The following is a 57,671-nucleotide window of genomic DNA, read 5'->3' as shown; positions in this document are numbered from 1 at the left end:
GGTTCGTCGTCCGGAGCATGAGTTGTTTATACACATTTAACGGTTAGCATTCGATGATAAAATTGAAGGGAGGGCTTACGCCTCCCCTTTTTACTTTTTGCAAACCTCTGGTTTAAAAATTCGGCACAGGCTTTGCAATACTCGCTGTAAGAGAGGAAGATACAGCGATGGCAAAAAAAATTTTAATAGTAGATGACAACGAGCTCATTGTTGAAGTGATGAGCTATATATTGATTAATTGCGGATACGATGTTTTTTCACTGTATAACGGCGAACATGTGATAGAGGAAGTGAAACACAACCACCCGGACCTCCTGATAATGGATGCAAAAATGCCCGGTATGGATGGGCGCGATATATGCCAGATCTTGAAAATGGATAAGGCTACTAAGGGAGTGCCGGTGATTATTTGTTCATCGGAAGATAATCTGGCCGACTCTTTAAAGCAGCGCGGGGCTCCGGATGATATTCTGCAAAAGCCCTTTGATATGACAGCATTGATCAATAAAGTAAAAATGCAGCTGGCCGCTTAACCAGCTGCATTTTTTATGGCCTTAAGTCAAAAACGCTTTTAGCTTTTTTGATCGTTTTTTCAAGATCTATTCCTTTATCAAGCACACTTTTAAACAAGTCGCCCTCACTTTTAAGGCGCGCCACAGAATTATTTATTGTAAAATCTTTCATGGTTAGTCCGGGCTTTACCTCGTCCCAATGTAATGGCATAGATACGGTTGCTCCCGGCTTAGGCCGCAGCGAATAAGGACCTGCAATGGTAGCACCCGGGCGATTCTGTAAAAAATCAAGGTACATCTTACCATCTCTTTTTTTGATCATTCGCTCAAGCGAGGTGTATTCGGGTATTTGTTGATGGACTATGCCTACAACCAGTCTGGCAAACATCTGTGATTGGTCATAATCATATTTAGCACCTAAGGGAATGTAAATATGCATACCTGTTGAGCCGGACGTTTTGCAGCAGCAAGGTACGTCGATGTCATCAAGTACTTTTTTTACTTCCTGTGCCGCTTTGATTACCTGATCAAAAGTGTTTTTATCCGGGTCAAGATCTATCACGCAATAATCCGGGTTATCCGGCGATTGGATGCGGCTGAACCAGGGGTTCATTTCAATACAGCCCAATGATGCCATCCAAAGTAATGTGGCTTCGTCATGCCCAACCAAATACTCTTTATGTTCGCCATCGCTGGTGGTATAAGGGAAAGTGCGCACCCAATCCGGCGATTTACCTTTAACATCCTTTTGATAAAAACTTGGGCCGTGAATACCATTTGGGAAACGGTTAAGCGATTGCGGGCGATCTTTCAAATAAGGTAAAATATATTCTGCTACCTGGTAATAATAATTGAACATATCTCGCTTAGTAACACCGTCCTCGGGCCAGTAGACTTTACTGAGATGGGTAAATTTAAGATCGTGCCCGCATATTTTCTTTACCTGTGTTTCTTCATTGGGGTTGAGCAATGACCTTTTAACAGCACCTTTCGGCGCGGTAACCAATTTATGCCCGGTTGATCTTTCTTCTTTTAAATCCTTCTTCTCGGGCGCATCAATAACATCATCAGTTTCCACTTCCGTTTCGCGAATAACGTCCTTTGCTTTTTTATCTGCCCGCATACCCTCAAAAGATGGGTGCCTGAAAACGCCATCGCTGGTTACCTCTGCAAAGCTTACCTCGCAAACAAGCTCAGGTTTTAGCCAGGTTGCTTTAGCCTTGGGAGGATTAGGCCTGAACCTTGATGGTTTATTTACATCAGGCTCAGCGTTAAACGGGGTTTTATCAACAACAAGCGGTTTAAACATCGCCATCATTTCTTTCTGCAGCTTATCAGAAAAGCCGGTGCCTACCTTGCCTACGTACTGGAATTCTCCGCCCTCGTAAACGCCTAACAGCAGCGAGCTGAATTGTTTAGCGGTACCTTCGTTTTTAGTGAAGCCGCCGATAACTACTTCCTGCCGTTTGTTTACCTTTATTTTAAGCCAATCCTTAGAGCGGTTATCTGCAATATAAGTACTGCTCATCCTTTTGGCCATAATCCCTTCGAGGCCTATCTTTTGGGCGGCCTCAAAAAACTCTATACCATTAGCCTTAAAGGTTTGGCTTACTCTTATGCGGTCGTCATCCGTAGGAATAACATCTTTTAATACAGCTTGTCTTTCACTCAGGGGCAGATCCATCAGATTTTTACCGTCGTACCAAAGCAGATCAAAAACGTAATAAACCAGTTCGCCGTCCGCTTCGCTTCGCCAGTTTTGTAAAGCACCAAAGTTTGATACGCCTTTATCATTCAATACGAGTATCTCACCGTCAACAACAGCATTTATTTTCCATTCCTGCAAAAGTTTTGTAAGTGGGTAATATTTATCATTGAAGCTTTTATTATTGCGCGACGATAGTTCCACCTCTCCTTTATTAATAAATGCCAGCGCACGGTAACCATCCCATTTTACTTCGTATTCCCAATCGGGGTCATCAAAAGGTTCGCTTACAAGCGTTGCCAGCATGGGTTTCATACCGATTGGTATTTTAGCCTTTGTCGCTTTTTTTAAAACTGCTTTTACGTCAACACTTTCTTCCGGTTGGTCTTTAGCCAATTCCTCTATGGCATCATCTGCTTTTTCAGTCGTGGCCTTTTTTTTTGAGTGAGATGTTTTGCTTTCTGTTTTCAGGTCGTGCTCTCCGCCATCTGTCCAAACTTTATCTCCGGTCTTTTCCATTTGGGCAATGGTTTTATCTGATAGTACGGACTTATCTTGCTTGGTGATATCTTTCTTTGACGCGAAATCATCTTTATGTTTAATAAGCAACCAGCCATTCTCGCCCATGCCATGGGTTTTCACCAGGGCATACTCGCCCTCAAGCTTTTCGCCATGGAGCTTTATTTTTAATGAACCCTCTTTTAGTTGCTTAAGCAGATGCTTTTCTTGAGCCTTTTTGCCTTTTATCTCTTCAATAGGCTCGTAGGTGCCTTCATCCCATACGATAACGGTACCGCCACCATACTCGCCCTGCGGAATAATACCTTCAAAGTTGCGGTAATCAAAAGGATGGTCTTCAACCATCATGGCCAGGCGCTTATTCTGCGGATCTGTTGATGGGCCTTTTGGCACTGCCCAGCTTTTTAAAACCCCATCCATCTCCAGCCTGAAATCATAATGCAAACGCGAGGCATCGTGCTTTTGCACCACAAACATCAGCTTGTCCTTATCCTTGCTTCGGCCTGCTTTGGGCTCTTTGGTTTTATTGAAATCGCGCTTCTGTTTATACTTTTCCAGGCTCATGATGATGCAGTGTTTACTGTTAGATACAGCAAATAAAAACGGCTCAGGTAATGCCGTTAAATGATATTTGTTGTATATCCGTTTGTAACTTATTCACTAATAACGGCTTCATAGCAACAACACTGCTACACAAGCAATGGTTTTATAAATTAACTAATAGGATAAAAGCGATTTACTGATTCTCAATAACAGAGAGAAAATTGCCGGACGGATCTTTAAACCAGGCTATTAAAGGTCCACCGCTTCTGTTAATGCTGTCAGCATCGGTTTTAAGATACTCGGTATCATAGTTCTCAAATTCAACGCCCCGTTCTTTCAGGCCCCGCACCACCGAAACGATATCCTGCACAGGGAAGTTGAGAATAGTGTAAGTTGCCGGTTCATGATTTGGCTTTGGGTAGATCAATATACCGTTATCATTCCCGTTGATATGGATGGTAAGCATACTTCCCATCTCATTATGCTGCTCTACATCTAAACCTAAGGTTTCTTTATAAAACTTGTGTGCGGCGTCAATGTCTTTTACAGAGAAGCCGCTAAATGCTTTTGAATCTTTTAACATGGCAGTTTATTTGGTTAATAATTGATTTGAGCCCTTAAGAGTCTACAAAATTGCTGCCAGTAAAAGTGGTGTTTCAAGTACAAAAAAGGCGAATTAACATTCGCCCTGAGATTAATACTTAATGTTTTCCAGGTACTTATACCCGCTTCCGGTGTTAACCATTACAACTGTTTCGCCAGGTTTTATCCAGTGAGCCACTTTTAGTTTTTTATACGCCAGCCATAAGGCAGCACCTTCCGGCGCCATCAATATACCTTGTGTTTGAGCAAGCTGTTTAACGCCGGCTTCCATTTCAGCATCGCTTATCGTAAGTGCGGTTCCGCAGCTTTCCTTCAAAGCTTTCAGTATCTCTTTATCTGCGTATGATTTAGGTACACGCAGGCCGTTGGCTATAGTAAAGCCTCCATCTACAAAAGTTGCAGAAGCACTACCTTCGTTAAAAGCATTTACAATGCCGTCGCAGCTTTCGGATTGTACGGCCACCATCCGCGGGCGCTTGTCGCCAATCCAACCTAAGGCAGCCATTTCTTTAAAGGCTTTCCAAATACCTATCAGGCCTGTACCACCACCTGTTGGATAAAATATAACGTCGGGCACTTCCCAATTCAATTGCTCGGCGATCTCGTAACCCATGGTTTTCTTGCCTTCAACACGATATGGCTCGCGCAGGGTTGATATCGGGAACCAACCCTTTTCGGCAGCCTGTTCGTGTATCAATTTTCCGCAGTCGCTAATGTTGCCATCTATTTCTGTAAGATCAGCGCCATATAAGCGGCATTCGTCTTTAAAAAGCTGCGGGGTAAGCTTGGGCATATAAACTACGGCCTTCATCCCGGCGCGTGCTGCATAAGCCGAAAGCGCTCCGCCAGCATTGCCAGCTGTTGGTATGGCAATGGTTTTTACGCCCAATTCCTTTGCTTTGGAAACTGCCATGCTAATGCCCCTGGCCTTGAAAGACCCTGTAGGATTACCCGCTTCATTTTTAAAGAAAACTTGGTTACCTGCGATGTCTTCGTCGAGGTTTATAACGGGTAACAGCGGTGTAAACCCTTCGCCCATTGAAACAATGTGGTTTGCATCCAAAACAGGGAGCATCTCCCAGTAACGCCACATATTGGCCGGGCGGCCTTTAAGCAGCCCTTTATCGAATGTTTTAGCAGTATCGTATCGGGGAAATAAAGTGCTTTGGCACTCGGCCACTTTACATACTGTATTAAGCTCCGTTGCTTCGTATGTTGCCCCGCATGCCGGGCATTCGAGGTTGATCAAAAAAGTATCGTGTTTTAAGCTTTCCATAGTATGTAAACGCGGCCGCAAGGTATTAACAATGCTTTTTAGCCACAAATAAACGTATCATACTTCTTATTAAAAGAAAAAGACCCACTCAACGGTGGGTCTCTTTGTTTTAGTTAGCTTCGTAAACACTTGATTTAAATGTATAGCTATCCGTTTTGGATGCTGATTTTAACGTGATCTCCGGAATATCAACCTTGATCCTTCCGTTACTGGTAAAACTTACTTGCACGGTAGTACCTGCTGCTCCGCTGTAAACAAAGTCGGACCCTAATTTGTCATCGGTTGCAGAAACAGCAATGTTATCGGTTCCTAAACCAACACCTAAGCCCGGCACCAAGGTGTAAACGCCCGCCGTTTTAGGCATAGCTTTAAAATATACCGTCATTGTTGCACCTCTGTCTTTATTGGTATCGGTAAAAACGATTTTTGCAGCAGTGCTGCCAGAGGCCTCTGTACGGGCTGAGCTAACAGCAACATGCGATACCCCATTAAGGAACCAATTACTCTCGTTGATAATAGGCAGATCAGAATCTTTTGAACAAGCCGTAAATAATAATGCAACAGATGCAAAAATTAAGGTTAGTGTTTTTTTCATAGATGTGTGTTTAAATTGGCCGCGGCCATTGTAAACCATTTATAACGGTTTGGAATGTAAATTTGTTGTAACACGGCTTGCGGGCCTTTGTTTTAGGAAAACCTTTTTATACCAAAACGGTTAAGAGTGAGTTATTTATTATTTAACTAATTCTTATATATCATGAAATTAAGAATAATATTTCCTACACTTTTGGTTGCAATAATTGCAGCCTCCGGGTGTGTTAGCACCGGAAAGTATAAAGAGCTACAGGCAAGATACGATAAGTTGGATAGCAATACCCGCGAAGTACGTGGCAGATATTTATTAACGGAGCGCAACCTGGCCGTTGCAAACGACCGAGTAAAAGGTCTTGACAACCAGTTGGCATCTGAAAGAGCGAACAACAAACAACTGCAAAGCGCGCTTGATAAGTGTTTAACATCAAGCGGGCAAGGCAATATCAATATCTCTAAACTTGTTGACGAGATAAACCGGTCTAACCGTTACATACAGGAACTGGTGAATGCCAAAAATAAAAGCGACTCGCTTAATATGGTACTTACCAATAACCTAACGCGTTCGCTAAGCCAGCAAGAGGCGCAGGATGTAGATGTGAAAGTATTAAAAGGCGTAGTATATATTTCTTTGGCTGATAATATGCTTTATAAATCCGGCAGCTATGAAATATCTGATAAGGCCGGCGCTACATTATCTAAAATTGCCAAGATCATTAAAGATTACAACAATTACGATGTGCTGATTGAAGGTAATACCGATAACGTGCCTATTACGCAGAAAAACATCCGTAATAACTGGGACCTGAGTGCTTTAAGGGCATCATCAGTTGTGATGGCTTTGCAGAATAACTACCAGGTTGACCCAAAACGACTAACTGCAGGTGGCCGTGGCGAATACAACCCAATTGCAGACAACAGCACGCCAAGTGGTAAAGCACAAAACAGGCGTACGCAGATCATCATCACCCCTAAACTGGATCAGTTTATGGACCTGATAGGCAAGGCGCCGGAAAACCAACCGGCTAAACAGTAAGCGATTCCTTTAAATTAAAAAGAAGCCTTGAGAAATTTCTCAAGGCTTCTTTTATTTGTCGGGATGGCAGGATTTGAACCTACGACCTCCAGCACCCCATGCTGGCGCGATACCGGGCTACGCTACATCCCGAAAACCGGCAAGGCTGCAAATATAATAAGCTTGTATTATTAGTCAACCCCCGATATTATCAGTGAGAAACAAACTCTACCATATTTACCCCAGGCAGTTTCTGCAATTCCTGCAACACAGCCAGCGATTCCGGGCTTTTTGAGGAAGATTTGCGCACAGCTATCTTAATTTGATCAGTAAGCTCATCGGGCGACGTCAGTCTTACTTCTTTAATACCTATCAGGTGATTTTCTAACACCTGCTGAATGCTGTGAATATCTAACCGGTCTTTGCCAACTTGCACACTAATGGCTGTGTATTTATTTTTATCAAAAAGCCTGCGTTCCACGGGTTTTATAGCAGCCAAAATGATCAATACTATGGCGGTTGTAGCTGCTGCCGGAATGTAAAGCCCGCCACCAACAGCCAGGCCAACAACGGCGACAGTCCACAGCCCGGCTGCAGTAGTTAGCCCTTTTACAATTTCGCTTTTCAGGAAAAATATTGTTCCCGCACCTAAAAAGCCTATCCCGCTTACTACCTGTGCAGCCACGCGCGATGGATCGAGCCCTACACCAGGTTTATTTACCACATCATTAAAGCCATCCATAGAAACGATCATGGCTAAGGCAGCACCCACACAAACCAGCATGTGAGTTCTAAGGCCCGCAACCCAATCATGCCGTTGGCGCTCTAAACCAATTAAACTGCCCAGCACCGCTGCCACAGCCAACCTTATTAAAATGTCAGTTAATGCAATCATTGCAACTAAGTTAATTAACTGTTTGTAAATGACGCTCCTCTACAGCCATCACGTTATTTTTTTGTCTTAGTTTTTCCTTCCGTAAAAAGCTATAGTGTAATAAGCCAATACCTAATGCCGCAATACCTTCAAACAATATGGTATCCGGCGCACCTATCCATTTAGAAACCAAACCTACGAGTAGCCCTCCTACCGGTTGTAAACCGAAATAAGCCATGGCATAAAAGCTGATCACGCGCCCGCGCATACCGGGCTCAACACTGGTTTGTATAAGGGTATTGCTAACGGTTATCTGCGACATCATACCGAAGCCTGCTATAGTTGCAAAAACTAATGCAAGCCAGTAGGTATCTTCATGTGAGAATAATAATAAGCCGATACCAAATACTAAAGTATTAATACTCAATATCTTTTTGAGATTACTGCCCGGCTTTAACGAGGCCAGGAATATGGCGCCGCAAAAAGCACCCAACCCTATCACACTGTCAATTACACCGAAGGTTGTGGCGTTACCCTTGAAAACCTCACGAGCATAATAAGGGATCAGCGTACTGAATGGTAAAACTAACAAGCTTATCAGCCCAAGCATCATGATTACAAATGATATCGAAGGTGTCTTCTTAAGATAAGAGAAACCTTCTTTCAGTTCACCCATTACATTCTTGCTATGTTCCTGTTTTACGTATTTAGGCAAGCGCATTAACAGCAGCGACCCAATTACCGCTATAAAGCTCACCGCATTTAACAGGAAACATATGCCATCGCCCATCGTCTCAAGCACAAAGCCGGCAATGGCTGGGCCAATTAAACGTGACAGGTTAACCATGGATGAATTTAATGCAAGCGCATTGGGCAAGTCGTTCTTGTCCTCTATCATTTCAAACACTAACGACTGCCTTGCCGGTACATCAAATGCATTTATGGCACCAAGGATAACGCTGAGGGTTAATATTTCCCATACGGCATAATGTTTTAACAGGATAATAACTGCCAGTATGGTTGCCTGTATCATAGAAGCAACCTGCGTTGTAAGCAACACCCGGAACCGGTTATAGCGGTCTGATACCACACCACCAAACAGCGAAAGCAAGAATGATGGGAACTGGCTGGCAAACAAAGTAAGCCCCAGCATAAATGTAGAGTGTGTTAAAGTGTAGATCACCCAGCTTACAGCGGTTTTCTGCATCCAGGTACCAATTAATGAAATGGACTGACCGGCAAAATATAAACGGTAATTACGGCTACGAAAGGCTTTAAAAGTACTGATGTTCATTATAATCTGAACGACAAAGCGTTGACGCCAATTGTTTTTAGTACAGTGCGTAATTATTTATTTACAATCAATCAATATTTCTTGCTTATCCGGCATCGCAATATTAATTAATACTTATTTTCGTTTCAGTAACTGTATTATTCATTAACCGGTACATGTCCCAACCTGAAAATTATGATCTGCTCCTGGAGAAGATCAACGTTTTTATACGCAAATATCATTACAACAACCTGCTGCGCGGTTTGCTGTTTCTTGCGTCGGGCTTTTTAATAGGTTATGTCGTCATTACGCTTTCAGAGTATTTTGGCAACTTTAACACCGTTCCGCGTACTATACTTTTTTACTTTTTCATCCTGTTAAACCTTTCGCTCTTTTTCTGGCTGGTTATACCGCCTTTGCTGGCCATGCTTAAATTAGGTAAAACACTTGATCATAACCAGGCCGCGGAGATAATAGGTAAGCATTTTACCAATGTGAATGATAAGTTACTTAACACACTCCAATTAAAGCGCCAGGCACTGGAAAACCCGGAACACCGCGAATTATTGGAGGCCAGTATCAATCAGCGTATTGAAACTTTGCAACCGGTAAGCTTCCCTTCAGCAGTTAACCTGCGAGAAAATAATAAGTACCTTAAGTGGGTAATACCGCCCGCTGCTGTAATCTGCATATTGGCATTTGCTGCACCATCTATACTTACTGATAGCACTAACAGGCTGATCCATCACGATAAGTATTTTGCACCTAAAGCCCCGTTTCAATTCCGGATATTGAATGAAGATCTTTCGGCTGTACAGGGCCAGGATCTTAAGCTCGACATTAAACTATCGGGCGATAAGCTTCCGGCAGATGTATATATTGAGACCGGCAACACCACCTTTAAACTCGACAAGGATAACATCAGCAGGTTTCATTACACGTTTAACAATCTGCAAAAAAGTATCACTTTTAGGCTGTCGGGCAACGGGTTTAGCTCAGCACCATATACTGTAAAGGTGGGTCTTAAACCCGTGTTGCTGCATTTCGATGCCGAGCTTACTTACCCCGCCTACTTGCGCAAGCAAAGGGAAACCATAACAAATGCCGGAGACCTGACTATTCCTGCCGGAACAGTAGTTAGCTGGAAGTTTTCTACCCAAAACGCCTCGGGCTTGGCGTTTGATATTAAAGGCCGAAAATTTGTATTAAACAGGCAATTTGATAACGTCTTCTCGCATGCTGAACGCATTGTTTCAACTGCAAGTTATTCGCTTACGCCGCTTAATAGCGCCATAAACACATCTGATTCTGTTAGTTACAAAATAAATGTTATTGCTGATCAATTACCTTCTATACAGGTCGAAGAGAAGCCCGACTCAGTGAGTATGAATGCCTTTTACTTTAACGGGCAGGTGGCCGACGATCATGGTTTTTCGTCATTGAACTTTTGTTACCGTGTTGGTGATAATAAAAAGGATTTGCGGCGTATCCCTGTTAAAGCAGCGCTGAATGGCTCGGAGGCAGCTTTTTTTTATTTCTGGGATACCAGATCGCTTAAAACACCACCCGGTGAAACCGTCACTTATTTTTTTGAAGTAAGTGATAACGATGGTGTTAATGGTCCTAAAACTACGCGTAGTGTTGAGCGCACACTTAATATGCCTGATGCCGCAGTGTTAGCTCAGCAGCTAAATAATGGCACTCAGGCAGTAAAGCAAAAAATTCAGTCGGCGGTAAAGATGGCTGGGCAGATAGAGAAATCTGCGCAAAAACTTAACGAATCGCTTCTGGAAAAAAACAACTTGTCGTTTGATGAGAAGAAACAGGTTGAAGAACTACTGCAGAAAAAGAATGACCTGGATGCATTGGTAAAAGAAATACAGGCCGAAAATAAAAAGAACCTTTACAATCGTCAGCAAAATCAGCAGCAGACAGATGAACTGATGGAAATGCAAAAGCAGATAGAAAACCTGCTGAATAATGTACTGGATGATAAGACCCGCGAAATGCTGCAAAAACTGCAGCAAATGTTACAAGACAGCCAAAAAGACGGCACCCGTGACGAGCTCTCGAAAATGCAGAATGACAATAAATCCATGAAGAAAGAGTTGGATAGAATACTTGAGCTGTATAAAAAACTTGATTTTGAGCAAAAGGTCAATCAAACCGTAAATCAACTCAATCAACTGGCTGGCGAACAGCAAAAACTTGCAGAGCAAACCAAAAAGGCGGGGAATACGTCGCAAGACTTGCAGCAACAGCAAAAGTTAAATCAGCAATTTGATGAGATAAAAAAACAGTTAAGCGACCTGGAAAAAATGAATCAGCAGAATGGCAATAAGCAGGATTTTAAGAACCCGCAGGCCGAGCAGCAGGAAATTGCTACCAACATGCAGCAAAGTACAGATGCTTTAAAAAATAATGATCGCCAAAAGGCATCTGATGTGCAGCAACAAGCCGCTAACAAAATGCAGCAACTTGCCAAAAAAATGCAGGATGACGATGCAGAAGGCCAGGAAAGCAATAACGCTGTAAATGCCCGTCAGTTACGAGAACTGCTCAAGTCTTTAGTGAACAGTTCCTTTACACAGGAAAAGATCATGCAATCGCTCAAGGGGATAAGTTCTCAAGATCCTAACTATACAACTTTGGCTCAAAAACAAAAAGATGTTAAGGATAACCTAAAAACTGCGGAAGACAGCCTGTATGCACTTAGCCGCAGAATACCTCAAATACAATCAGTAGTCAACAAAGAAATTTCGGCAATAAATGAGCATATTGACCAGGCTTTAGATAACATGGGCGAACGGCAAACGGCAGTAGCTAACCGTAACCAGCAATTCGCGATGACATCTATGAATAACCTTGCTTTAATGCTTACCGAAGCGCTTGACCAGTTGCAAAAACAAAAGAGCAAAAGTGGCAAAGGCAAGGGAAATCAACAGTCGTTATCGCAGTTGAGCAAAATGCAACAACAGCTTAACCAGAACATGCAGCAGGCGCGCGAGCAGATGCAAAAGAAGGGCAATCAGCCACAGGGTAAAAGCGGCCAAAATGGCATGAGTGAGCAGTTTGCGAAGATGGCTCGGCAGCAGCAGCTCATCAGGCAATCGTTACAGCAATACAACCGCGAAAACAACAAAGACGGTAGAAACGGCCTCGGCGACCTGGATAAAATTTCAAAAGAAATGGAACAAACCGAGAACGATCTCGTAAACAAGAGAATAACTGATGATGCCTTAAAACGCCAGCAGCAGATACAAACCCGTTTGCTTGAGGCAGATAAGGCTGAGCAGGAACGAGAGCAAGACCAGAAACGAGAAAGCAAGGCCGGCAAGGAATTGCCGCCGGGTTATATTAAGGCTCTACAGAATTATGAAGCGCTAAAGGCGAAACAAACGGAAAGATTAAGGACCGCCCCTCCGGCTCTTAATTTATATTATAAACAGAAAATAAAACACTACTTTGATCAACTTAATGCAAAATAATATGGAACCGGCAAATGTTCATGCAGCAGGGGAACTTTATACTTTACAGCTGCCATCAAAGGTTGAAAGCATTACACAGCTTGAAGCTTTGATAGAAGAGGTTGCTGATAAATATCAGGTAAGCGAGGATACATTTGCCAATATGATGACCTGCCTTAACGAGGCCGTAATGAATGCCATTTTACATGGCAACAAGCAGGACGAAACGAAAACAGTTTTTATAAACGTAGAGGTTGATGGCCGCCGTATGATTTGGACAATTGCCGATGAGGGCCCTGGTTTCGATTACAATAATTTGCCAGACCCTACCGCTGCAGACAGGCTCGAAGAACTTACCGGCCGTGGCGTGTTTATATTGAAACACCTGGCAGATCAATGTATATTTAACGCTTCAGGTAACGAGGTTGAACTACACTTTAAGATATAATGCCGGCTATCAGTTTTTTTGAAGAAGATATTATCTATAAGCTAAAAAATAAAACTGCCATTCGCAAATGGTTAAAAGATACCATAGAGGCTGAGGGCTATAAATTAAAAGAACTCAATTACATTTTTTGCTCAGATGAGTACCTGCTGCAGATAAACCAGCAATATCTTGATCACGATACCTACACGGATGTTGTAACCTTTGATAATTCGGAGGAAGAAGGCGTTATTGTAAGCGATATTTTTATTTCAATTGACCGTATACGGGAGAATGCCTCGAAATTTAAAGTAACAGAAGAGCATGAGCTTCACCGCGTAATTATACATGGAGCGCTGCATCTGTTAGGTTATAAAGACAAATCTGTAACCGATAAACAAAAAATGACATCCAAAGAAGATTTCTATTTGGATAAAAGAGGTTTTTAATAGCTAAATTTATCCCAACTAAATTATTAATCTTCAATTAGTCACATACTTAACATGAAAGCATTTGCATTAATACTGGCCATGATGTTTGTTACATCGGCACCAAGTTCTGTTTACACCTTTAAACTAAAAAATATTGATGGTAAGGATTTTTCCCTGGCCAAATACAAAGGCAAAAAACTGTTGATCGTTAACACAGCATCCAAATGCGGCTTTACGCCACAGTATGCCGAATTGCAGAAGCTTGCAGATCAATACAAAGACAAAGTAGTAGTTATAGGCTTCCCTGCAAATAACTTTGGCAGCCAGGAACCCGGCAGCAACAGCGATGTGAAAGAGTTTTGCCAAAAAAACTTTGGCGTTACCTTCCCGCTTAGTGAAAAGGTAAGCGTTAAGGGTGACGATATCGCCCCGATCTTCAAATATTTAACATCAGAGCCGAACCCTGATTTTACCGGCGAGATCAAGTGGAACTTTGAGAAGTTCCTGATAGATGAGAATGGCAAACTTACCCATCGCTACCGTTCAGCAGTGAAGCCATTGTCAGAAGAGATAACAAAGAACTTGTAATAGAAAGGGAGCCAAAAGCTCCCTTTTTTAATTGTAATAGATACTTCTTGCTCGAACCTTTTCAAACCTCCACTACCTCAACTTCTGCTACCGGGCTAAAAAGGTAAATGCGGCGTGTGCTTAGCTCAACGCATTTATAACGCTTGCGAAGTTTTTCCTCTTTTCGAAAAACGCGTCCGTCCTTTAGTTTAAATATAGTATGCATGGGCAGCTTTTCCACTGTGTGTACAGCTTCTTTAGGTGCATCATACTGGCGAAGCGAACGGTACAGGTTCAAATCGGAACAGCTTGATGCTGCCGGATTATTCAAATAACTGGTTATAGCGCGTTTTACATCTGCAGGGAAAACATCCTTCTCAAAAAAAGGCTGCATCATCTTTTTAAAATTGCCTTTCCACTCATTGCCGTGCGGCTTAACGCGGTGTTTGTGCTCGTTCCAGGTATGCAGATGCGCAAACTCGTGCACGGTGGTTACCAGGAAGGCGTAAGGGTTAAGATCGTAGTTTACAGAGATACGGTGGCCTTTACCATCAAACGGTGCGCGGTAATCGCCAAATTTACTATTGCGGTTGCGCGAGATCTTAAACTCGCATTTGAAGTAATCTATCCAGCGTGCAACCAGAGGGGCAGCCTCTGCCGGGAGATATTTTTCTAATACTTTTACTTTATCCAACCCCCAAAAATAAAGGTTTATGACGAAGGGTAAAAGGCAAAAGGTAATTAAGAATACTATTTGAGGTTGACGCGTTATATCGTTGATAAACAAATAAACAATACTTGAAACTTTTTACCTCAAACCTTTCTCCTTTTACCTTAAAAGATGGTATACCAAAAATGCCATTCCATACGCAAGTACCGTCATGTAGGCGAACTGGGCTGCCGGCCAGCGCCAGTCTTTCGTTTCGCGATAAACAACCGCTACCGTACTGGCACATTGCATGGCAAATGCATAGAACATCATCAATGAGAATGCTACGGCAAGGGTGAACACCGGTTGTCCTGTCTCCGGGTTTTTGGCCTTTCGCATTTTATCCTGTACGGAGTCGATGCGATCGGCATCGCCTTCCACGCTGTAAATGGTTGCCATAGTACCTACAAACACCTCGCGGGCAGCAAAGGATGTGATGAGCGCAATACCTATCTTCCAGTCGAAGCCTATAGGTTTTATTACAGGCTCAATCACATGGCCTAAAACACCTGCGTAAGAGTTTTCCAACTTTTCTGTTGATATCACCCTCGCCAGGCTATCGGGCGTCATGGTCTTTGTATATTTCGGCTGACTATAGGTCTGTTCTATTTTCTCGAATCGATCACCGGGCCCATAGCTGGATAATACCCAAAGAATAATTGAAACAGCAATGATCACCTTTCCCGCCTGTAGTACGAAAGTCTTGGAACGCTCGTACATCGATAACAAAACGTTCCTCCAGCGCGGCATACGGTACACTGGCAGCTCCATGATGAAATAACCTCGTTCGCGGGCTTTTAAAATAAACTTCATTACAAAGGCAACCAATACGGCCGATACCAGGCTAAGCACATACATGCCTGTAAGTGCAAGGCCCTGCAGGTTAAATATCCACCAAACATTTTTGTTGGGCACAACTAACGCTATCAATAAAGTATATACCGGTAATCGTGCCGAACAAGCCACCAGTGGCGTTACCATAATGGTGATCATGCGGTCTTTCCAGTTCTCAATGGTGCGGGTACTCATGATAGAGGGCACTGCGCAGGCAAAGCCGCCTATTAATGGCACTACTGATTTACCATTTAAACCAACCTTACGCATAATCTTATCCATCATAAACGTAACGCGCGACATGTATCCTGTATCTTCCAGTATCGAGATAAATGCAAAAAGTATAGCAATCTGCGGAATAAACACCAGTACGCCACTTAAGCCGGCAACAACGCCATCTATCAGCAGATCGGCAAGCGGACCGGCGGGTAAAACATTTCGTAGTAGACCTTCGGCCCAAACAAAACTATCCTCTATTAATGACATAGGGTATGCCGACCAGGCAAAGATAGACTGGAATATAAACAGCAGCACCCCCATAAATATGATGAAGCCGAAAACCCTGTGAGTTAATATATGATCTATTTTGTTACTGATGCTTTCTTCATGTGCGGTATCGGGCGTTTGCACTGTATCGTACAATACATCGTTGATATAATTATAGCGCGAAATGGTTTCAGCAGCCTGGGCCTTTTGCGAGTGGAAAGCGTGTTTCTCCTCTAATGCTTCGATCTGATTACTTTGCTCGGTTGTTAAAAACTTAAGATGCTCATGCTGGTGGGCCAGTTGAAGCGCAAAGTATGGGTTATCTGTTTGGGTAGCGCTTTCAATATCTGCAATAAGGGCAGGGGCAATGCTGCGTACATCAATGGTGTCAACCTGTAAGGCAACCTTATTAGCATAAGCAATGGCTTGTTTCAAATCTTCGATACCTTTCTCCTGCCTTGCTGCAATGGGCACAACGGGTACGCCCAAGCGTTTTGAAAGCAGATCGATATCAATAGTAATATTGGCCTTCTTTGCCATATCCATCATATTGAGCGCAATAACTACGGGTATCTTAAGATCTGCAACCTGGGTGTATAAAAGCAGGTTACGCTTAAGATTAGTTGCATCGAGTATAACAACGATCAGATCGGGCGTAAGATCTGATCCTTTCTCTGCCAGAACAGAAAATACAATGGATTCGTCCTTACTTTTAGGATAAAGGCTATAAGTACCCGGAAGGTCTATGATCTCGGCACGGCGGCCATCGGTAAGTTGGCAAATACCTGTTTTTTTATCTACAGTAACACCAGGGAAGTTCCCAATTTTTTGGTTGAGACCGGTAAGTGCATTAAATAGTGTTGATTTACCGGTGTTTGGATTTCCTACAAGTGCTACTCTGATATCAGCTTTCAAGAGAATGTACTATTGCAAAATAATGGTTGATGCTTCAAACCTGCGCAAACTAAGCTGGTAACCCGATACTTGTATGGCAATAGGATCGCCAAGGGGGGCAATGCGGGCAATTTTCACAGTTTCACCGGGAAGGCAACCCATTTCCATGAGTTTTACAGACATTTCAAGATCTGTAAATTCCTTCACTACTCCTGTTTCGCCAACGGCAAGTTCCTCAAGCGTCATCTGCGTAAATTTTATTAGACCACAAATGTACGCTTATTTAAAACAAATCCAAATAAGCAGAAGGTAATGTTAAGGTAAAATCAGGCGTGTTTAATTTGCTCCGCGGCCTTTATAGCGCCGAAATGCGGACAACCGCAATCTTTTTTAAATATTCTGCATGATGACAGGGAGGTCATCATCATTAAAACACAATATATAATCAAGCACTTTTTCATCGCACACTATTTATTGCAGAACCGGTTACCTGTACTGCGAAGATGCCCATACAGGTACCTATCACATCGGCCAGCAGATCATTAAAATCGCCGCTGCGCCAGGTAAAAACCCTGGCTTGCAAAAACTCTATTAAAGCCCCATAACTTAGCAGTACTATGGTATTTTTCATGGCTATTTCTATCCTGATGTTCCGGGTGTTCCATTTTCTGATACTGCCTGCGCAGTATAGTACTGATAGTACAAAGAACAGCCCGCAATGCACCAGTTTATCAAACCCTCTAAAAAATATGCCCTCGCCTTCCTTTACGTGGATAGGCACAGCACAAATAATTAAAACAAAGAGGGCCCACAAAATAGCGGGCCCATAATATTTTAGCGAAAGCTTCATTTAAGTTAGTGACCTATAACACCTTTGTACGCATCTGCATCCAAAAGGGTTTCTGCATCAGCAGCATTTTTAAGGCTTATCTTTACCATCCAGCCTTCTCCATAAGGGTCAGAGTTTACCAGTTCGGGCTGGCTATCCAGCTTGCTGTTAACTTCCAATACAGTACCATCAACTGGCATAAACAGGTCAGATACGGTTTTAACCGCCTCAACAGTACCAAAAACAGATTCTTTGGTAACGTCCTGGCCAACGGTATTGATATCTATATAAACAATGTCGCCCAATTCACCTTGTGCAAATTCGGTTATACCGATGTAGGCCTCATTACCTTCAACTCTTACCCACTCGTGGTCGCTTGTGTATTTTAGTTCTGCCGGAAAATTCATATCATTTTATTTGTGTGCTCAAAAATAACAAAAGTTTAAGCTATATCGCAAGCAAATAAGCATTGCCCTCGTCAAACACTATGGTGCAAAGTTTGTTAAGTATCAATACAAAAACTAAAAAAACACCTATCAAAATGAAAAAGTTAAGTTTAGCTGCAATGATCGCTGTTGCGGCATTATCATTCCAGGCATGTAACAACGCCCCAAAAGACAGCAAAGAAGCTGCAGATAGCGTAAACGCTGTTAAAGACACTACTACAAACGGTTCTACCGGTATTGCTGTAGACGAAAAAGACGCAAAATTTGCTACTGATGCTGCCAACGCAGGTATGACTGAAGTTGCTGCAGGTAAAGTAGCTGCAGAAAAAGCAACTAACGCACAAGTTAAAGAGTTTGCTGCTATGATGGTTACTGACCATACTAAAGTGAACGAAGAACTGATGGAAATTGCTAAAAAGAAAAACATCACTTTACCAACTGCACCTGATGCGGATCATCAAAAAATGTTGACCGACCTTTCAGCTAAAACCGGTAAAGACTTTGATAAAGCTTACGTTGATGCAATGGTTGACGGTCACAAAAAAGTAGAATCTATGTTAGAAGATGCTTCTAAAAACTGTAAAGATGCTGACTTAATGGCTTTTGCTACAAAAACATTGCCTGCTGTTAAAATGCACCTTGCAAAAATTGAAGCTATTCAAAAAAGCATGAAATAAGGATCATTTAATTGATTCTTTAGAAAGGGAAGGGTAATGTTACTCTTCCCTTTTTTGTTTTAAAATCGATTGAAGATCTGACTCACCCCGACATCGCTTTCGCTTGTCGACCCTCTCTTCGCTGCGCGAAAAGAGGGTTTTTCTTATCTGCTTTGCTGCTTGCAGCAGAGAGGGTGGTCAAGTGTAACGAAGACCGGGTGAGTTAATTCTGCAGTTGGCTACCTTTATGTATATCCATTTTATTGCAGATAATTTGGCCAAATGCGGCATTAACTCATAAATTTACCACCATGGCAGCAGCAATAGTAACCGGCCTGATGGCTTACGGTATGTCGGGCAGGATATTTCACGCACCGTTCATCCATACTAATCCCCACTTTACTTTAAAAGGAATTGTAGAAAGGCACGAGAAAAAAGCTTCAAAGCTTTATCCGGGCATCACCGAGTACAATTCGATAGATGAATTGCTGAATGATGATGAAGTGGAGCTGGTGATAGTTAATACGCCAAGCAACCTGCATTTTGAGCACGCTATGATGGCGATGAAAGCAGGCAAGCATGTGCTGTTGGAAAAGCCTGCCGCGGCTACTTCTGAAGAAGTTAAAACCCTTTTTGCTACCGCCCGGGAGCTTGACCGCCACCTGATGGTTTATCAGAACCGCCGGTACGATAGCGGCTTCCTGTCGACCAAAGAGGTTATAGAAAGCGGCCGCTTGGGCCAACTGATAGAAGTAACCTTCCGGATGGACAGGTACAAATCGGCCATTGGCGTTAAAGCCTTTAAAGAAACCAAAGGTGTACCGGCAGGTGGTTTGGTTTATGATCTGGGTGCGCACCTGCTTGATAATACAATTGCATTATTCGGGAAACCACTATCGTTCCATAAAACCACAGGTATTTACCGTGAGGGGTCTGAAGTTCCTGATTATTTCCATTATCACCTCATATATCCCAATCAGCTAAATGTTTACCTTACATCCGGCTTGCAGATAGCCGGCGATACGCCCGGCTTTTGGGTGAATGGTACGCTGGGAAGTTTCATCAAGAACCGCACCGATGTACAGGAAGCACAGTTAGATGGCGGTATGATGCCTGATGATCCCGCTTATGGCATTGAGCCTGAAGGGAATGAGGGTAAGCTCACCATTGTTGAGATAGATAACAAAAAATGCGTTGAGGATGTGCCATCGGTAAAAGGTGATTATAACCAAATATTTGAGGCCGTTTATCATACTGTGCGCGAAAATGCGTTATACCCGGTAACAGAAGAACATATAGCCTGGCAGATAGAGATGCTGGAGGCTTAACTTATACCCCATGACTTTAAATAAAATGAAAAAACTTGTATTTTTAGTATTTGCGATAATTGCGGCTTTAGGATGCAGCCAGGCGCAAACCACCCCTAACACCATTGCGCCATACAAGATCACGACAACAAAGGACCAGGTCACTACCGCTGCCGATCTGCCTAAGAACAAACCGGTGATACTGATCTATTTTTCACCCGATTGCCCGCACTGCCAGAAGTTGATCCGTGACATGAAGCCGGATATGGATAAATTCAAAAAGTTTGAGGTGGTGATGATAACCTTTACGGATATCCGCATGGTTAAAACCTTTGAGAACGATTACGGCCTTAACAAATACCCTAATTTTATATTAGGTACCGAGGGTTATACTTACACCGTACAGCGCTACTACCAGTTAAAGCATACACCTTTCGTTGCTATCTATGGCAAAAATGGCAAACTGCTTAAAGCATTTGAAAATCAGCCCGAGGTAAAAGACATTTTGGAGGTTACCAGCAAGGCTTAGCTGCTTCATGGCCTACGTTAATTTTAATTGATATTAATGTATAATAAAAAAGAGCCTTTTTACTGAAGGCTCTTTTTTAATAAGTATCTTCCCATAAGTATGCTTGCTACCAATCTGAAGTAGCACCGCCACCCGAGAAGCCGCCACTTGACGAAGACGACGATCCGCCTCCTGAAGACGATCCGCCTGAACTGCTTCTTGATGATCCCCAATTGCCATAGGTGTCAGACCTTCGTTCGGTTTCAGCACGCAACCTTCTTTGCTCCTCTGCATAGCGTTCTGCCGCTTCTTGTTCCTGCTGCCTGCGACGGTTCTCCTCTTCCTGCCGTCCGCGGTTTTTGTCCATCATTTCGTTAGCCATGTAACCGGTTGCCGCTCCGGCTACAAACGAGCCAAGGCCAGAACCACCACCGCCGTAACCACCACCGCCGTAGCCGCCACCATAATTACCCAAAGAGCCGCCGGCCCTACGTCGTTTAAAAAATCCGTATAAAATTATTACTACAAGCAACGTTATAACTGCATAAAGGAAACTGTCATCGTCCTTTTTATCTTTAACTGCAGATTCAGCCGCAACCGCTTTTGAGCTGTGTACAGCGCTATCAATCTTGGGCAAACTACTATATTGTGCGGTGCTTAGATCGTCCATAATGGCTTCGGTAAGCTCGCTAACACCCCCGGCGTAATCTTTCGCTTTAAAAAAAGGTTTAACGCGGTTTAAAGCCGCTAAGCTTGTTTCCTCTGTAAATATCGGCTCGAGGTTTCGCGCCACTTCCAGCCGTTGTTTGCGCTGTTTTATGGCTGCAACGTACACCAGCCCATCTTCATGGTTACCAACTTTCCAGCGGCGGGCAATAAGCAAAGCATACTCTTCTATATCGTACTGTTTTGGTATTTTATCTACCAGGACCACAGCAAACTGCACACCGGTGCGCTTTTCAATTTGGTTAATGCTTTTGTTTATTTTCTTAAGATCATCTTTAGATAATACCTTGGCGAAGTCGTTAACGTAAGTGTCTTTCTGAGGTGTTGGGATTTGTGATAATGCCGCCAGTGTACAAAAAGACAATAGCAAGGAAAAAAGATATTTCATTTAGGCTAAATTTATCTTAAAGATAGAAACTTTTGAAAGCATTTATAAGATTTGAATTTTATTACTACTATACAACGTCTTCCGTCCGCAGATGACCTCACCAGCATCGCTGTCGACAATTTTCTCCCTTACTCAAAAAAAGAGCTGTCATTTATCTTAGAAAATTAGCTGTCTGCTGTTTTGATAAAAAAAGCCTCAAAAGTGATACACTTTTGAGGCTATATAAATTTAAAGCTTTTAGAAGCGGTATTTATCCGTTGCCGCTATGATCATGCGTATGCTCTTCGCGGAACAACTTTGCGCTGAAGAAGTCGTTATTCATACGGCTGATGTTCATCAAAGTTATCTCTTTAGGGCATTCTGCTTCACATGCACCGGTGTTGGTACAGTTACCAAAACCCTCTTCATCCATCTGCCTAACCATTGCCTGTACACGGCTCCAACGCTCTGGTTGGCCTTGTGGCAATAATCCTAACTGAGTGATCTTGGCCGATGTGAACAGCATTGCTGAAGCATTTTTACATGCAGCAACGCAGGCACCACAACCAATACAGGTAGCAGAGTTAAACGCCTCATCAGCAACTACTTTTGGGATAGGTGTTGAGTTGGCATCAGGCACACCACCGGTATTTACCGAGATAAAGCCACCTGCTTGTTGTATACGGTCAAATGCCGAACGGTCTGTAGCCAAATCCTTGATAACCGGGAAGGCCGTAGAGCGCCAAGGCTCAATGGTAACGGTCTCGCCGTCGTTAAAGCTGCGCATGTGCAACTGGCAGGTAGTAATAGCTCGTTTTGGACCATGCGGCCGGCCATTGATGTATAATGAACAGCTACCGCAGATACCCTCGCGGCAATCGTGGTCAAAGTGGATTGGGTCTTCCTGTTTTTTGATCAGGCTTTCATTCACCACGTCAAGCATCTCCAGGAACGACATATCCGGCGATATCCCTTCGGCTTTATAGGTCACAAACTTACCCGAGGTTTGTGTATTTTTTTGGCGCCATACTTTAAGCGTCAGGTTCATATTTTCGTGACTCATATTATAGAGATTTGAGTATTTCGTATCAACTATCACGACCATTTTGATCTTGATACCTGATACTTGCTACTAAGTACTACTTGTAACTACGTTGTGTTAACTTAACATTTTCAAATACCAGCTCTTCCTTGTGCAGCTCTTCCTCCGCGTTTTCGCCTTTAAATTCCCAGGCTGCAACAAATGCGTAGTTATCGTCATCGCGAAGCGCTTCACCTTCTTCTGTTTGCGATTCGATCCTAAAGTGGCCACCGCATGATTCGTTTCTCATCAACGCGTCGGTCACCATTAACTCGCCCAGCTCAATAAAATCCGCAACACGGCCTGCACGCTCAAGTGAAAGGTTCAACTCCTCGTTGTCACCCACAACTATCGCGTTTTTCCAGAAGTCTGCTTTCAGTTCTTTAATCATCGCTTTAGCTTTGGTAAGGCCTTCTTTTGAACGGGCCATACCACAGTACTCCCACATAATGTGGCCAAGCTCGCGGTGGTACTCAACAACTGTTTTATTGCCTTTAAGCGATAACAGCTTATTCACGTTATCTAAAACGTCCTGTTTGGTTTGCGCAAAAGCCGGGTGATTTTTATCAACCGCTTTAGGGCCGATGGTAGCAAGGTAATCTCCTAAAGTGTAAGGGATAACAAAGTACCCATCAGATAATCCCTGCATCAGTGCAGAAGCGCCCAAACGGTTTGCACCGTGGTCACTAAAGTTACACTCGCCCAAGGCATACAAACCAGGTACGTTGGTGCTCAGGTTGTAATCAACCCAAAGGCCGCCCATAGTATAGTGTACAGCAGGGTAAATACGCATTGGCTGTTTGTACGGGTTCTCGTCAGTTATTTGATAGTACATATCAAACAGGTTACCGTATTTAGCACGCACGGTATCTTCTCCCAAACGGCTGATCGCGTCCGCAAAGTCAAGGTAAACGGCAAAACCGGATGTACCTACACCACGGCCCTCATCGGCCATTTCTTTGGCATTACGTGATGCCACGTCGCGCGGAACAAGGTTACCAAATGATGGATATTTACGCTCTAAGAAATAATCGCGGTCTTCTTCCTTAACCTGTGATGCTGTGATCTCCTTGTTGCGCAATTTCTTAGCGATTTCTACGGTTTTAGGAGCCCATACACGACCGTCGTTACGTAACGACTCAGACATCAGCGTAAGCTTGCTCTGGTGATCACCGGTAACCGGGATACAGGTTGGGTGAATTTGTGTATAACAAGGGTTAGCAAAGTAAGCACCTCGTTTGTGTGCCCTCCATGCTGCTGTTACGTTTGAGCCGATAGCGTTAGTTGACAGATAGAATACGTTACCATAACCACCTGTACATAATAATACGGCGTGGCCTGCGTGGGTATCAATTGCTCCGGTAATTAAGTTACGGGTAACAATACCTTTTGCATGGCCGTCAATCATTACCACATCAAGCATTTCATGACGGGTATACATTTTTACCTTGCCCAGGTTTATCTGGCGGTTAAGCGCTGAGTAAGCACCTAAAAGTAATTGTTGTCCGGTTTGGCCGCGGGCGTAAAAAGTACGTGATACCTGTGCACCACCAAATGAGCGGTTATCCAATAAACCACCGTATTCGCGTGCAAAGGGTACACCTTGTGCTACACACTGGTCAATAATATTTACCGAGTTCTCTGCCAGGCGGTGAACGTTAGATTCTCGTGCGCGGTAATCGCCACCTTTAATGGTATCGTAAAATAAACGGTAAACGCTGTCACCATCGTTCTGATAGTTTTTAGCGGCGTTGATACCACCCTGTGCGGCAATTGAGTGCGCACGGCGTGGGCTATCCTGGAAACAGAAAGCGGTTACATTGTAACCCAATTCGGCCAATGAAGCAGCAGCTGATGCGCCGGCCAAACCGGTACCTACTACAATAACGTTGTATTTACGCTTGTTGGCAGGGTTAACCAGCTTTAAGTTAAACTTATGCTTGCTCCATTTTTCGGCCAATGGGCCTTGCGGAATATTAGCATTTAAACTCATTTCTTTTTATTTATTGAGTGATGAGTGGTTGATTGTGTGAGGTGGTTAAGCGTTTAACTATTCTCCAGTCACGTAATCAGCCAATCACTATTTATTTAAACTTTGGAAATAATAAATAATCGGCATCAGCGCAAACAGTAACGGAATGATCACCGCAAAAAGCCATGTGCCGATAAACGATACAATGCCATCGTATTTCTTGTGTACCCAGCCAAGCGTTTTAAACGCGCTTTGGAAACCGTGTAATAAGTGGAACGATACAGCAACCATAGCAATTACATAAAACACAACATACCAAAGATGGCTAAAGCTCCATTGGATGCGTGAGTGAAGGTCTTTTACCCTAACAATCTCAACGTTGTTCTCGGTTGAGATCGACCGCTCAAACGTTGGTACTTCCGGCTTGTATTCAGAAGCTGTTGTTTGGTTAGTTGCAAGGTTAGTGCGATACTCTTTAAACGGAAGGATATCCTTGTATTTGTAGGTAAACCAAAAATCGCCCATGTGGATAACGATGAACAGCAAAAGAATAGAACCTAAAAGGCCCATATTTTTTGATGACCAGGATGTTGGCGATTTCGTAGTTACTGCATAACCTACCGGCCTTGCCCTGCGGTTTTTGATGGTTAGCACCAAAGCATATACCGAGTGCAGGATGATAAAGAAGTAGAGAAGGTATGCAATAACCTCTATCGGCGGGAAATGCGTTAAGAAGTTAGCATAGCTGTTAAATGCAAAACCATCATCGTGTTTAAACAACAGCAGGTTACCACCCACGTGTACGATTAGGAAGGTACATAAAAACAAGCCTGTTAAAGCCATTATCAGCTTTTTTCCCAGTGAGGAGTTAAAGGTTTGTTTAAATTCGCTCATTATAGATCAGATTTATTTTTCCGCAAAAGTATCTATTAAAAGCCAAAAGATATAAATGGTTTCGGCTTAAAGCAGGGATAATAGCTATTTAGAAACAATCTAAATTTGGTCATAAAAAAGTAAGCTTTAATCGCTTATCAACAAAATGGCGCAAATTGTTAATTTCGGGCCAACCTTACACCACATCAATGAAACGTTACGCTTTTATCATCTTGATTGCCGTACTAACCGCTTGTAAAAGTACGCCGAAGCTTCAGTTAACAATTACAGACAAAAGCATCGCTAACGGCAAAATTACTTTAAGCCAATTCAACGAAACTATTCTTACTCAGAACATAAAAGACGGGGAGGGTAAAGTAGCTCAGCCTCTTGCGGCGCCCGGGTACTACGATATTGCAGTTACCGACGACTCAAAGCCTTTAAGCGCCAAACGCAAGTTCACTTTATATCTTGAAAACGTTGACTACAATGTTGAGCCGCAGGCTGCAGGTTATCCTACAGTAACTACCAACTCTAAAACACAACAACAGCTTAGCGCATATTATCAATTAGAAAATGAAATGGCCGGCAAGCTTGACCATACCATCGACTCCATGGTAAAATACCTGGATACCCGCGAAGTGAAAGACATGCAGCCAAAGGAACGCGCCGCGCTATATGCCAAAACCCGTGATCTGCAGCAACAGCGCCGCGAGATGGAGCCGAAAATATTGACGGCTTATCTTAAAGCTAACCCAAACAGCCAGGCCGCAGCGCATATCCTTGCAGAGCAATATCTTGATGAATACGCGCAGCAATATGCAGATGTGTATTCGATGCTTACGGACTCTGCTAAGAACACCGACGACGGTATTAAGGTAGGTAATAAAGTAGCCGTATTGGTTAAATTGATCCCTGGCTCGGTTGCCGCAGATATTGTTGGCCAAACAACTGATGGAAAGCCATTTGATAAAAAGGCCATTAAGGCGAAAGTGATATTGGTTGAGTTTTGGAAAAGCGGCAGCCCGGTAATAGAACAAAACCACGCTAAAATGGCTAATGGGTTGATCCTGACTGAAAGCGATCGCCAGAAGTTTGCAACTATTAGCGTTTCAATCGATACCGACAAGGCAACATGGCTAAAGAACGCACCTAAAAGCACCGACAAATGGATACAGGTATCTGATCTGAAAGGCAACGAATCGCCTAATGTAGCCAACTGGAAAATAAAGGCTGTGCCCACCTACTTTTTATTGGATGATAATTGGCGCTTGCTGCAGGCAAACATAGCCCTGCAGGACGTAGACCAGGCCGTGCATGATTACTTTAATAAAAAGTGAAATAAGAGAAGAAGGCGACAACTCGCATCTGCAAGCTTACAACTTTTCCCCTCTTTGGGGAGGGGTGCGGCGGGAAAAGCGTAAAGGCAGGGAGGGGTTACTTAGTTGCCAATGCACTTATGGCAAGGACAAGCGCACATGGATTGGATTTCTTATATTAGCGATACAAACCCGCCTAGGCATGAAGAAACTGCTACTTATCTCACTTGCTGCCCTGTCACTTCCCGCATTTGCGCAGGTAAATCTTAAAACTGAAGCATCGAAAAAAGCAGATGCGATCACACAAAAAGTGATCAGCTAGCGGCGTGATTTTCATGAGCATCCGGAGCTGGGCAACCGGGAGGTTCGCACATCGGGCATTATTGCCGAACATTTGCAGTCTTTAGGTATTGAGGTACAAACCGGTGTAGCAACAACCGGCGTGGTAGGTTTGCTAAAAGGTGGGCATCCCGGGCCGGTGATAGCCTTACGGGCTGATATGGACGGCCTGCCGGTTACCGAGCGGGTTAACCTGCCTTTTGCCTCAAAAGTTAAAACGCAATATAACGGACAGGAAGTAGGCGCCATGCATGCCTGCGGCCATGATTCGCACATGGCGATCTTAATGGGTGTGGCGGAGGTGCTTTCCGGCATGAAGAAAGATCTGCATGGTACGGTGAAGTTTATCTTCCAACCGGCTGAAGAAGGTGTGCCTGTTGGGGAAAAAGGCGGTGCAGAGCAAATGGTTAAAGAAGGCGTTTTACAAAACCCAAAGGTTGATGCCATTTTTGGCCTGCATATATCCTCGGCAGTGGAAGTAGGAAAGCTCACTTATCGCCCCGGCGGTACGATGGCCGGCGTTAATGATCTGAAGATAGTGGTTAAAGGGAAATCATCACACGGAGCATACCCATGGCAGAGCGTGGACCCTATGGTGGTATCGGCACAGATCATCAATTCTCTGCAGAGCATTGTAAGCCGGAATGTAAACATCACCGAGAACCCTGCAGTGGTTACTATCGGCGCTATCAAAGGAGGTACCCGTTTCAATATCATCCCTGAGAATGTAGAGATGCTGGGCACGTTACGTTTCTTTACCCCGGCCGACGAAAAGCTGATTAACGAAAACGTAAAACGCATAGCTACCAAAACCGCTGAGGCTTATGGTGCAACCGCTGAAGTTTGGGCGCCATACAGTAACCATTACCCGGTTACGTTTAACAATGTTGCACTTACGCAAAAGATGCTGCCAACCCTGCAGGAAACCGCAGGGAAAGCAAATGTGCTGCTGGTGCCACCGGTAACGGGTGCAGAAGATTTTAGCTTTTACCAGGAAAAGGTGCCTGGCCTGTTCTTCTTTTTAGGAGGCATGCCTAAGGGAGGCAACAGCTTAACAGCACCATCACACCATACGCCCGATTTTTACATCGATGAAAGCGGCTTCACGCTCGGCGTAAAAACTTTGTGTAATTTAACGCTCGATTATATGTCCGGGAAGGGCAAGTAATTTGAATGGTCACATTTCGAGGGATAGCTCCTACGGAGCAAACATTTTATTTGTTCCGGGCTACAAAGCGGTAACCTCTAACGAGGTATAAAAAGCGCCGGTATCTAAGCCTATGTTTATTTGAAGATATGCTGTCCTGTAGGGACAACCGCTTTGTAGAAAAGTAATTGATTGCTTTTTGCTCCGTAGGAGCAACCCAATTTAACAGATTTCAGATTATACAGAAACCCTCTTATAATCCGCTATACTCAACGTATTATCGCAGAAACTATACTCATGCTCCTGGTTTGAGCAGATAATCGTTAACCTCCCGGCGCTGTATTGTTCTATCAGGCTCAGGTACCAGTCAATACCTTGGTTATCGAGGTTTGATGTAGGTTCATCCAGCATCAGCATCGGCGTATCGGAGCAAAAGGCTAATGCCAGCTTCAAGCGCTGTTTCATGCCCGAGGAGAAATAGCGGATCAATTTATTGTTGCTGCCCTGCAGGTTAAGGATATCGGCAACGACTTGTTTGTCTATGCCTGGCCGGTACTTCTTAAACTTAAAATGAAAATCGATCATCTCCGTCAAAGAAAAATCCTCGATCACTTCCAGATAGGGAGCCGCAAGGCTTAAATAGTTGAATACGTTTTCCGGTTCAATATCCGCACCGACATTACTATATTTTATTTCACCGGCTGATGGATGAAGACTGCCATTAAGCACCTGTAGCAAGGTTGACTTACCCGAACCATTTGATCCCAAAACAGCATAGCTTTTCGGCCCTTCAAAGGTATAATCAATACCTCTGAAGATCCATTCGCGGTTAAACCGCCGGCCTATATTTTGGAGCGAGATTTTCAATAATTAATGGTTAATGGTTGGTGGTTCATAGTCAAAGAGCGTTTACTATTCGCTATGAACCATGAACTATCAACTCAACAATTACACCGACCCGAAACCCTTCATGATACCGCGTTGCGAGTTCTGAACAAAGTTAACGATCTCGTCACGCTCAACGGTTGGGTTAAATTCGGCTTCGATAATGTCAAGGGCCTTGGTGATGTTGTATTTTTTAAGGAAGATGATGCGATAGATTTCCTGTATCTCGCTGATGGTTTCGGCAGAGAATCCCCTACGGCGTAAACCAACCGAATTGATGCCGATGTAAGACAATGGCTCGCGGCCTGCCTTAGTGAACGGCGGTACATCCTTACGCACCAGCGATCCGCCGGATATCATACTATGTGCACCAATTTCAACAAACTGGTGAACGGCAGATGTTCCGCCGATGAAAGCATAGTCATACACATTGATATGACCAGCTAACTGTACCGCGTTAGCAATAATTACGTTATCGCCGATAACACAATCGTGTGCAACGTGGGTGTAGGCCATTAGCAGGCAGTTTTTACCTATGGTAGTCGTATTTTTATCAAGCGCCGTACCACGGTTAAGGGTTACGCATTCGCGGATAACCGTATTATCACCAATGGTAACGGTACTTGCCTCACCCTTATATTTAAGGTCCTGCGGTGGCGCAGAGACAACCGCACCCGGAAAAATGCGGCAGTTTTTACCTATGCGCGCACCATCCATAATAACAGAGTTTGACCCTATCCAGCTACCTTCGCCTATCTCCACATCTTTGTGGATAGTAACAAAGGGCTCGATAACTACGTTATCGGCAATTTTGGCCTGAGGGTGTATATATGCTAACGGCTGTATCATATTTACTTGTATTTAACTATTTGCGCCATCAGCTCGGCTTCAACCACAACTTTCTCGCCCACCATACCAATACCTTTCATTTGGGCAATACCCCTTCTGATAGGAGCTACCAGGTCACAACGGAATATTAACGTATCACCCGGCAAAACCTTGTCTTTAAATCTTGCATTTTCAATTTTAAGGAAAAGCGTTAGCCAGTTTTCCGGATCGGGAACCGTATTTAGTACCAGGATACCGCCTGTTTGCGCCATTGCCTCTATCTGCAATACACCCGGCATTACCGGTGCACCTGGGAAGTGGCCCACAAAGAAAGGCTCGTTCATGGTAACTGCCTTTAAACCTACCACGTGGGTTTTGGTTAATTCCAGGATCTTATCGATAAGCAGCAACGGCGGGCGGTGCGGTAATATCTCCATGATCTGTACCGTATCATACACCGGCTTCATGTTAGGGTCATAAACCTTTACATGCTTGCGGCTGCGTTCTTTTTTGATAAGTGCCTTTATCTTTTTAGCAAAGGCAACGTTTGCAGCGTGGCCGGGGCGGGCCGCCATAATATGGCCTTTTAGCGGAACACCAACCAGCGCAAGGTCGCCTATCATATCCAACAGCTTGTGGCGTGCCGGCTCGTTCTGGTGGCGAAGCTCGATATTGTTTAAGATGCCTTGTGGTGCAACACTGATATCTGCGCGGTTAAATAATTTTGCCAGGTGGCTTAATTCTTCTGTATCAACATCCTTATCAACCACTACAATGGCGTTGTTAAGGTCGCCTCCTTTTATAAGGTCGTGCTTAACCAGCATTTCAAGCTCATGAAGGAAACAGAAAGTTCTGCTTGATGCTATCTCGCGCTTAAATTCCTTAAGACTGGAGATGGTTGCATGCTGGCTACCTAATACCTGCGAGTTGTAATCAACCATGCAGGTAAAGCGGTAATCATCATCCAAAGGCATTGCTACCATATCAACTTTACGGTCAGGCTCAGAATAGTGGATATTATAAGGGATGTGATAATATTCGCGGTCGGCATCCTGTTCAACAGTGCCGGTTTCTTCAATAGCGTTAATGAATTGTATAGAACTACCGTCCATGATAGGGGTTTCCTGTGCATCCATATCAATCAGCACGTTGTCTATCTCCAAACCAACCAAAGCGGCAAGCACGTGCTCTACAGTACTAACACTTGCGCCGTTTTGCGTTAGCGTGGTACCACGTGAGGTATCCGTAACGTTATCGCAATCGGCGTCAATAATGGGCTGGCCCGGCAAATCAACACGACGGAATTTATACCCATGCTTTTCAGGTGCAGGGTTAAAGGTCATGGTAACGTTTTGGCCTGTGTGCAAACCAACGCCGGATATTGATACCGGTGCCTTAATAGTTCTTTGTTTTACGTTCATTTTTATATTGCTCATTCGTTCATTGGTTCAATAGTTCATTGGTTAGTATACCGATGAGCCAGAATTACTGAACATCTTTTTTTAAGTCTTTTATCATTTTCTCCAGCTCGCGCACACGCAGCTCCAGATCAGGTAAGCGCCTGATATTTACGTGGGCACGAAGATAATCTTTGTATGGCAGATGCGGAGAGCCGCCCCATTGCTTATTTTCTTCTTTTATAGTGTGATTAATACCTGTTTGTGCGCCAAACTGGCTGCCATCTGCAATGTTTAAATGGCCGGCAAAACCTACCTGGCCACCAATAACTACTCTCGACCCTATCTTAGTACTTCCTGATATGCCCGATTGAGCCGCCATTACCGTATGGCTACCAATTTCAACATTATGGGCAATCATGATCAGGTTGTCGATCTTGGCACCTCTGCGGATGATAGTCGAACCCATGGTAGCACGGTCTATTGTGGTATTCGAACCTATCTCAACATTGTCTTCAATGATAACGTTACCTATTTGTGCAATTTTGGTGTAGCTGCCATCCCCGTTTGGAGCAAAGCCAAAGCCGTCGCTACCGATAACGGCACCCGAGTGGATGATCACGTTGCTGCCAATTACACAATCAAAGTAAACCACCACACCGGGAAAAAGCGTTACATTATCACCAAGGGTAACGTTATCTGCAATGTAGCAATTAGGATATATTTTACAGTTTTTACCGGTTTTAACACCCTGCCCAATATAAGCGAATGCTCCTATGTAAGGGTTTTCTCCAATGGTGGCGCTTTCGTGGATAAAGCTTGGCTGTTCAATACCTTCTTTATATAGTTTAAATGTGTTGTACTTTTCTAATAGCAGCGTAAAAGCACTATACGCATTCTCTACCCTTATGAGGGTGGCGCCTACGGGGCCGGTAAGCTGTTGGGTGTTATTTACAATTACTATAGACGCGTTGGTGCTGTAAAGGAACTGCTCATACTTTGGGTTAGCCAAAAATGAAAGGGAGCCTTTTTGGGCTTCCTCGATCTTGGCGAGTTGGTCAACCGCAACAAGTTCGTCACCTTCAACGGTTCCGTTAAGCAGCGCTGCTATATCTTTGGCAGTAAATTGCATCGTACAAAGTTAAATGTTAATACTAAAGCAACAAATTATTAAGTTTTAGCATAATACGTTTCAAAGCAGGTCTTTGGTGTAACACAGTATGTGTTTTTTTACCGTTGTGGAGAGGGCCTCAAGATTTGAGTTATCGCTTGCCAGCGTAATATCTATAATACTGCCGTCCTTTTTCAGGATATGGATACTGCCATCCCCTTTATTGTAAGCGTTGTTCCTGATGCTGTCTGTAAACACAAAGTACGATGCTTCGTGCTCTGTAATGCCATATTTTTGCATTGCCTTGCCGGTAAGCTCTTTCACAAATTGCTCATCAGGATGTCCGGATGTAATGTCGGTGTGGTAAAGGCTGCGATTTATAAACCTTTTGCACAAGTTGGAAAGCACCCAATCACTGTTGTTTTCCCAAATTTTTACAGCGGCCATTACATCGGTATCATCAAGCTTGGCAAATACCTCAAGGTGTGCAGGGTTAGTCATAAACTCGGCCTTGTCAATTTCTGTATCGAGGAAATAACTTAACGCAGGTGTAAGTGGGAATCGTTCCCCGGCCAGGGCCAGCTCACGGGCCCGGCAAAATATTTTGCAAAGCAACTGCTCGGCAGCAATTACGGTTTTGTGCAGGTAAACTTGCCAGTACATCAACCGGCGGGCTATCAGGAATTTCTCTATCGAGTAGATCCCTTTCTCTTCCACAACAACTATATCATTTTTAACTGTCAGCATTTTAATGATACGGTCTGAACTGATTACGCCTTCTGATACGCCTGTGAAAAAGCTATCCCGGTTAAGGTAATCCATCCTGTCCATATCCAGCTGACTGCTTACCAATTGGTGCAGGAACTTTTTGTGATACTTGCCCCTGAATATGCTGATGGCAAGATCGAGTTGTCCGTTAAACTCTTCGTTAAGTTTATCCATTAGCATCAGAGAAATATCCTCGTGGCTTATTTCCTCAACTATAGTATGCTCCAGCGCATGCGAAAACGGGCCGTGGCCAATATCATGCAGCAGTATGGCAATTATCAAACCTTCCTTTTCTTCCGAGCTTATTTCCTGGCCTTTACTGCACAAAGTTTCTATAGCCAAACCCATCAGGTGCATGGCACCCAAAGCATGATGAAAACGGGTATGCAAGGCGCCGGGATAAACCAGGTGAGTCATCCCGACCTGTTTGATGTACCTGAGACGCTGAAAGTATGGGTGATCTATCAGATCGTAAACCAGTTCGGTGGGGATGCTTATAAACCCGTAAACCGGATCGTTAATGATTTTTTTCTTATTCAAATGCGTGGTATTCTGGCTGCAAAGGTGGCTAAATATGACAAAACAAGCATCTTGTATTTGTTAATAAATGTTAATCCTTTGCGTATTTTTACAACAAAACTTACAACCTTACGGTTATAGGGTTGTAAAAATAAAGATATTATGCAGGAAACCACAATCCTATGGGCCGACGACGAGATAGATCTGCTTAAACCACATATACTGTTCCTGAGCGAGAAAGGTTATAAAGTTACTACCGTAACCAATGGTAACGATGCTGTTGAAGAGTTTAAGAAAAAATATTTCGACCTGGTTTTCCTGGATGAGAATATGCCCGGCCTTACGGGGCTTGAAACATTGCAACAGATAAAGGGCCTTAACAACGATATACCCATTGTACTCATCACCAAAAACGAGGAAGAGTACCTGATGGAAGATGCTATTGGCTCAAAGATAGACGACTACCTGATAAAGCCCGTGCACCCTAAGCAGATATTGCTTACCATAAAAAAGCTTACCGAAAATAAACGCCTGGTTACAGAAAAAACAACCATGGCTTACCAGCAGGATTTCCGCACCCTGGGCATGACGCTTAATGACAATTTAAGCTACAGCGAATGGGTTGAGGTTTACAAAAAACTGATCTACTGGGAACTTGAACTGGAAGCTTTGCAAGATAGCGGCATGCACGAGATATTGACCCTGCAAAAGGCCGAAGCAAACGTACAGTTTTGCAAGTTTGTTGAGAAGAACTATTTGGGCTGGCTAAAAAACCCGGATACAGCTCCTGTTAATTCACCGCAGCTTTTCAAAAAGAAGGTGTTCCCTAAATTGGAAAGCAAAGTGCCGGTTTTCTTTATCCTGATCGATAATTTACGTTATGATCAGTTCAGGATCATCAATCCACTTATTTCTGAATACTTCCGCTTAGAAGAGGAAGAAACCTATTATAGTATTTTGCCAACTGCAACACAGTATGCGCGTAATGCTATCTTCTCGGGCCTGATGCCGCTGGAGATGGAGACCCGTTATCCGCAAATGTGGCAGAATGATGAGGATGAAGGCGGTAAAAATCTCTACGAAGCCGATTTCCTGGCCGATCATTTAAAACGTGTAATGCGCCGTGATGTTAAACACTCGTATCACAAAATACTGAACATTGATGAAGGCCGGGCGCTTAACGAATCGGTAAATAACCTGATGAACAACGAGCTGAACGTAGTGGTATACAACTTTGTTGACATGCTGAGCCACGCCCGTACAGACATGCAAATGATCCGCGAACTGGCCAGCGATGACCCTGCATACCGTTCGTTAACCTTATCATGGTTTGAGCACTCGCCGCTTTTTGATCTGCTTAAGTATCTTTCTCAAAAACAGGTGAAGGTAATCATTACTACAGACCATGGTACCATCCGCGTTAAAAACCCAAGCAAGATCATTGGCGACCGTAACACTAACACCAACCTGCGGTATAAACAAGGTAAAAATTTGAATTTTAATCCTAAGGAGGTGTTCCATATCCGTAACCCGCATGATGCCCAACTGCCCAAGCTGCATGTAAGCTCAAGCTTTGTGTTCGCTAAAAGCGATAGCTACTTTGTGTATCCTAACAATTACAATCATTTTGTAAACTTTTATAACGAGACGTTCCAGCATGGCGGTATCTCGTTAGAAGAAATGATCATCCCGATAGTAACATACGGCAATAAATAAGATATTTGGCGCTGATGGAAATACACACTAAAACCATTAATGATCTGGCAGATGCTGCTGAAAAGGTTTTAAAAGAAGCGGGACAAAACCGCATCTTTTTATTTTACGGGGAGATGGGCGCGGGTAAAACTACGCTTATCAAATCTATATGTGCTGCGCTTGGGGTAACAGATGATGTTACCAGCCCAACCTTTTCAATCGTTAATGAATACGAGGGTAAGGATGGGCCTGTTTACCATTTCGACTTCTATCGCTTAAAGCAACATAGTGAAGCTTTGGATATGGGATATGAAGAATATTTCTATTCAGGAAACTATTGTTTTATAGAGTGGCCCGAGAAAATTGCCGACCTGGTGCCAGATACGTACACCGGTGTAAGGATACATATCCAGGACCAGCACGAGCGCCTCATCACGGTTGAAAACTTTTAGCTAAAGTATAATTTTCGTATCTTCATCAGCCGGAAAAACTAACACACTATGAGTGCAGGGAAATACAGTGGGTTCACAAGCGTTGCAAGGCAGGCAATGATGCAGCCGCAGGAATCAATGCTTGAAGTGAAAAGCAACAAAAAGCAGTTATACATTGGGATACCTAAAGAAACGTCTTTTCAGGAAAACCGTATTGCATTAACGCCACTGTCTGTTGCCCTGCTTATCAACAATGGGCATAGCGTTTACCTGGAAAGCAACGCAGGCCAAGCCGCAAACTTTACTGATAACAATTATAGCGAACAAGGCGCAGAAATAGTTTACGATACTAAAAAGGTTTACGAGGCCGATATCATCATTAAAATAGCTCCTCCCACCGCAGAGGAGATAGAAATGATGAAGCCGGGGCAGTTGTTGATCTCTACCCTGCAATTGGCTACACTTAAAGCCGAAAGCCTGCATGCGCTCATCAAAAAAAAGGTTACTGCCATTTGTTTTGAACACCTTGAAGATGAGGGTGGATCATTAACTGTGGTACGAGCCATGAGCGAGATAGTTGGCGCAACATCTGTACTGATAGCGGCAGAATACCTGAGTAATATTTTTGAAGGTAAGGGCCTGATGCTGGGTGGCATTACCGGTGTACCGCCTACCGAAATAGTTATACTTGGTGCAGGTACTGTTGGTGAATATGCTGCACGCACTGCCATCTCATTAGGGGCAGAAGTAAAAGTATTTGATCCGTCTATCTATAAACTTCGCCGTTTGCAGAATAATATAGGCGCACGTGTGTTTACATCTGTTGTGCAGCCAATTGTATTGGAAAAAGCCATCACCACCTGTGATGTAGCTATAGGTGCTATGCGTGCAGATGATGGCCGCAGTCCCTGTATCGTGTCAGAGGCTACGGTAAGCCGTATGAAACCAAATTCGGTTATTATTGACGTAAGCATAGACCAGGGCGGATGCTTTGAAACATCTGAAGTCACCAATCACACACACCCCGTTTTCCGTAAGTACGATGTGATACATTATTGCGTACCTAATATTGCATCTCGTGTAGCGCGTACTGCCACTTATGCGCTAACAAATATTTTTGCCCCCATATTGCTTGATATTGGCGAGCAGGGCAGCCTTAAGAATTTGATCTGGCAAAAAACCGGTATACGTAACGCTGTGTACATATATCAGGGCCATCTAACCAACAAATACATTGGCGAGCGCTTCAACATCCCAAGCAAAGATCTGGATCTGCTGGTGGTATCAAATCATTGATATTACTTGATGTCAAAACATGCTTGTCTGTTTCCCTCCCTTTGGGGTAAATAAACTCAGATCATAAGCAGGCATCTCCCGGCCGGCTAAAAACCGAACGCAAGCCATACGGTAAAGCTGGTGAATGGAGTTTGCTACATGGCCATCACCGCTCATACGCCGGCCAAAATCAGTGTCGTTCAAATTGCCGCCATGGCAGGCTTTGATCATATTTAAGATCTTCTCTGCCCTGTCTGGAAAAGCTTTGTGTACCCAATCTGTAAATATCTCTGCAATGGCACCGTTTAGGCGCACAATGGTGAACCCCGCTGAAACAGCACCTCTATCAGCTGCGGCTTTAATAATATCCGGAATTTCATTGCTGTTTAAACCCGGTATAATTGGCGCCACCATTACTCTGCAGGGAATGCCACTTTCTGATAGTCTTTGAATAACCGCTAAACGGCCCATGCCGGTAACCGTCCTTGGTTCAAGTTTCTGGCGTAATGATTCGTTTAAGGATGTGATAGAAACGTTAACGTGAGCCAGTTTCATCCGAGCCATATCGCTTAGTATATCAATGTCGCGCAACACTACGTTGTTCTTTGTGATAATACTAACCGGGTTACGATACCTATGGAATACCTCCAGTAACGAGCGTGTGATCTTCAGTTTACGCTCAATAGGCTGGTAGCAATCCGTATTGCCGGATAATACGATGGGTACAGGGATATACCCCTTTTTATTAAAATGCTTTTCCAGGAGTTCTGCAGCATTACGTTTAACAATTATCTTTCGCTCAAAGTCGAGCCCTGCACTAAATCCATAATATTCGTGACTGTTGCGGGCGTAACAGTAGATACAGCCGTGCTCGCAGCCCTGGTATGGGTTTATAGACACAAAATGACTAAGGTCAGGACTATTTGATTCGCTTACTATTTTTTTAGGATTTTCCTCAAATAACTGGGTGTGGGTGTTCTCCAGCATCTGCTCATCTAATCCCTCAATGTGCTCCTGCACATATTTACTTTTCAAAAACCGGTTATGCGTATTTACCTGAGCGCCGCGGCCCTTAAAAAATTCAGGATTTTCCTCGTGTGACATAGAAAACAAATTTGCTAATATTATTAGCAAATAGCAATTGTATCTAAGTGTTTTATTGCCGAAGGTATCAACACAAAACACCATGGTACATGTTAAAATTACATGCGCCGGTTTTTGCAACGCCTATTTTATAAGCCTGTATCAAACTTGGCGAACTCGTTTTCATCCAGGCCCGATAAAAAACGTGTTAACAAGGCCCTTACCGATCTTTGTCGTGATATTCATGATAATCCGGGTAAAAAAGGGCCACTTATGCCTTTTGATGCGGGCGCAGATAAATTCATCATTTTTTCAGACCAGCATAAAGGTGCACGCGATGGGGCTGATATTTTTGCAAAATGCGAGCAAAACTATCTTGCAGCACTTCATCACTATTATGAAAAAGGGTTTACCTACATAAATCTTGGTGACAGTGAGGAGTTATGGGAGAATTTGTTTGTCACCGTAAAGCGGCATAACAAAAAAACGTTTGAAGCGGAAAAGCTTTTTCTTAATGATGATCGTTTCATCAAACTCTTTGGCAACCATGATCTTTACTGGGACAACGACCCTTTAGCTGCCTTAAGCCTGACGCAGATCTATGGCAGGGCCATAAAGGTTTATGAAGGACTAATACTTAAAACAGAACTTAATAATAAACCCTTAGAGATACTGCTGACACATGGCCATCAAGGCGATCTGCAAAGCGATGGCAACTGGTTTAGCAAATGGTTCGTATCTGATGTTTGGGGGCCACTGCAAGGCTATTTATCCATAAACCCCAACACTCCTGCTTACAATAACCAATTGAAAACAGATCATAACCGGATGATGTACGAGTGGAGTAGCAACCATAGTAACACGTTATTGATCACGGGACACACCCACCAGCCGGTATTTTGCTCCATGACCCATCTGGAGATCTTATATCATAATCTCGATGAAGCACGCAAGGAAAACAACGTTGCTAAAATGAGCGAGATTGAAAGGCAGATAGCGGGCTTGCACTTAAAAGGCGTAACGGAGCCAAACTTTAGCGGCTATTTAGATTCATACTTTAACTCCGGCTGCTGCTGCTTTAATGATGGCGATATTACCGGGATAGAAATAGCAGACCATTGCATCAGGCTAATTAAGTGGAACTACAAACACAAGATAAGCGAGCGCTTAATGCTGGAAGAATGCAGATTGGATAAATTAAAGATCAAACGCTGAAGTATACTGCCGGTTATCCATCCAGCAGAAATACAAAAAGCTCTTTTGGCCCGTGGGCACCCAATACAAGCATTTTTTCAATATCCGCTGTACGGCTTGGTCCGGTAATATGCGTTATCATAGATGGTATGTGGCTGCCATATTTTTCTTTAATGAGTTTAAAGCCATCCTTAAGGTCCATTCTTAGCTGCGAGGTGTAGGCAAGCACAATATGCACGGGCGGATAAATGCTTAGCCTGCGGCCTGCGGCATTAGCATTAGAGAGCAGTACGGTACCGCTGCGGGCAATCAACGCCTCGCATAGCGTAAAGCCAACTTCGGCTTGGTCAAAGTCTTTATCTGTTTCGTAATAGGGATATTCATATTGCGATAAAAGCTGTTGAAGCGGTTGTTCCCAGCAATAGATCTTGTGCCACTTGCGCTCTTCGGCCAATTCAAGGAGGTTTTCGATAAATTGCATCTCATCTTCACAAAAAATGAACTGGCCGTTGACATTGGTGAAATTTTCCGCAAAAAGCACTTCCGGCATTTCCCCGGTCTCCACATACATCGGAAGTTCCTCAAGATTAGGATAAGGATTATCACGCTTCTCTAAAAGGGCCTTCCTTACTTTTTTTAAAAGTTTTTCTTTTGATGTGGTGATATCTCGCATAGTAAGTCAAAAATCGAAATTATAAAGTCAAAAATGCAATGCCTACTTGCACTAAACTAAAAAGTCAAAAGCTCGATAAGAACTTTTGACTTTTTAGTTTCAAGCATTTGCTTGTTTTATTCTTTAGTCGTGTCTGTTTCTTCAGGGTTACGGTTAAATGTACCAGAATGATCGCTTACACCTTCATGAACCAGGCCTTGGGCAGCCGGATCCTGGTTAGAGTCTGTTGGTCCGTTCACAAATTCATCATAAGTGGTACGGTTATCAAACGGACGTTTGCCCAATATTTCTTCCAGGTCTGATTGGAACAGGATCTCTTTTTCAATCAGTTTGTTGGCCAATTTTTCTAAACCTTCACGCTTGTCTATCAGTAACTGTTTAGTGCTTTGGTAAACGTCACCAATCAGTGTACGAACCTCGTTATCTATCAGTTCTGATGTTTTATCAGAGTAAGGCTTGTTAAACTGGTATTCGCCCTGGGTGTCGTTAAATGATACGTTACCAACCTTATCATTCATACCATAGATAGTTACCATGGCATAAGCTAATTTAGTGATACGCTCAAGGTCGTTTTGTGCACCTGTTGATATTTTACCGAAAACGATATCTTCTGCAACGCGGCCACCCATGGTCATGCGCATACCATCAAGCAATTGCTCTGTAGTATACAAGAACTGCTCTTTTGGCAAGTATTGTGCATAACCCAATGCAGCTACACCGCGGGGAACAATAGATACCTTAACCAATGGGTCAGCATGCTCCAGGAACCAGCCTGCAATGGCATGGCCAGCTTCGTGGTAGGCAACAATCCGTTTTTCTTCCGGAGAGATGATCTTGTTCTTTTTCTCCAAGCCGCCGATAACACGGTCAATAGCATCCTGGAAATCCTGCATTTCAACCGCCTCTTTGTTTTTACGGGCGGCTATCAAAGCAGCTTCGTTACAAACGTTAGCAATTTCTGCACCGGCGAAACCAGGTGTTTGTGCCGATAGCTTTTTAGCATCAACACCTTCGGCAACCTTGACAGGTTTAAGGTGAACTTTAAATATCTGTTCGCGGCCTATCAGGTCCGGTTTATCAATAGATACCTGTCTGTCAAAACGTCCCGGGCGCATTAAGGCGCTATCCAGTACATCAGGGCGGTTGGTTGCAGCAAGTATGATGATACCAGAGTCGGTTCCAAAACCATCCATCTCAACCAATAACTGGTTCAACGTGTTCTCACGCTCATCATTACCACCTACGATATTGTTTTTACCTCGTGCGCGGCCAATTGCATCAATCTCATCAATAAAGATGATACATGGTGCTTTGTCTTTAGCCTGGCGGAACAAGTCACGTACACGTGATGCACCCACACCAACAAACATCTCCACAAAATCAGAACCTGACAGCGAAAAGAAAGGTACCTGTGCTTCGCCGGCAACTGCTTTTGCAAGCAGGGTTTTACCGGTACCCGGCGAACCTACCAGTAGTGCACCCTTAGGTATCTTACCACCCAGATTAGTGTATTTTTTTGGATTTCTCAGGAAATCCACAATTTCCATCACTTCTTGTTTGGCTTCTTCAAGGCCTGCAACATCGTTAAAGGTCACATTAACCTGCGATTCTTTATCAAACAGTGTAGCCTTTGATTTACCGATATTGAAGATCTGGCCACCGGGGCCGCCACCTGCACCACCACTCATGCGGCGCATGATAAATAACCACACACCAACCAGTAGCACTGCCATAATAACGCATTGTACCAGCCAGTTACTTAGCAGGTTCTCTTTGCCTTGCTCATATTTAACAGGTGTTTTCTGCGCATCGGGCAGGTCTTTTTCTGCAGCGGTTAATGATTGCTTTAAGCTTTCGTAGCTGGCATCAGTAAAATAATACTGCGGGCTTTCGCTATTGCTCATGGCAAAACCACGCTGTGGTTTATTAACGTCAGAATATTTCGGTTTACTAAGGCTGTCTTTTTTGATGTAAACTTCGGCCATTACCAGATCGCCGCTTTTGTAGGCCACAATGTGGTCAACATCATGGGCTTTAAGCATGGTATTGCTAAACGTTTGAAAGTCTATCTGTTTGCCGGTGTTGCCGCCCCAAAGCTGCGGTACTATCAGTAAGCCAATTATTAATATGGCATATAGCCACATCAAATTAAATTTAGGGGGCTTCGGTGCGATTTTTTTATTCGGAACCTTGCGTAAAGGTTTCTGGTTATCAGAATTTTTGTCTTTAATTTCCATTTTCTACAAGCTCAATTGGCTATTGGTAAAATAATAACGATGCTATAGTTGAGCTTAAGCGCTTTTATAACTTTGTATCTCAGCATCTCCCCACAGGTCCTCAACGCCATAAAACTCGCGTTTATCCGTACGGAAAACATGTATCACTACATCTACATAATCAAGTAATATCCACTCGCCATACTCAAGCCCCTCTTTTCTCCAGGGCTCTATTTGTAAAGCTTTGTATATTTCATCTTCAACACTGTTGGCTATTGCTTTTACCTGCGTGGCTGAATCGGCGTGGCAAACTACAAAATAATCTGCTACCGAACTGTTTATATTTCTAAGATCGAGCCTGACCAGTTCATTCCCTTTTTTCTCCTGCATGCCATGTATGGCCAGTTCAGAAAGGTAGGCAGACTCATTTATCACTTTACTTTTTACCATCAAAAAGATTTAGTTTTGAACGATTTTGGTTTTTAAATTATTATACGTTGCAAAATAACATATTTTCGGCATTATTTGTTGGACAAAATTTGGTGGAGCTTAAACAAGTTGACTCAACAAATACATTCCTTAAAAATCTTTTGTCAAAATCCACGCCACTACCAGAGGGTACCGTCATTATGGCAGAAGACCAATTTGCCGGCCGAGGCCAGCGTGATAACACCTGGCATGCCCAACCGGGTAAAAATTTAACTTTCAGCATACTCTTAAATCCCGGCTTTTTATCGGTACAACAGCAGTTTGACCTTACCCGCGCCGTAAGCCTGGGTGTATATGACGCTTTATACCCCCTGCTGCGTGACAGCTTAAAGATAAAATGGCCTAACGATATTTATTATCAGAACAATAAATTTGGCGGCATGCTGATCGAGAATATTTTACAAGGTAGTCGCATTAAGCATTCCATTATTGGGATAGGCCTCAATGTAAATCAGGAAGATTTTCATCCATCGGCAACAAATGCAACATCAATTAAGAAGATATTACAGAGGGATTATGATTTAAAAACTATTTTAGCTCAAATTTGCAATAAGGTTGAGGGTTATTACCTTCAATTAAGAATGGGTAAGTTTGCTCAGATACGTGAATTGTACCAGAGCCGTTTGTACAGATTAAACGAAGAGCGTTTATTTAAGTCGAACGGTGAAACATTCAAAGGCGTAATAAAAAATGTTACAGATGAAGGTTTGCTTGTTGTGCATACTGATGCAGGTGAGCGGCTTTACAATTTAAAGGAGATAGAATTTTTAAACAATTAAGATGAAGAAATTACTTTTAGCGGTTGCCGCATTATTTGTATTCTCTGTAGGTGCCAAAGCACAAATAGAAGCACCTGTTACCTGGGCATTTGCCGCAAAAAGGACCAGCCCAACCGAGGCTACCTTGCTTATAAAGGCCACTATTGATAAAGGCTGGCATGTATACTCTCAAACAGTGAAAGAGGGTGGGCCGGTTAAAACCACTTTCACTTACACGCCATCTAAAGAATATACTTTGGTTGGCAAAACCATTGAGCCAACACCTATAACACGTTACGAAAAAGTGTTTAGCATGAATGTTGGTTTCTTTGAAAATTCAGTAATATTTCAGCAAAAAATAAAACTCAAAGCTAAAGCTACTACAGTTACCGGTAAGGTTGAATTTATGACTTGTAACGATACCAAGTGCCTTCCGCCGGATGAGGTGAAGTTCAGCATCCCTGTTAAATAATTTATAAAGAACTGCTTTAGATGACATCAGCTACAGGCCGAGGCCTTTTCAGATATACCGTTTTATTTTTAGCCCTGTTTTTTGCTATTGCACTAAAGCCGGCACATGCAATGCAAAAAGCAGCAGACACCGTATCAACCGGTGATGTACAGTTTACCGAAGCGCCATCTAAAAGCCAGGAAATGGCCGAGGGTATTAAAAAGGCCGACTCCATAGCAAAACTAAAAGCAGATTCTTTAAAAAAGGCAACTAAAGATGGTGTGACCAATAATGGTACCGATTCTCCCAAAAGCCTTTGGCAATTGTTTATCATAGGCTTCCTGGGTGGTTTTGCGGCATTCCTGCTGCCATGCGTTTATCCAATGTTGCCGCTAACGGTGAGTTTCTTTACCAAAAAGGGGGGCACGCGGGCTAAGGCCATTTGGCAGTCTTGTTTATATGGGCTTTGTATCATCTTCATATACGTGGTTTTCGGTTTGCTGATCACCATTATATTTGGGCCAACGGCTTTGAATGGCTTAGCTACAAATGGCATATTTAACTTCTTTTTCTTTTTGATGCTGATCGTATTCGGTGCATCGTTCCTTGGTGCATTCGAAATTACGCTGCCAAGTTCATTGGCTAATAAACTTGATGCCAACTCAGATAAAGGGGGTTTTGCGGGCATATTTTTCATGGCTGCTACATTGGTGGTTGTATCATTCTCGTGTACCGGCCCTGCCATTGGCGGTGTGCTCTCAAGCGCTTTCACAAAAGGCGACAGACTTGCACCCGCAGTGGTGATGTTTGGCTTCTCGCTGGCTATTGCTTTGCCTTTTACCATATTTGCTACTTTCCCTTCAGCATTAAAAAGTTTACCAAAATCCGGAGGCTGGTTAAATAGTGTTAAGGTTATTCTTGGTTTTATAGAGATAGCATTCGCGCTGAAGTTCTTATCGAATGTAGACCTGGCTTATCATTGGAACCTGATAGACCGAGAGGTGGTTTTATCTATCTGGATTGCTATTGGCATCTTGATGAGTTTGTACCTGATAGGAAAGATCAAATTTTCGCACGACAGCGATGTGCAGCATTTAACCGTTACACGTACTTTCTTTGCGATGGCAGCTTTCGCATTTACGGTATATATGATCCCTGGTTTATGGGGAGCTCCGCTCAAATCTATCAGCGCATTACTACCACCATTAAGTACACAGGATTTTGACCTGACGCTTGGGTCTGGTTCCTCAACAAATGCTGCATCGGCAACCGCCACAACAACTATCAAAGAGAAAAAATACGAAGAGATTTTTAAACGGCTGCCAAAGGTTAAAGGGATTGATGACTGGTACGATTACGACCAGGCGGTTGAAGTTTCAAAACAATTAAAAAAACCGATTCTGATAGATTTTACCGGATGGAACTGTGTTAACTGCCGCTTAATGGAGCAAAACGTTTTCCCTAATCCGGAAGTGTTTAAACGTTTGCAAAATGAGTTTGTAATGCTGCAGTTGGTTATCGACGATAAAACCGAACTGCCGGCAAGTGAGCAAACCGACCTGCTTTTATCTCCCGGTAAAAAAGCTACCACAATTGGCAACAAATGGCTTGATTTTGAAGTCGCTAAATATCATTCGAACGCGCAGCCTTACTATGTGATTATCAACGAAAAAGGAGAAACCTTGGTGCCGCCGCAAGGGGCAAATCAAAACATCCCGGAGTTTATAAAATATCTTGACAGTGGCATTGCGGCTTACAAAAAAGTGAGCCTTAACTAAAAAAATAATGTAACTTCGCGCTGACTTTACAAAAAACACCTTATTACATGTGTTTAGTAGAGTATCTCTTTTTGTACAGACTTTTAAAGCGCCTTCTTACAAATGACGCAAATAAAAAATATAGGACTTTTTACATCCGGTGGTGACGCGCCTGGCATGAATGCCGCTATCCGCGCGGTTGTTCGTTCAGCATATTATTACGGTATTGATGTTACAGGTATCCGCCGTGGATACGAGGGTATGATCAATGGTGAGCTGTTCTCTATGGACCGTAAATCTGTAGCCAACATAATTCAGCGTGGTGGTACAATATTAAAAACCGCACGTAGCGAACAGTTCAGAACCCCTGCGGGACGCAAACTTGCTTACGACCAGATAAAACGCCACGGAATTGATGCTTTAGTGGCTATAGGTGGCGATGGTACTTTTACCGGCGCACGCATTTTTGGTGCAGAGTACGATATCCCGGTAATTGGTTTGCCAGGCACAATTGACAACGATTTGGCAGGTACCGATTTTACTATTGGCTACGATACTGCCATAAACACCGTTATTGATGCAGTAGATAAGATCCGTGATACCGCAGAATCGCACGACCGAGTGTTCATTATCGAAGTGATGGGACGTGATTCTGGGTTAATTGCCCTGCGCACCGGTATTGCATCAGGAGCTGAAGCCATTGTGATCCCGGAAACGGAAACTAACATCGGCGCTTTGTGCGAACGTTTAGAGACCGGCCGAAAAGATAAGTTATCAAAAATTGTAATAGTTGCCGAAGGCGATGATGCCGGTGGTGCCTTTGAGATAGGCCGACAGGTTAAAGAGCGTTTCCCGCATTACGATACACGCGTATCCATCCTTGGGCACATCCAGCGCGGCGGTCGCCCTTCATGTATGGACAGGGTGTTGGCAAGTCGGATGGGTGTTGCCGCCGTTGAAGCACTACGCGACGGTCACCGCAACGAAATGATCGGCATTATTCATAATGAGATCAGCTACACACCTTTTGAGCATGCCTGCAAGCATGTAGAAGAGATAAACCCCAACTTGTTGAAGATAGTAGAAATACTCTCGATATAAATAAAAGGAGAAGGCCACTCAATTGAGCGGCCTTCTCCTTTATGCATCAAAATGTGTCATTGCGAGGAGCCTTGTGCGATTCCCTCCCTCGGGAGGGTGTAGGGAGGGGTTTCTGCGTTGTGCAAATAACCCCTCCCTGCCTTCGCGCTTATCCCTGCGCACCCCTCCCTTGGGAGGGAATTAAACTACTCACGATTCACAGCATCACTCTTCACTTCTCCCTCTCTTTGCAATTTCTTCAGCATTTCGTTGCCGATAAGGGCATCTATCATGCCTCCGCTTCCGCCGTCTTTACCGCTTACCAATATCTCTGGTACCAGCTTAATGCCGTTGGTAGCTAAGGCCTCGGCCACACGCACTATGGCATATTGCTCGGTACCCATGGCTTCGGTTTTCTGTTTGGTAACTTCGGCCTCGGCCAAACCAATGGCTTTTATTTTACCGGCGTCGGCGTTACCGTTAACCTCTGTGGCTGCAGCGTCTGCTTTGGCGTTAATGGTTTTGGCTTCGGCATCCGCTTTGGCAGTAATGGTTTTATTCTCTGCATCCGCTTTAGCGTTGATGATGCGCGATTCCGCATCACCTCTTGCAGCGGCAACCTTTGAAGCAGCCAATTGGGTGTTGATCTCTACCTGGCGGGTTGATTTTACAACCTCGGGTTGCATATCGGCGCCGGCTTTGGCACTCTCAAACTCTTTCCGCTCAATTTGTGCGCTTTTTTGGATCTCGTAGGTAACACGTTCCTGTTCGGCTATCTTACGGTCGGTAAGGGTTTTCATCAGTGCTTCCGGAGGCACAATGTCACCTATCAGCGTATCTACGCCCTCCACGTTATAGGCGGCCAGCACCTTGCTTATTTGTTGTCGCGCATCTTCCTGCCTTTGCGAACGGTTGGTCAGGAACTCGATAACGCCACTTTTTTGTGCCGAGTTACGGAAGTAGTTGGCAATAGTTGGTTCTAATACCTGCGATACCAGGTTTTTCATGTTACCAAAACGGGCAATAACCTTTGGTGCTTCGTTACGTGGTATGTGAATGATCTGCGAAACATCGAGGTTAAAAGTAAAACCATCTGAAGAGCGCACACTAATAGTACACAGGTTCTTATCCAACTCATGCGATTCGGTACGGCTGTTTGCCCAGTTTAAAACGATGTTGGTTGTAGGTACTATCTCAACCGCATGGGTGTAAATATTTATCGGGTGCTTGCCCGGGTCAAGCGGTTCGTCCCAAACACCTTTTTCGTTTTTAGCTACAATGTTACCGTGGGTAAAGCCTACCCCGCTGGTATCAAGCCCTTCCGGGCCAACAAACGAGTTAACTACACCTACATAACCGATGTGGATATGTATCATATCTACCTGCTCCACAATGGCAAACCAGGGGTTAAGGTAATAGGTACCTGCCAGGATCACATCTTCCTGCAAACCCTTTTTACCACCGGCTTTAATAAAAGCCATTGGGTCCTGGTAGTTACGGTGGCCATCTACCGAACCGCCTGCTATCTCACCTTTATCCAAAGGCTCACCATCAAGTGTGGTAACGATGCCCACCTTGTTTTCATGGATACGGGTGATTGGTACCATCACAATCTCAAACAGGAATGTGTTTATACGGTAGTTACCCGGCGTAAGGAATGCCGCTTGCGGGCCTTTTTGCCCTTTGTTCTCTAAAAAGGCGCGGCCATCCTGGAATTTGTCGCAATCTACCGGTTTACCCAGCACGCGGCCGGTATCCATAGGGGCACCGTCTTTTGCTTTTACCAGGCCCAGCTTATCCTGCGGGATAATAGTGAATTGTTCCATGGTAATGGTATACTGCCATGGCCACATGCGCCAGTAAAGGCCTGGTGCAAGCGGCGCTGCCTGCATACCTGCTTCGCCCTTTGTGGCTATAATGCGCCCATCTGGCAGGCGCGTATCGCCATAAAGTGTAAATTTTTTAACAACTAAACCAATACGGTCATCCGGAACGATGATCATACCAAAGAAAACCCGCAGTACGAATTTGTACAGCAGAACAGCAGCCACCAGCGGAAATACCCACCAGAACTGGATCAATAAATTTTCAGACATTTTGTTTAAGTGAATTTATTTAACGGAACCCTTAAGGTGCGGGCCCTCACAATAACTTGCAGCTTTATGAGACCTTGGCTGCATAGCGTTATTAAGATGCCGGTGTATCACGGTTGTTACACAAAAGCTTAAAAATTTTTTACGTGAGATCAGTCTTTCTAAATTTGCATTTAGCGTTCACGTTCACGCCATGAACGCTTGTGAACACCGTGAACGCTGACAGGATTTTGTCAGTATTGTTTATGCTTGTAAAACGTCGTGCGAAAGCTTGTTTGGAACTATAAGCACTAACTAAACCTTATGGAAAAATGCGGCATAGTGTAACAAGCGGATAGCACAGGCACTGCAGGAGCACTTACTTTGTAGCGCGTTACCGTAGCCGCGACTTTTCTTTGGTTCCTTTCTTTTGAGAGAAAAGAAAGGAACATCCACTGCCAATCATCAGTATCACTACCATTCCTAACGAAGAATTACCTATGAGTTCGCATCAACCCATATATACATCGTGTCTTCGCGATGATATAATATTTTACATTCACGTAAACCCCAATCGTTTGCTATAACGCAACACTAAAACCCAACCACAAACGATTTAATTATAAGCCTTTTATATATAAATATTAATTTATACCTTTGCGTCCCCGCAGAAAGAACTCCGGGGGTAATGTTGAATACATAAAAAACAAAGAATGGCAACTAAGATCAGATTGCAAAGACACGGTAAAAAAGGAAAACCTTTTTACTACATCGTAGTAGCAGATGCCCGTGCACCAAGGGATGGTAGGTTTATTGAGCGTATTGGCTCTTACAACCCAAACACTAACCCGGCTACAATTGACATCAATTTTGATAAAACTTTTGAGTGGGTTAACAACGGCGCACAGCCAACTGATACCTGCCGTGCAATACTTTCTTACAAAGGGGTATTATACAAAAAACACTTACAAGGTGGTGTTACCAAAGGTGCTTTAACCCAAGAGCAGGCAGATGAGAAATTTACTGCATGGTTAGATCAAAAAGATGGTAAAATAACCGGTAAAAAATCAAACTTAGCATCAGCTAAAGACGAAGCACGTAAAGCTGCCTTAATTGCTGAAGCTAAAAAGAAAGAAGATAAAGCTGCAGCTATCGCTGCTAAAAACACGCCACCTGCAGAGGAAGCAGCTGAAGAAGCTCCTGCTACCGAAGAAGGTGCTGCAACTGAAGAGTCTGCAGAAAGCGCTGAATAATTTTACAACAGAGGCAGGATATCAGGAAGCAAGAGGCAGGAAATTTTTTCTTGATCCTTATAGTCTTGATTCTTGGATCTTAAAATGGCGAAGGACTAACGTTCTTCGCCATTATTATTTTAATATATTTTTAAGCATGAAAACCGAAGAACATTTCAGGATAGGCAGCATACTAAAAACCAAGGGCCTAAAGGGAGAAATGGTAATGTATGTTGATTTTGAGGATATTGAAAAGATCAAATTCAATTCGGTATTTATTGAGATAGCAGGTAAACTGGTGCCTTATTTCATAAGCTCGGTAAAGTACCTGCAGAATAACCAGGCCTATCTTAATTTAGAGGATGTAGATACTGTTGAGAAAGCTGCCCTGCTTGCCAAAAAAGATATTTACCTCCCCAACAAGCTAAAGCCTAAAAAGAAAAAGGAAGAGTTTACGCTTAAAGACCTGAAGGGCTTTTTGGTAGTAGACGAAACACATGGCGAACTGGGGGAGATAGACGACATTGTTGAATATCCGCAGCAGTTAATAGCGTCAGTATATTTCAACAATAAGGAAGTGCTTTTCCCGCTGAACGTTGAGATCATTAAAGGGATCGATGTTGAGGGCGAAGAGGTATATGTTGACCTGCCCGATGGTTTGCTGGATATTTATTTGGAAGGCTAAAAAAATTTTTGCCAAGTATAATCTCCAGAATAGATTTTAACTTACCGCTTACTAATGGATTCTTTCGATATCCGACTATTGCAGGTTGTATACAATTTGTAAATTAAGTCTTTTTTACTAAAATAGCATTGGCTGTTATCGGTTCAAAATCAACTTTCTTAAACTCACTGCTTAAAGATCATTCATATGTGTTATAGATAACAGCAATAAGTTGTTATATCTTACCATATAACTTTTCCCTTGGTCCACCTTGCGCCAACCACTCGTTTAAGCTTAAGTTACAGGGCTGAAACTCTATCCCGGTAATTCCCTCCGCCTCCAAATGTTGCTTTAGCCTTTCAGATGCCAGGTACATAACCCCACCTTGAACTTTCTCTAATATCAAAAAGTCGCTGGTTGTTCCATCAAGGATATGCACATTTTCAATGTAAATGGAATAGGGGTAGCCCCTGTCATCTACTGCTTTTTTTTCCCTTTCGTAATCTTTAAAATTAACTATTGGCAACTGTTCAACTTTAGTAACGGTTCTTTCCATGACATAAACCCTGGCTTTTGAAAAATCTATGGTATCCATATCAAGCAAAAAAGGATTTAATACCCAATAGTCTTCTATTTCGTTGCCTTGATAAATCACCGGAGAGCGATGGAACTGCAGCCCTTGATTACCTGTAATCTCCAGAATAGATTTTAACTTACCGCTTACTAATGGCTTCTTTCGGTATCCGATTATACCAGGTTGGATGTAATCTGTAAGTTTAGCCTTTTTTACTAAAATGGCCTTGGCAGTTATCGGCTCAAAGTGGACTTTTTTAAAGCTCACATTCGCGTGATCAATAAATTTTGGATCTTCCCAAACATCGCATGGATACTCAGCAAATTCTACTTGTACGGGTTTACCGGCAACTTTCCTGCTGAGGCTTTCTCTAAGGTTATAAAATATCATTAACTTAAAAGATTAAATTGTTAATATGCGTTGTTGGGTTGGCAATAATGGCCGATTTTATTCTTACAATAACCGCCTCTAATGCATCCGCTGTTGCTTCTGTTGACAGATTTTCGTCTATGTCTATAAGTGCATCCATAACTCTCTTATCATAAGCAGCATGACTACCATTGTGCACCAAAGTATTCAAAGGTATACCATTTAGGGCGCTGTTCATATGAAATGCTTTTTTTGATTTAGCCGCTTTCTGTATCACTTGTTCGGTTTGTTTTGCCCAAGGAATAATATGATGTGCAACCCGAGGATCGCCTGCTGCCAAATTCAGTACTTTCCTCAACTGACTGCGATTGCCAAAGCTTATATAGTGGCCAACTTTAACGGCCCACTTAAGCGTGGTTTTTGACCCATTGGCAAGTACAATAGTTTTTTTAGCGAATTTTGCCCCCGCAGCAAACCAGCCCGCTACCGGTATTGCCGACGCATAACTAAGCGTGGCGTTAACGCCGTCGCCCTCAATAGTATAAAGCACTCCATTTGTAAGATCAGCTATTTCGCCTACTACAGGCACCAGGCCCACACCGTCCAACAACAGGTGAACCATCTCTTTTGACGCCTCCCAATAAACCTTCCAGTTAGGATATTCAGGATGCTCCGTTTTAATAATCGCACACTGTATAGACATGTAAGTTGCAAATACCTGGGCAGCCAGAAACTGACTGTTAGGCAATGCCGGGCTCACAACTGTGTAGGCATAAATTATAATTGCTTGTAGATAGAACGCCTGCTGCTGCTGCGTTTATAGTCATTAATGCGGCTGCTTTTCCTTCGAGAGAAAATTCATCAGCTTGTAATTCTTCGTAAATGGCAATAGCGGTTTGCTGATTGCTAACTACCCAAGATAGGGCGGAGCCTTGTAAGTTGTAAAAATCAATAAGTGATTGTACCTTAAAAGGATAAGCAGGTGGTTTAGGTGTTGTTGGGTTACAATTGGAAGGTAACCCCATTACTTGTAAGCCGGGATTTGTGCCCGAGATTTGTGGGGGAGCGCCAGGGTCACAAGGGTCATAGCCCGTTGGCGGGTTAGGAGTTGTGCCACCTCCACCGCCCCCACTGCCTATTGGCCCCGGGTTGCCCGGCATAGCGCAGTTTACAACAGTTGTTCTGGATACCCGGTACCCCGGAGGGCTGTCATTCTCACCCATTAAAAAGGGCTTGGTTTCCCATTCGCAGAAGCCGGGCCAGTCTCCTGTAGAACACTGTACGGGTATCCACTCATAAACATCGTATGTTTCACATTCGCCCGGAGCCAGGCGGATTTTCACATTCCTTATAGTAATAACATTTTCTTTTTTGGCGGTTGATGTGATTGACTGGATTTTAACGTCTTCTACTTTGACAGGGTTATCACTTAATTCTATCCTGTTAACAAATACTTCGCCATCAAATGCAAGGTGTTTAACCGTTCGCCAGTCGTCTATCCATTTTTTAGTTGGCAGGTACGTGGTTAAAAACGCGGCTACTTTTCCATTAGAGGTTTGGATGGTTATATTTTCAAAATGAACAGCGCCGGGCGTTCTGGGTTTTAAGCTTAATACGTAACTAATGGTGTCGCCAATAACAAGTTTTTTTACATTGCTTACGTCGAGATCAAATGCAAAAGTTTCATTTTCTGTATTTACAGACTTTACGTTATTATTCGGTGTAATGGATAACGCTTTCCTTAATTCTCCCGTTTTGTTAATATCTACAGCTTGAAGGAAATCTTTGTAAGGAATTGTCTCTATAGGGCTTTTTATAGCCGGAGACAGGCCTTTAACGGATTTCGTAGAAGGAAACTGTTCAATTTTTTTGCAAGAACTTACTACTAATGCTAATCCAATTAACAGGAATAGAATTTTGTTAGTTGAGCGAGTGCGCTTTGCTTGTTTGGTTGAATTAAATACTGATTGTTCGTTACTGGGTAATGAACATAATCCTGGGAAGATCACTGAAAAAATTTTCATTTATGATAAGGTTTGGTTGAGCAGTTGTAAGTATACAATAAAATATCAAAAGCTGCTTAAACTTTGGAAAAACTAATCTCTATTCTCCAATCACTAATCACTAAATTTGCCCCATGCGTTTTGATATTATTTCGGTACTGCCGGGTTTGCTGGAGAGCCCTTTTGCTCATTCTATTTTACAACGGGCCCAAAAAAAGGGCATTAGTGAAATAGTGGTGCATAATCTGCGCGATTACGCTAACAACAAGCACAAAAACGTTGACGATTATCCTTATGGTGGCGGCAGCGGTATGGTGATGGCCATACAACCCTTTGCATCGTGCATTGAGAAGCTGAAAAGCGAACGCGAGTATGATGAGGTAATATTCATGAGCCCCGATGGCGAAACGCTTAATCAGGGTATTGCCAACCAACTATCTATCAAAAAAAATATCATTGTGCTTTGTGGGCACTATAAAGGTATAGATCAGCGGATCCGCGACATGTATGTTACCCGCGAGATCTCTATCGGCGATTACGTCCTATCGGGCGGGGAACTACCCGCAGCCATTCTGGTAGATGCAGTGGTGCGATTGATACCGGGTGTATTGTCTGACGAGACATCGGCGCTATCAGATTCCTTCCAGGATGATATGCTTGACGCCCCCATTTATACCCGACCTGCAGATTGGAACGGACATAAAGTACCCGACGTTCTGTTAAGCGGAAACGCTGCTGAGATTGAAAAATGGCGTTTTGAACAAGCTTTGGAGCGCACCAAACAGCGCCGGCCAGACCTGTTGGAATAAGCCCCACTGCCACCTGAAGGTGGTGTAGAAGCCATTCGTAAGAGCATTCTACTCATATGGGTAGCTGTCAAATTGTTAACAACAAATATTTTGTGGAAATTTTTTAAGAAGTGTTTTCTAATTAAAATAAATTCCGTATTATTGCACTCCGATTTTTACGGGCTAAAAGTCGGTTTTAAGAGCTAAAAATCATGGATTTAGTAAAATTTGTAGAAGAGCAATCAGTAGTTAAAAATACCTTCCCCGCTTTTAAAGCCGGTGACACTGTTAGCGTACATTATAAAATTAGAGAAGGTAACAAAGAGCGTATCCAGGTTTACCAAGGTGTTGTTTTACAACGTAACAGCGTTGGTAACAGCGAAACCTTTACCGTGCGCAAAGTATCAAATGGTATTGGTGTTGAGCGTATCTTCCCTTACAACTCACCAAACATTGATAAAATTGAAGTGAACAGTGTTGGTAAAGTACGTCGTGCTAAATTGTACTACTTACGTGCCCTTACCGGTAAAGCTGCTCGTATCAAGTCAAAAAGAGTGTAATTGCCGTCGCTTTTATAGCGATTGTACCAAAGCATATTTAAAACCTGCGTTTTTAACGCGGGTTTTTTTGTTGTGTACGTCTCTCCAGCAAAATGCTCCATTGACAGGAACGAAGCAATCTTATTGAGATACACACCTTCCTACTTAGAATTAATGTTAGTCCGCTCAATTGCCGCGGAGGCTGTTACTTTGTCTTTATACAAAGTAACCAAAAATCAAGTCAGCAAATAGGCTTCTTTGCGCACGAAGCCATTGCCCTGCAAGCCGTCAGAACCACGGGCTGGAAATCTCTTATGCCATTGCGCGCCGGGCCCCGCCTCTGTAATAGATTCCGCAATGCCCTTATAACCGCACAGCCCACCATTGTTCTGCCTGCTTTCGCCCGAATCTTTTTGCTGACAGGAGAAGAAGAAGAAATGAAATTTGTCATTCTGAGCGTAGCGAAGAATCTAACCGCGTTAATTTATACATTTAAAACCACCCATGTCATTTCGAACGAGCGATAGCGAGGAGAAATCTTCTACGCCAGGTACTTTACGGTGCAGAAGATTTCTCGTCGCGCCACCGTGCAAGGCCAGTTCTTCTGCTCGCTCGAAATGACATTGTTTTAGATGTCCCAGCAAACAAAAAGCCCCGATAGTTTTGCTATCGGGGCTTAAATATCTTAAAAAGAATTTTAGTTTAAGCGGTAAGGCGCTATCAGGTAAAACTCCGGGATCTGTACGTTAAATGTAGAATTATCTAACAGTCGCTCCATCAGGTATTCGCCTTTCATGCTCCCCATGTCGGTTTTAAGGTTGCAGCCGCTCACATATTCGTGGCTGTTGCCGGGCTCAATAACGGGCTGCATACCAACAACTCCTTCACCCTCAACTTCTCGTTTTGCTCCGTTAGAATCAAATATATACCAATGACGGCTCATCAGGCGTACAGCATACTGGCCCATATTCTCAATACTTACCCTGTAAGCAAACATAAAATGATCGTTTGCCGGGTTTGAATACTCGGGTTGGTAAACTGTTTCAACCGAAACCCGCACACCATCAGTAATAGTTGTAGCCATGTTAAATACCTTTAAGTCAAATATATTTGTTTGGAACAAATATTAAGCCATCTCCAAACTGTATTTTTTGTCAACCTGTTCCAAAACGTCCATTATCTCTTCAACGGATGATGCAACAACAAGTTTCATTCTATACTCTTTAAAATCAGGCAATCCTTTAAAATAGTTGCTGTAATGGCGGCGCATCTCAAAAATACCTGTTTTAGGCCCTTTCCACTCCATTGATTTTATCAGGTGTGTTTTGCACACATCGATACGCTCGGCAACCGTTGGTTTATCCAGGTGCTCAGCGGTAGCAAAAAAATGTTTCACCTCGCGGAAGATCCAGGGATAACCAATAGCGGCGCGGCCTATCATCATGCCATCAACACCGTATTCTAATCGCCAATCGGCAGCTTTCTCAGGCGAGTCGATGTCGCCATTGCCAAATATGGGAATTTTGATCCTCGGATTTTTCTTGATATCCCGGATGAGCGACCAGTCTGCAACGCCTTTGTACATCTGCGCACGCGTGCGGCCATGTATGGTAAGTGCTTTAATACCAACATCCTGCAGGCGTTCTGCTACTTCATAAACATTTTTGGTATTATCGTCCCAACCTAAGCGTGTTTTTACAGTAACCGGCAAGTGAGTTGCTTCAACAACCGCTTTTGTCATGGCCACCATTTTATCAATATCCTGCAAAAGGCTGGCGCCGGCACCACGGCAGGCAACCTGTTTAACCGGGCAGCCGTAGTTGATGTCCATCAGATCGGGCCCGGCTTGTGAGGCTATTTCGGTAGCCTCGCGCATGTGCTCGATATCACTCCCGAAGATCTGAATGCCAATAGGGCGTTCGTATTCAAAAATATCCAGCTTTTGGCGGCTTTTGGCAGCATCGCGTATCAAACCCTCTGATGATATAAACTCCGTATACATCATATCGGCCCCGTTTTGCTTACACACGTAACGGAAAGGCGGATCGCTCACATCTTCCATTGGTGCCAGCAGCAACGGAAATTCACCTAAATCTATGTTCCCTATTTGTACAGACATGATTATATTTACCATGCAAATTTACGCAATTTGAGTTACATGGTGAAAACGTCTCTAAATCAAACATCTCCGGGAAGGCAATTCCTTTACTTTGTGGTGATATTTGCCGGTGTGTTTGTGGTGTTTAATGTGTTGGGCATACTTGCAATAGGTTTGTTTTACGGTTTTGGGTTGGTTATGGATATAGCCAGGCTCAACTTTAGCGATCCAGGCAGCATACCTGCGCTTTATCTTTTACAAATTGTCACTACAACCATTCCCATCTTCGTAGCCCCGGTATTGTTTGCAGCCTGGGTTATGCGGCAGCCACAGGAATATTTAAAAACAAGCTGGGGTATCCCGCCTGTACTTTTCGTAGTTGCGTTTTTCATTATGTTGATCTCTTCGCCGCTGATAGAATTGTTAAGC

54 protein-coding genes, 1 tRNA gene and 1 pseudogene (2 of these 56 only partly in view) are annotated in these 57,671 nt (G+C 43.4%); 25 read left to right on the top strand and 31 right to left on the bottom strand.

What is annotated here, in order from left to right:
* Positions 1–40: the end of an NAD(P)H-dependent oxidoreductase gene (locus FPZ42_RS05625; protein WP_146269478.1), read on the top strand. Its footprint begins 590 nt before the window's first position; the window shows 40 of its 630 coding nt (coding positions 591–630); its start codon lies off the left edge, out of view; the stop codon is at positions 38–40.
* Positions 41–167: 127 nt separating this feature from the next.
* Complete coding sequence (locus FPZ42_RS05620) at positions 168–533, top strand: response regulator (protein WP_146269477.1); 366 nt, start codon at positions 168–170, stop codon at positions 531–533.
* 13 nt (positions 534–546) lie between these two features.
* Here the strand turns inward: FPZ42_RS05620 and ligD are convergent, their stop codons facing one another.
* From ligD to FPZ42_RS05600, 4 genes are all read right to left on the bottom strand, one after another.
* Positions 547–3,300: a DNA ligase D gene (ligD, locus tag FPZ42_RS05615; RefSeq protein ID WP_146269476.1), complete on the bottom strand. Its 2,754-nt coding sequence runs from the start codon at positions 3,298–3,300 to the stop codon at positions 547–549.
* A gap of 172 nt (positions 3,301–3,472) precedes the next feature.
* Positions 3,473–3,862 carry a VOC family protein gene (locus FPZ42_RS05610; protein WP_146269475.1) on the bottom strand — a complete coding sequence of 130 codons (390 nt, stop codon included), beginning with the start codon at positions 3,860–3,862 and terminating at the stop codon, positions 3,473–3,475.
* A 111-nt stretch (positions 3,863–3,973) separates the two neighbouring features.
* Positions 3,974–5,158: a threonine synthase gene (locus FPZ42_RS05605; protein WP_146269474.1), complete on the bottom strand. Its 1,185-nt coding sequence runs from the start codon at positions 5,156–5,158 to the stop codon at positions 3,974–3,976.
* A gap of 109 nt (positions 5,159–5,267) precedes the next feature.
* Entirely contained in the window at positions 5,268–5,753 is a 486-nt protein-coding gene (locus FPZ42_RS05600; RefSeq protein WP_146269473.1) for a hypothetical protein, read from the bottom strand.
* A 162-nt stretch (positions 5,754–5,915) separates the two neighbouring features.
* Between FPZ42_RS05600 and FPZ42_RS05595 the strand changes: the two genes are divergently transcribed.
* On the top strand, positions 5,916–6,785 hold the full coding sequence (locus tag FPZ42_RS05595; RefSeq protein WP_186458689.1) for an OmpA/MotB family protein: 870 nt from the start codon (positions 5,916–5,918) through the stop codon (positions 6,783–6,785).
* A gap of 58 nt (positions 6,786–6,843) precedes the next feature.
* On the opposite strand, the gene FPZ42_RS05590 is transcribed toward FPZ42_RS05595, so the two are convergent.
* From FPZ42_RS05590 to FPZ42_RS05580, 3 genes are all read right to left on the bottom strand, one after another.
* Positions 6,844–6,917 (bottom strand) — tRNA-Pro (locus FPZ42_RS05590).
* A gap of 58 nt (positions 6,918–6,975) precedes the next feature.
* On the bottom strand, positions 6,976–7,659 hold the full coding sequence (locus FPZ42_RS05585; RefSeq protein WP_146269471.1) for an MgtC/SapB family protein: 684 nt from the start codon (positions 7,657–7,659) through the stop codon (positions 6,976–6,978).
* Between the two features lie 10 nt (positions 7,660–7,669).
* Positions 7,670–8,932: an MFS transporter gene (locus FPZ42_RS05580; protein WP_146269470.1), complete on the bottom strand. Its 1,263-nt coding sequence runs from the start codon at positions 8,930–8,932 to the stop codon at positions 7,670–7,672.
* Positions 8,933–9,087: 155 nt separating this feature from the next.
* Between FPZ42_RS05580 and FPZ42_RS05575 the strand changes: the two genes are divergently transcribed.
* From FPZ42_RS05575 to FPZ42_RS05560, 4 genes are read left to right on the top strand one after another with little or no spacing between them, the layout of a single operon-like run.
* Positions 9,088–12,399, top strand: coding sequence for a DUF4175 family protein (locus tag FPZ42_RS05575; RefSeq protein ID WP_146269469.1), 3,312 nt, complete (start codon positions 9,088–9,090; stop codon positions 12,397–12,399).
* Position 12,400: 1 nt separating this feature from the next.
* Positions 12,401–12,826 (top strand): ATP-binding protein, encoded by a 426-nt coding sequence (locus tag FPZ42_RS05570; protein ID WP_146269468.1) that lies wholly within the window; start codon positions 12,401–12,403, stop codon positions 12,824–12,826.
* A complete protein-coding gene (ybeY, locus tag FPZ42_RS05565; RefSeq protein ID WP_146269467.1) occupies positions 12,826–13,251 on the top strand; it encodes an rRNA maturation RNase YbeY in 426 nt (141 codons plus the stop codon). The genes FPZ42_RS05570 and ybeY overlap by 1 nt, the downstream gene beginning before the upstream one ends.
* A gap of 54 nt (positions 13,252–13,305) precedes the next feature.
* Positions 13,306–13,821, top strand: a complete 516-nt coding sequence (locus tag FPZ42_RS05560) for a glutathione peroxidase (RefSeq protein ID WP_146269466.1) — start codon at positions 13,306–13,308, stop codon at positions 13,819–13,821.
* A gap of 61 nt (positions 13,822–13,882) precedes the next feature.
* On the opposite strand, the gene FPZ42_RS05555 is transcribed toward FPZ42_RS05560, so the two are convergent.
* From FPZ42_RS05555 to gcvH, 5 genes are all read right to left on the bottom strand, one after another.
* Positions 13,883–14,494, bottom strand: coding sequence for a SprT-like domain-containing protein (locus FPZ42_RS05555; protein ID WP_146269465.1), 612 nt, complete (start codon positions 14,492–14,494; stop codon positions 13,883–13,885).
* A 135-nt stretch (positions 14,495–14,629) separates the two neighbouring features.
* On the bottom strand, positions 14,630–16,744 hold the full coding sequence (feoB, locus tag FPZ42_RS05550) for a ferrous iron transport protein B (protein WP_146269464.1): 2,115 nt from the start codon (positions 16,742–16,744) through the stop codon (positions 14,630–14,632).
* Between the two features lie 9 nt (positions 16,745–16,753).
* A complete protein-coding gene (locus tag FPZ42_RS05545; protein ID WP_146269463.1) occupies positions 16,754–16,969 on the bottom strand; it encodes a FeoA family protein in 216 nt (71 codons plus the stop codon).
* 211 nt (positions 16,970–17,180) lie between these two features.
* Entirely contained in the window at positions 17,181–17,504 is a 324-nt protein-coding gene (locus FPZ42_RS05540; protein ID WP_146269462.1) for a VanZ family protein, read from the bottom strand.
* A gap of 74 nt (positions 17,505–17,578) precedes the next feature.
* Positions 17,579–17,959, bottom strand: coding sequence for a glycine cleavage system protein GcvH (gcvH, locus tag FPZ42_RS05535; protein ID WP_146269461.1), 381 nt, complete (start codon positions 17,957–17,959; stop codon positions 17,579–17,581).
* Positions 17,960–18,093: 134 nt separating this feature from the next.
* Between gcvH and FPZ42_RS05530 the strand changes: the two genes are divergently transcribed.
* From FPZ42_RS05530 to FPZ42_RS05520, 3 genes are all read left to right on the top strand, one after another.
* Complete coding sequence (locus FPZ42_RS05530; protein WP_146269460.1) at positions 18,094–18,675, top strand: DUF4142 domain-containing protein; 582 nt, start codon at positions 18,094–18,096, stop codon at positions 18,673–18,675.
* Positions 18,676–18,965: 290 nt separating this feature from the next.
* On the top strand, positions 18,966–19,982 hold the full coding sequence (locus FPZ42_RS05525) for a Gfo/Idh/MocA family oxidoreductase (RefSeq protein ID WP_146269459.1): 1,017 nt from the start codon (positions 18,966–18,968) through the stop codon (positions 19,980–19,982).
* 25 nt (positions 19,983–20,007) lie between these two features.
* Positions 20,008–20,490: a peroxiredoxin family protein gene (locus tag FPZ42_RS05520; RefSeq protein WP_186458688.1), complete on the top strand. Its 483-nt coding sequence runs from the start codon at positions 20,008–20,010 to the stop codon at positions 20,488–20,490.
* Between the two features lie 106 nt (positions 20,491–20,596).
* Here the strand turns inward: FPZ42_RS05520 and FPZ42_RS05515 are convergent, their stop codons facing one another.
* The 4 genes from FPZ42_RS05515 to FPZ42_RS05500 form a co-directional block, all read right to left on the bottom strand.
* The gene (locus FPZ42_RS05515; RefSeq protein ID WP_146269457.1) at positions 20,597–21,583 is read right to left on the bottom strand and encodes a TPM domain-containing protein; all 987 of its coding nucleotides are present in this window, start codon (positions 21,581–21,583) and stop codon (positions 20,597–20,599) included.
* 250 nt (positions 21,584–21,833) lie between these two features.
* A complete protein-coding gene (locus FPZ42_RS05510) occupies positions 21,834–22,625 on the bottom strand; it encodes a succinate dehydrogenase/fumarate reductase iron-sulfur subunit (RefSeq protein WP_146269456.1) in 792 nt (263 codons plus the stop codon).
* A 76-nt stretch (positions 22,626–22,701) separates the two neighbouring features.
* On the bottom strand, positions 22,702–24,636 hold the full coding sequence (locus FPZ42_RS05505) for a fumarate reductase/succinate dehydrogenase flavoprotein subunit (RefSeq protein ID WP_146269455.1): 1,935 nt from the start codon (positions 24,634–24,636) through the stop codon (positions 22,702–22,704).
* An 87-nt stretch (positions 24,637–24,723) separates the two neighbouring features.
* On the bottom strand, positions 24,724–25,509 hold the full coding sequence (locus FPZ42_RS05500; RefSeq protein ID WP_146269454.1) for a succinate dehydrogenase cytochrome b subunit: 786 nt from the start codon (positions 25,507–25,509) through the stop codon (positions 24,724–24,726).
* Between the two features lie 188 nt (positions 25,510–25,697).
* Here FPZ42_RS05500 and FPZ42_RS05495 point away from each other — a divergent pair, with 188 nt between their 5' ends.
* Both FPZ42_RS05495 and FPZ42_RS05490 read left to right on the top strand, forming a co-directional pair.
* Positions 25,698–26,828 carry a TlpA family protein disulfide reductase gene (locus FPZ42_RS05495; protein WP_146269453.1) on the top strand — a complete coding sequence of 377 codons (1,131 nt, stop codon included), beginning with the start codon at positions 25,698–25,700 and terminating at the stop codon, positions 26,826–26,828.
* Between the two features lie 313 nt (positions 26,829–27,141).
* Positions 27,142–28,314: pseudogene (locus FPZ42_RS05490) on the top strand (amidohydrolase); the annotation flags it as partial.
* A 216-nt stretch (positions 28,315–28,530) separates the two neighbouring features.
* On the opposite strand, the gene FPZ42_RS05485 reads toward FPZ42_RS05490, so the two are convergent.
* The 5 genes from FPZ42_RS05485 to FPZ42_RS05465 all read right to left on the bottom strand — a co-directional run bounded on the left by FPZ42_RS05485 (position 28,531) and on the right by FPZ42_RS05465 (position 33,822).
* Positions 28,531–29,160 (bottom strand): ABC transporter ATP-binding protein, encoded by a 630-nt coding sequence (locus tag FPZ42_RS05485; RefSeq protein WP_146269452.1) that lies wholly within the window; start codon positions 29,158–29,160, stop codon positions 28,531–28,533.
* Between the two features lie 81 nt (positions 29,161–29,241).
* Positions 29,242–30,027, bottom strand: coding sequence for an acyl-ACP--UDP-N-acetylglucosamine O-acyltransferase (gene lpxA, locus FPZ42_RS05480; protein WP_146269451.1), 786 nt, complete (start codon positions 30,025–30,027; stop codon positions 29,242–29,244).
* 2 nt (positions 30,028–30,029) lie between these two features.
* A complete protein-coding gene (locus FPZ42_RS05475) occupies positions 30,030–31,427 on the bottom strand; it encodes a bifunctional UDP-3-O-[3-hydroxymyristoyl] N-acetylglucosamine deacetylase/3-hydroxyacyl-ACP dehydratase (RefSeq protein ID WP_146269450.1) in 1,398 nt (465 codons plus the stop codon).
* A gap of 64 nt (positions 31,428–31,491) precedes the next feature.
* Complete coding sequence (gene lpxD / locus FPZ42_RS05470) at positions 31,492–32,535, bottom strand: UDP-3-O-(3-hydroxymyristoyl)glucosamine N-acyltransferase (protein ID WP_146269449.1); 1,044 nt, start codon at positions 32,533–32,535, stop codon at positions 31,492–31,494.
* Between the two features lie 60 nt (positions 32,536–32,595).
* On the bottom strand, positions 32,596–33,822 hold the full coding sequence (locus FPZ42_RS05465; RefSeq protein ID WP_146269448.1) for an HD domain-containing protein: 1,227 nt from the start codon (positions 33,820–33,822) through the stop codon (positions 32,596–32,598).
* Between the two features lie 141 nt (positions 33,823–33,963).
* On the opposite strand from FPZ42_RS05465, the gene porX reads away from it, so the two are divergent.
* From porX to FPZ42_RS05450, 3 genes are read left to right on the top strand one after another with little or no spacing between them, the layout of a single operon-like run.
* The gene (gene porX / locus FPZ42_RS05460; protein ID WP_146269447.1) at positions 33,964–35,517 is read left to right on the top strand and encodes a T9SS response regulator signal transducer PorX; all 1,554 of its coding nucleotides are present in this window, start codon (positions 33,964–33,966) and stop codon (positions 35,515–35,517) included.
* 14 nt (positions 35,518–35,531) lie between these two features.
* Positions 35,532–35,948, top strand: coding sequence for a tRNA (adenosine(37)-N6)-threonylcarbamoyltransferase complex ATPase subunit type 1 TsaE (tsaE, locus tag FPZ42_RS05455; RefSeq protein ID WP_146269446.1), 417 nt, complete (start codon positions 35,532–35,534; stop codon positions 35,946–35,948).
* Between the two features lie 48 nt (positions 35,949–35,996).
* A complete protein-coding gene (locus tag FPZ42_RS05450; protein WP_146269445.1) occupies positions 35,997–37,223 on the top strand; it encodes an alanine dehydrogenase in 1,227 nt (408 codons plus the stop codon).
* A gap of 12 nt (positions 37,224–37,235) precedes the next feature.
* Here the strand turns inward: FPZ42_RS05450 and FPZ42_RS05445 are convergent, their stop codons facing one another.
* Complete coding sequence (locus FPZ42_RS05445) at positions 37,236–38,306, bottom strand: PA0069 family radical SAM protein (protein WP_146269444.1); 1,071 nt, start codon at positions 38,304–38,306, stop codon at positions 37,236–37,238.
* Positions 38,307–38,453: 147 nt separating this feature from the next.
* Here FPZ42_RS05445 and FPZ42_RS05440 point away from each other — a divergent pair, with 147 nt between their 5' ends.
* A complete protein-coding gene (locus FPZ42_RS05440; RefSeq protein WP_261382228.1) occupies positions 38,454–39,500 on the top strand; it encodes a metallophosphoesterase in 1,047 nt (348 codons plus the stop codon).
* A 13-nt stretch (positions 39,501–39,513) separates the two neighbouring features.
* On the opposite strand, the gene FPZ42_RS05435 is transcribed toward FPZ42_RS05440, so the two are convergent.
* The 3 genes from FPZ42_RS05435 to rsfS form a co-directional block, all read right to left on the bottom strand.
* The gene (locus FPZ42_RS05435; RefSeq protein ID WP_146269442.1) at positions 39,514–40,152 is read right to left on the bottom strand and encodes a LutC/YkgG family protein; all 639 of its coding nucleotides are present in this window, start codon (positions 40,150–40,152) and stop codon (positions 39,514–39,516) included.
* A 116-nt stretch (positions 40,153–40,268) separates the two neighbouring features.
* Complete coding sequence (gene ftsH, locus FPZ42_RS05430; protein WP_146269441.1) at positions 40,269–42,389, bottom strand: ATP-dependent zinc metalloprotease FtsH; 2,121 nt, start codon at positions 42,387–42,389, stop codon at positions 40,269–40,271.
* Between the two features lie 54 nt (positions 42,390–42,443).
* Entirely contained in the window at positions 42,444–42,818 is a 375-nt protein-coding gene (rsfS, locus tag FPZ42_RS05425; protein WP_146269440.1) for a ribosome silencing factor, read from the bottom strand.
* 92 nt (positions 42,819–42,910) lie between these two features.
* On the opposite strand from rsfS, the gene FPZ42_RS05420 reads away from it, so the two are divergent.
* The 4 genes from FPZ42_RS05420 (at position 42,911) to pfkA (ending at position 46,924) form a co-directional block, all read left to right on the top strand.
* Entirely contained in the window at positions 42,911–43,636 is a 726-nt protein-coding gene (locus tag FPZ42_RS05420) for a biotin--[acetyl-CoA-carboxylase] ligase (protein ID WP_255563303.1), read from the top strand.
* 1 nt (position 43,637) lies between these two features.
* Positions 43,638–44,087 (top strand): protein-disulfide reductase DsbD domain-containing protein, encoded by a 450-nt coding sequence (locus FPZ42_RS05415; protein ID WP_186458687.1) that lies wholly within the window; start codon positions 43,638–43,640, stop codon positions 44,085–44,087.
* 20 nt (positions 44,088–44,107) lie between these two features.
* Positions 44,108–45,844 carry a protein-disulfide reductase DsbD family protein gene (locus tag FPZ42_RS05410; protein ID WP_261382227.1) on the top strand — a complete coding sequence of 579 codons (1,737 nt, stop codon included), beginning with the start codon at positions 44,108–44,110 and terminating at the stop codon, positions 45,842–45,844.
* Between the two features lie 102 nt (positions 45,845–45,946).
* Positions 45,947–46,924: a 6-phosphofructokinase gene (gene pfkA / locus FPZ42_RS05405; RefSeq protein WP_146269437.1), complete on the top strand. Its 978-nt coding sequence runs from the start codon at positions 45,947–45,949 to the stop codon at positions 46,922–46,924.
* A 185-nt stretch (positions 46,925–47,109) separates the two neighbouring features.
* Here the strand turns inward: pfkA and FPZ42_RS05400 are convergent, their stop codons facing one another.
* Positions 47,110–48,999 carry an SPFH domain-containing protein gene (locus FPZ42_RS05400; protein ID WP_146269436.1) on the bottom strand — a complete coding sequence of 630 codons (1,890 nt, stop codon included), beginning with the start codon at positions 48,997–48,999 and terminating at the stop codon, positions 47,110–47,112.
* A 689-nt stretch (positions 49,000–49,688) separates the two neighbouring features.
* Here FPZ42_RS05400 and FPZ42_RS05395 point away from each other — a divergent pair.
* Together FPZ42_RS05395 and rimM are read left to right on the top strand one after the other, a co-directional pair.
* Positions 49,689–50,228, top strand: coding sequence for a 30S ribosomal protein S16 (locus tag FPZ42_RS05395; protein WP_146269435.1), 540 nt, complete (start codon positions 49,689–49,691; stop codon positions 50,226–50,228).
* A 136-nt stretch (positions 50,229–50,364) separates the two neighbouring features.
* The gene (gene rimM / locus FPZ42_RS05390; protein ID WP_146269434.1) at positions 50,365–50,892 is read left to right on the top strand and encodes a ribosome maturation factor RimM; all 528 of its coding nucleotides are present in this window, start codon (positions 50,365–50,367) and stop codon (positions 50,890–50,892) included.
* A gap of 214 nt (positions 50,893–51,106) precedes the next feature.
* Here rimM and FPZ42_RS05385 read toward each other — a convergent pair whose 3' ends face one another.
* Genes FPZ42_RS05385 through FPZ42_RS05375 form a run of 3 tightly spaced genes read right to left on the bottom strand, consistent with a single transcriptional unit; the run spans position 51,107 to position 53,838 of the window.
* Positions 51,107–51,835 (bottom strand): hypothetical protein, encoded by a 729-nt coding sequence (locus FPZ42_RS05385; protein ID WP_146269433.1) that lies wholly within the window; start codon positions 51,833–51,835, stop codon positions 51,107–51,109.
* 4 nt (positions 51,836–51,839) lie between these two features.
* A complete protein-coding gene (locus FPZ42_RS05380) occupies positions 51,840–52,574 on the bottom strand; it encodes an AHH domain-containing protein (protein ID WP_146269432.1) in 735 nt (244 codons plus the stop codon).
* Positions 52,555–53,838 carry a hypothetical protein gene (locus tag FPZ42_RS05375; protein WP_146269431.1) on the bottom strand — a complete coding sequence of 428 codons (1,284 nt, stop codon included), beginning with the start codon at positions 53,836–53,838 and terminating at the stop codon, positions 52,555–52,557. The genes FPZ42_RS05380 and FPZ42_RS05375 overlap by 20 nt, the downstream gene beginning before the upstream one ends.
* Before the next feature lie 113 nt (positions 53,839–53,951).
* Here FPZ42_RS05375 and trmD point away from each other — a divergent pair, with 113 nt between their 5' ends.
* The gene (trmD, locus tag FPZ42_RS05370; RefSeq protein ID WP_146269430.1) at positions 53,952–54,626 is read left to right on the top strand and encodes a tRNA (guanosine(37)-N1)-methyltransferase TrmD; all 675 of its coding nucleotides are present in this window, start codon (positions 53,952–53,954) and stop codon (positions 54,624–54,626) included.
* Positions 54,627–54,817: 191 nt separating this feature from the next.
* Entirely contained in the window at positions 54,818–55,165 is a 348-nt protein-coding gene (gene rplS, locus FPZ42_RS05365) for a 50S ribosomal protein L19 (protein WP_146269429.1), read from the top strand.
* 676 nt (positions 55,166–55,841) lie between these two features.
* On the opposite strand, the gene apaG is transcribed toward rplS, so the two are convergent.
* Both apaG and dusB read right to left on the bottom strand, forming a co-directional pair.
* A complete protein-coding gene (gene apaG, locus FPZ42_RS05360) occupies positions 55,842–56,228 on the bottom strand; it encodes a Co2+/Mg2+ efflux protein ApaG (protein ID WP_146269428.1) in 387 nt (128 codons plus the stop codon).
* Between the two features lie 42 nt (positions 56,229–56,270).
* Complete coding sequence (dusB, locus tag FPZ42_RS05355; RefSeq protein WP_146269427.1) at positions 56,271–57,263, bottom strand: tRNA dihydrouridine synthase DusB; 993 nt, start codon at positions 57,261–57,263, stop codon at positions 56,271–56,273.
* A gap of 42 nt (positions 57,264–57,305) precedes the next feature.
* Between dusB and FPZ42_RS05350 the strand changes: the two genes are divergently transcribed.
* Positions 57,306–57,671 carry the 5' end (the start) of a CPBP family intramembrane glutamic endopeptidase gene (locus tag FPZ42_RS05350; RefSeq protein ID WP_186458686.1) on the top strand. 573 nt of this gene lie beyond the right edge of the window, so only the first 366 of its 939 coding nucleotides appear in the window; it begins with the start codon at positions 57,306–57,308; the stop codon falls past the right edge of the window.

The sequence above is a fragment of the Mucilaginibacter achroorhodeus genome, from assembly GCF_007846095.1.
Lineage (GTDB): Bacteria > Bacteroidota > Bacteroidia > Sphingobacteriales > Sphingobacteriaceae > Mucilaginibacter > Mucilaginibacter achroorhodeus.
The sequence above is the reverse complement of the archived record's forward strand: the minus strand, read 5'-3'. Positions and strand labels throughout refer to the sequence as shown.

Bases quoted from the DNA above. Each gene is read 5' to 3' on its own strand.
- FPZ42_RS05385 (WP_146269433.1), bottom strand. From the start codon at position 51,835: ATGATATTTTATAACCTTAGAGAAAGCCTCAGCAGGAAAGTTGCCGGT.
- FPZ42_RS05450 (WP_146269445.1), top strand. From the start codon at position 35,997: ATGAGTGCAGGGAAATACAGTGGGTTCACAAGCGTTGCAAGGCAGGCA.
- FPZ42_RS05435 (WP_146269442.1), bottom strand. From the start codon at position 40,152: ATGCGAGATATCACCACATCAAAAGAAAAACTTTTAAAAAAAGTAAGG.
- FPZ42_RS05610 (WP_146269475.1), bottom strand. From the start codon at position 3,862: ATGTTAAAAGATTCAAAAGCATTTAGCGGCTTCTCTGTAAAAGACATT.
- FPZ42_RS05525 (WP_146269459.1), top strand. From the start codon at position 18,966: ATGGCAGCAGCAATAGTAACCGGCCTGATGGCTTACGGTATGTCGGGC.
- rplS (WP_146269429.1), top strand. From the start codon at position 54,818: ATGGATTTAGTAAAATTTGTAGAAGAGCAATCAGTAGTTAAAAATACC.
- ftsH (WP_146269441.1), bottom strand. From the start codon at position 42,389: ATGGAAATTAAAGACAAAAATTCTGATAACCAGAAACCTTTACGCAAG.
- FPZ42_RS05400 (WP_146269436.1), bottom strand. From the start codon at position 48,999: ATGTCTGAAAATTTATTGATCCAGTTCTGGTGGGTATTTCCGCTGGTG.
- FPZ42_RS05620 (WP_146269477.1), top strand. From the start codon at position 168: ATGGCAAAAAAAATTTTAATAGTAGATGACAACGAGCTCATTGTTGAA.
- FPZ42_RS05505 (WP_146269455.1), bottom strand. From the start codon at position 24,636: ATGAGTTTAAATGCTAATATTCCGCAAGGCCCATTGGCCGAAAAATGG.
- FPZ42_RS05530 (WP_146269460.1), top strand. From the start codon at position 18,094: ATGAAAAAGTTAAGTTTAGCTGCAATGATCGCTGTTGCGGCATTATCA.
- rsfS (WP_146269440.1), bottom strand. From the start codon at position 42,818: ATGGTAAAAAGTAAAGTGATAAATGAGTCTGCCTACCTTTCTGAACTG.
- FPZ42_RS05445 (WP_146269444.1), bottom strand. From the start codon at position 38,306: ATGTCACACGAGGAAAATCCTGAATTTTTTAAGGGCCGCGGCGCTCAG.
- FPZ42_RS05560 (WP_146269466.1), top strand. From the start codon at position 13,306: ATGAAAGCATTTGCATTAATACTGGCCATGATGTTTGTTACATCGGCA.
- FPZ42_RS05475 (WP_146269450.1), bottom strand. From the start codon at position 31,427: ATGAACGTAAAACAAAGAACTATTAAGGCACCGGTATCAATATCCGGC.
- FPZ42_RS05415 (WP_186458687.1), top strand. From the start codon at position 43,638: ATGAAGAAATTACTTTTAGCGGTTGCCGCATTATTTGTATTCTCTGTA.
- FPZ42_RS05410 (WP_261382227.1), top strand. From the start codon at position 44,108: ATGACATCAGCTACAGGCCGAGGCCTTTTCAGATATACCGTTTTATTT.
- pfkA (WP_146269437.1), top strand. From the start codon at position 45,947: ATGACGCAAATAAAAAATATAGGACTTTTTACATCCGGTGGTGACGCG.
- FPZ42_RS05515 (WP_146269457.1), bottom strand. From the start codon at position 21,583: ATGAAATATCTTTTTTCCTTGCTATTGTCTTTTTGTACACTGGCGGCA.
- FPZ42_RS05580 (WP_146269470.1), bottom strand. From the start codon at position 8,932: ATGAACATCAGTACTTTTAAAGCCTTTCGTAGCCGTAATTACCGTTTA.
- tsaE (WP_146269446.1), top strand. From the start codon at position 35,532: ATGGAAATACACACTAAAACCATTAATGATCTGGCAGATGCTGCTGAA.
- lpxA (WP_146269451.1), bottom strand. From the start codon at position 30,027: ATGATACAGCCGTTAGCATATATACACCCTCAGGCCAAAATTGCCGAT.
- ligD (WP_146269476.1), bottom strand. From the start codon at position 3,300: ATGAGCCTGGAAAAGTATAAACAGAAGCGCGATTTCAATAAAACCAAA.
- FPZ42_RS05585 (WP_146269471.1), bottom strand. From the start codon at position 7,659: ATGATTGCATTAACTGACATTTTAATAAGGTTGGCTGTGGCAGCGGTG.
- FPZ42_RS05520 (WP_186458688.1), top strand. From the start codon at position 20,008: ATGAAAAAACTTGTATTTTTAGTATTTGCGATAATTGCGGCTTTAGGA.
- porX (WP_146269447.1), top strand. From the start codon at position 33,964: ATGCAGGAAACCACAATCCTATGGGCCGACGACGAGATAGATCTGCTT.
- FPZ42_RS05495 (WP_146269453.1), top strand. From the start codon at position 25,698: ATGAAACGTTACGCTTTTATCATCTTGATTGCCGTACTAACCGCTTGT.
- gcvH (WP_146269461.1), bottom strand. From the start codon at position 17,959: ATGAATTTTCCGGCAGAACTAAAATACACAAGCGACCACGAGTGGGTA.
- rimM (WP_146269434.1), top strand. From the start codon at position 50,365: ATGAAAACCGAAGAACATTTCAGGATAGGCAGCATACTAAAAACCAAG.
- lpxD (WP_146269449.1), bottom strand. From the start codon at position 32,535: ATGCAATTTACTGCCAAAGATATAGCAGCGCTGCTTAACGGAACCGTT.
- dusB (WP_146269427.1), bottom strand. From the start codon at position 57,263: ATGTCTGTACAAATAGGGAACATAGATTTAGGTGAATTTCCGTTGCTG.
- FPZ42_RS05605 (WP_146269474.1), bottom strand. From the start codon at position 5,158: ATGGAAAGCTTAAAACACGATACTTTTTTGATCAACCTCGAATGCCCG.
- FPZ42_RS05600 (WP_146269473.1), bottom strand. From the start codon at position 5,753: ATGAAAAAAACACTAACCTTAATTTTTGCATCTGTTGCATTATTATTT.
- FPZ42_RS05575 (WP_146269469.1), top strand. From the start codon at position 9,088: ATGTCCCAACCTGAAAATTATGATCTGCTCCTGGAGAAGATCAACGTT.
- FPZ42_RS05510 (WP_146269456.1), bottom strand. From the start codon at position 22,625: ATGAGTCACGAAAATATGAACCTGACGCTTAAAGTATGGCGCCAAAAA.
- trmD (WP_146269430.1), top strand. From the start codon at position 53,952: ATGCGTTTTGATATTATTTCGGTACTGCCGGGTTTGCTGGAGAGCCCT.
- apaG (WP_146269428.1), bottom strand. From the start codon at position 56,228: ATGGCTACAACTATTACTGATGGTGTGCGGGTTTCGGTTGAAACAGTT.
- FPZ42_RS05595 (WP_186458689.1), top strand. From the start codon at position 5,916: ATGAAATTAAGAATAATATTTCCTACACTTTTGGTTGCAATAATTGCA.
- FPZ42_RS05500 (WP_146269454.1), bottom strand. From the start codon at position 25,509: ATGAGCGAATTTAAACAAACCTTTAACTCCTCACTGGGAAAAAAGCTG.
- FPZ42_RS05545 (WP_146269463.1), bottom strand. From the start codon at position 16,969: ATGACGCTTGAGGAACTTGCCGTTGGCGAAACAGGAGTAGTGAAGGAA.
- ybeY (WP_146269467.1), top strand. From the start codon at position 12,826: ATGCCGGCTATCAGTTTTTTTGAAGAAGATATTATCTATAAGCTAAAA.
- FPZ42_RS05570 (WP_146269468.1), top strand. From the start codon at position 12,401: ATGGAACCGGCAAATGTTCATGCAGCAGGGGAACTTTATACTTTACAG.
- FPZ42_RS05395 (WP_146269435.1), top strand. From the start codon at position 49,689: ATGGCAACTAAGATCAGATTGCAAAGACACGGTAAAAAAGGAAAACCT.
- FPZ42_RS05375 (WP_146269431.1), bottom strand. From the start codon at position 53,838: ATGAAAATTTTTTCAGTGATCTTCCCAGGATTATGTTCATTACCCAGT.